50 protein-coding genes and 1 pseudogene (2 of these 51 only partly in view) are annotated in these 57,671 nt (G+C 59.7%); 19 read left to right on the forward strand and 32 right to left on the reverse strand.

The window, feature by feature from the left end; genetic code table 11:
- Together EX00_RS14840 and EX00_RS14850 are read left to right on the forward strand one after the other, a co-directional pair.
- Positions 1–890 carry the 3' portion of a DMT family transporter gene (locus EX00_RS14840; protein ID WP_047459085.1) on the forward strand. 55 nt of this gene lie to the left of the window's left edge, so only the last 890 of its 945 coding nucleotides appear in the window; the start codon falls outside the window, past its left edge; the stop codon is at positions 888–890.
- Between the two features lie 885 nt (positions 891–1,775).
- On the forward strand, positions 1,776–2,738 hold the full coding sequence (locus EX00_RS14850) for a dihydrodipicolinate synthase family protein (protein WP_047459091.1): 963 nt from the start codon (positions 1,776–1,778) through the stop codon (positions 2,736–2,738).
- A 310-nt stretch (positions 2,739–3,048) separates the two neighbouring features.
- On the opposite strand, the gene EX00_RS14855 is transcribed toward EX00_RS14850, so the two are convergent.
- Complete coding sequence (locus EX00_RS14855) at positions 3,049–3,693, reverse strand: TetR/AcrR family transcriptional regulator (protein WP_047459092.1); 645 nt, start codon at positions 3,691–3,693, stop codon at positions 3,049–3,051.
- Between the two features lie 113 nt (positions 3,694–3,806).
- Here EX00_RS14855 and EX00_RS14860 point away from each other — a divergent pair, with 113 nt between their 5' ends.
- Both EX00_RS14860 and EX00_RS14865 read left to right on the forward strand, forming a co-directional pair.
- Positions 3,807–4,343, forward strand: coding sequence for a hypothetical protein (locus tag EX00_RS14860; protein ID WP_155294071.1), 537 nt, complete (start codon positions 3,807–3,809; stop codon positions 4,341–4,343).
- Between the two features lie 95 nt (positions 4,344–4,438).
- Positions 4,439–5,458 (forward strand): LacI family DNA-binding transcriptional regulator, encoded by a 1,020-nt coding sequence (locus tag EX00_RS14865; RefSeq protein WP_047459096.1) that lies wholly within the window; start codon positions 4,439–4,441, stop codon positions 5,456–5,458.
- Positions 5,459–5,488: 30 nt separating this feature from the next.
- Here the strand turns inward: EX00_RS14865 and EX00_RS14870 are convergent, their stop codons facing one another.
- From EX00_RS14870 to EX00_RS14895, 6 genes are all read right to left on the reverse strand, one after another.
- A complete protein-coding gene (locus tag EX00_RS14870; RefSeq protein ID WP_047459097.1) occupies positions 5,489–6,499 on the reverse strand; it encodes a zinc-dependent alcohol dehydrogenase family protein in 1,011 nt (336 codons plus the stop codon).
- A 40-nt stretch (positions 6,500–6,539) separates the two neighbouring features.
- On the reverse strand, positions 6,540–7,328 hold the full coding sequence (locus tag EX00_RS14875; protein WP_047459099.1) for an L-iditol 2-dehydrogenase: 789 nt from the start codon (positions 7,326–7,328) through the stop codon (positions 6,540–6,542).
- A 134-nt stretch (positions 7,329–7,462) separates the two neighbouring features.
- Positions 7,463–8,521 (reverse strand): carbohydrate kinase family protein, encoded by a 1,059-nt coding sequence (locus EX00_RS14880; protein ID WP_047459101.1) that lies wholly within the window; start codon positions 8,519–8,521, stop codon positions 7,463–7,465.
- Positions 8,521–9,192, reverse strand: a complete 672-nt coding sequence (locus EX00_RS14885; RefSeq protein ID WP_047459103.1) for a D-lyxose/D-mannose family sugar isomerase — start codon at positions 9,190–9,192, stop codon at positions 8,521–8,523. The genes EX00_RS14880 and EX00_RS14885 overlap by 1 nt, the downstream gene beginning before the upstream one ends.
- Positions 9,189–10,346 carry a Gfo/Idh/MocA family protein gene (locus tag EX00_RS14890; protein WP_047459106.1) on the reverse strand — a complete coding sequence of 386 codons (1,158 nt, stop codon included), beginning with the start codon at positions 10,344–10,346 and terminating at the stop codon, positions 9,189–9,191. The genes EX00_RS14885 and EX00_RS14890 overlap by 4 nt, the downstream gene beginning before the upstream one ends.
- A 23-nt stretch (positions 10,347–10,369) precedes the next feature.
- The gene (locus EX00_RS14895; protein WP_047459108.1) at positions 10,370–11,194 is read right to left on the reverse strand and encodes a class I fructose-bisphosphate aldolase; all 825 of its coding nucleotides are present in this window, start codon (positions 11,192–11,194) and stop codon (positions 10,370–10,372) included.
- A gap of 310 nt (positions 11,195–11,504) precedes the next feature.
- Here EX00_RS14895 and EX00_RS14900 point away from each other — a divergent pair, with 310 nt between their 5' ends.
- A complete protein-coding gene (locus EX00_RS14900; RefSeq protein ID WP_052210770.1) occupies positions 11,505–12,494 on the forward strand; it encodes an alpha/beta fold hydrolase in 990 nt (329 codons plus the stop codon).
- 128 nt (positions 12,495–12,622) lie between these two features.
- Here EX00_RS14900 and EX00_RS14905 read toward each other — a convergent pair whose 3' ends face one another.
- From EX00_RS14905 to dnaK, 10 genes are all read right to left on the reverse strand, one after another.
- Positions 12,623–13,429: a family 1 encapsulin nanocompartment shell protein gene (locus tag EX00_RS14905; RefSeq protein WP_047459111.1), complete on the reverse strand. Its 807-nt coding sequence runs from the start codon at positions 13,427–13,429 to the stop codon at positions 12,623–12,625.
- Positions 13,422–14,495 carry a Dyp-type peroxidase gene (locus EX00_RS14910; protein WP_047459114.1) on the reverse strand — a complete coding sequence of 358 codons (1,074 nt, stop codon included), beginning with the start codon at positions 14,493–14,495 and terminating at the stop codon, positions 13,422–13,424. The genes EX00_RS14905 and EX00_RS14910 overlap by 8 nt, the downstream gene beginning before the upstream one ends.
- Positions 14,496–14,640: 145 nt before the next feature.
- Entirely contained in the window at positions 14,641–14,835 is a 195-nt protein-coding gene (locus EX00_RS14915; RefSeq protein WP_047459116.1) for a hypothetical protein, read from the reverse strand.
- Between the two features lie 122 nt (positions 14,836–14,957).
- On the reverse strand, positions 14,958–15,212 hold the full coding sequence (locus tag EX00_RS14920) for a DUF2171 domain-containing protein (RefSeq protein ID WP_047459118.1): 255 nt from the start codon (positions 15,210–15,212) through the stop codon (positions 14,958–14,960).
- A 118-nt stretch (positions 15,213–15,330) separates the two neighbouring features.
- A complete protein-coding gene (gene clpB / locus EX00_RS14925; RefSeq protein WP_047459120.1) occupies positions 15,331–17,943 on the reverse strand; it encodes an ATP-dependent chaperone ClpB in 2,613 nt (870 codons plus the stop codon).
- A 171-nt stretch (positions 17,944–18,114) separates the two neighbouring features.
- A complete protein-coding gene (locus EX00_RS14930; protein WP_052210745.1) occupies positions 18,115–20,139 on the reverse strand; it encodes a sensor histidine kinase in 2,025 nt (674 codons plus the stop codon).
- The gene (locus tag EX00_RS14935) at positions 20,132–21,526 is read right to left on the reverse strand and encodes a sigma-54-dependent transcriptional regulator (RefSeq protein WP_047459126.1); all 1,395 of its coding nucleotides are present in this window, start codon (positions 21,524–21,526) and stop codon (positions 20,132–20,134) included. The genes EX00_RS14930 and EX00_RS14935 overlap by 8 nt, the downstream gene beginning before the upstream one ends.
- Positions 21,527–21,669: 143 nt before the next feature.
- Positions 21,670–21,948, reverse strand: coding sequence for a chaperone modulator CbpM (locus tag EX00_RS14940; RefSeq protein ID WP_047460349.1), 279 nt, complete (start codon positions 21,946–21,948; stop codon positions 21,670–21,672).
- Positions 21,948–22,853: a DnaJ C-terminal domain-containing protein gene (locus tag EX00_RS14945; protein WP_047459129.1), complete on the reverse strand. Its 906-nt coding sequence runs from the start codon at positions 22,851–22,853 to the stop codon at positions 21,948–21,950. Before EX00_RS14945 ends, EX00_RS14940 begins: the two co-directional genes overlap by 1 nt.
- Before the next feature lie 123 nt (positions 22,854–22,976).
- Positions 22,977–24,881, reverse strand: a complete 1,905-nt coding sequence (gene dnaK / locus EX00_RS14950; protein WP_047459132.1) for a molecular chaperone DnaK — start codon at positions 24,879–24,881, stop codon at positions 22,977–22,979.
- 747 nt (positions 24,882–25,628) lie between these two features.
- On the opposite strand from dnaK, the gene EX00_RS14960 reads away from it, so the two are divergent.
- Entirely contained in the window at positions 25,629–26,837 is a 1,209-nt protein-coding gene (locus EX00_RS14960) for a molybdopterin molybdotransferase MoeA (RefSeq protein ID WP_047459137.1), read from the forward strand.
- A gap of 50 nt (positions 26,838–26,887) precedes the next feature.
- Complete coding sequence (locus EX00_RS14965; RefSeq protein ID WP_047459140.1) at positions 26,888–27,457, forward strand: mechanosensitive ion channel family protein; 570 nt, start codon at positions 26,888–26,890, stop codon at positions 27,455–27,457.
- 45 nt (positions 27,458–27,502) lie between these two features.
- Here the strand turns inward: EX00_RS14965 and grpE are convergent, their stop codons facing one another.
- The 7 genes from grpE to EX00_RS14995 form a co-directional block, all read right to left on the reverse strand.
- Positions 27,503–28,168, reverse strand: a complete 666-nt coding sequence (gene grpE / locus EX00_RS14970) for a nucleotide exchange factor GrpE (RefSeq protein WP_080761249.1) — start codon at positions 28,166–28,168, stop codon at positions 27,503–27,505.
- A 58-nt stretch (positions 28,169–28,226) separates the two neighbouring features.
- The gene (locus EX00_RS14975) at positions 28,227–28,811 is read right to left on the reverse strand and encodes an HdeD family acid-resistance protein (protein ID WP_047459143.1); all 585 of its coding nucleotides are present in this window, start codon (positions 28,809–28,811) and stop codon (positions 28,227–28,229) included.
- A 326-nt stretch (positions 28,812–29,137) separates the two neighbouring features.
- On the reverse strand, positions 29,138–30,103 hold the full coding sequence (locus EX00_RS14980; RefSeq protein WP_047459145.1) for a cation diffusion facilitator family transporter: 966 nt from the start codon (positions 30,101–30,103) through the stop codon (positions 29,138–29,140).
- Positions 30,104–30,158: 55 nt separating this feature from the next.
- Positions 30,159–30,275: a DUF2474 family protein gene (locus tag EX00_RS31080; protein WP_080761250.1), complete on the reverse strand. Its 117-nt coding sequence runs from the start codon at positions 30,273–30,275 to the stop codon at positions 30,159–30,161.
- A complete protein-coding gene (gene cydB, locus EX00_RS14985; RefSeq protein ID WP_202903716.1) occupies positions 30,275–31,282 on the reverse strand; it encodes a cytochrome d ubiquinol oxidase subunit II in 1,008 nt (335 codons plus the stop codon). The genes EX00_RS31080 and cydB overlap by 1 nt, the downstream gene beginning before the upstream one ends.
- Before the next feature lies 1 nt (position 31,283).
- Positions 31,284–32,696: a cytochrome ubiquinol oxidase subunit I gene (locus EX00_RS14990; RefSeq protein ID WP_047460354.1), complete on the reverse strand. Its 1,413-nt coding sequence runs from the start codon at positions 32,694–32,696 to the stop codon at positions 31,284–31,286.
- Positions 32,697–32,789: 93 nt separating this feature from the next.
- A complete protein-coding gene (locus EX00_RS14995) occupies positions 32,790–35,057 on the reverse strand; it encodes an FdhF/YdeP family oxidoreductase (protein WP_047459148.1) in 2,268 nt (755 codons plus the stop codon).
- A gap of 364 nt (positions 35,058–35,421) precedes the next feature.
- On the opposite strand from EX00_RS14995, the gene EX00_RS15000 reads away from it, so the two are divergent.
- From EX00_RS15000 to EX00_RS15010, 3 genes and pseudogenes are all read left to right on the forward strand, one after another.
- Positions 35,422–36,318: a bestrophin family protein gene (locus tag EX00_RS15000; RefSeq protein ID WP_047459151.1), complete on the forward strand. Its 897-nt coding sequence runs from the start codon at positions 35,422–35,424 to the stop codon at positions 36,316–36,318.
- A 216-nt stretch (positions 36,319–36,534) separates the two neighbouring features.
- Positions 36,535–36,648, forward strand: a pseudogene (locus tag EX00_RS31995) (HAD family hydrolase); the annotation flags it as partial.
- A gap of 99 nt (positions 36,649–36,747) precedes the next feature.
- Complete coding sequence (locus EX00_RS15010; RefSeq protein ID WP_047459156.1) at positions 36,748–38,046, forward strand: DUF3422 domain-containing protein; 1,299 nt, start codon at positions 36,748–36,750, stop codon at positions 38,044–38,046.
- 206 nt (positions 38,047–38,252) lie between these two features.
- Here the strand turns inward: EX00_RS15010 and EX00_RS15015 are convergent, their stop codons facing one another.
- On the reverse strand, positions 38,253–39,167 hold the full coding sequence (locus EX00_RS15015; protein WP_047459159.1) for a LysR family transcriptional regulator: 915 nt from the start codon (positions 39,165–39,167) through the stop codon (positions 38,253–38,255).
- A gap of 123 nt (positions 39,168–39,290) precedes the next feature.
- On the opposite strand from EX00_RS15015, the gene EX00_RS15020 reads away from it, so the two are divergent.
- The 7 genes from EX00_RS15020 (at position 39,291) to EX00_RS15050 (ending at position 47,880) form a co-directional block, all read left to right on the forward strand.
- On the forward strand, positions 39,291–40,601 hold the full coding sequence (locus EX00_RS15020; protein WP_047459162.1) for an MFS transporter: 1,311 nt from the start codon (positions 39,291–39,293) through the stop codon (positions 40,599–40,601).
- Between the two features lie 24 nt (positions 40,602–40,625).
- Complete coding sequence (locus tag EX00_RS15025; RefSeq protein ID WP_047459164.1) at positions 40,626–41,699, forward strand: tartrate dehydrogenase; 1,074 nt, start codon at positions 40,626–40,628, stop codon at positions 41,697–41,699.
- A gap of 257 nt (positions 41,700–41,956) precedes the next feature.
- The gene (locus tag EX00_RS15030) at positions 41,957–42,943 is read left to right on the forward strand and encodes a BMP family protein (RefSeq protein ID WP_047459165.1); all 987 of its coding nucleotides are present in this window, start codon (positions 41,957–41,959) and stop codon (positions 42,941–42,943) included.
- A 12-nt stretch (positions 42,944–42,955) separates the two neighbouring features.
- On the forward strand, positions 42,956–44,380 hold the full coding sequence (locus tag EX00_RS15035) for an amidase (protein WP_047459168.1): 1,425 nt from the start codon (positions 42,956–42,958) through the stop codon (positions 44,378–44,380).
- Positions 44,377–45,903 carry an ABC transporter ATP-binding protein gene (locus tag EX00_RS15040; RefSeq protein WP_047459169.1) on the forward strand — a complete coding sequence of 509 codons (1,527 nt, stop codon included), beginning with the start codon at positions 44,377–44,379 and terminating at the stop codon, positions 45,901–45,903. Before EX00_RS15035 ends, EX00_RS15040 begins: the two co-directional genes overlap by 4 nt.
- The gene (locus EX00_RS15045; protein ID WP_047459170.1) at positions 45,893–46,942 is read left to right on the forward strand and encodes an ABC transporter permease; all 1,050 of its coding nucleotides are present in this window, start codon (positions 45,893–45,895) and stop codon (positions 46,940–46,942) included. The genes EX00_RS15040 and EX00_RS15045 overlap by 11 nt, the downstream gene beginning before the upstream one ends.
- Entirely contained in the window at positions 46,939–47,880 is a 942-nt protein-coding gene (locus EX00_RS15050) for an ABC transporter permease (RefSeq protein ID WP_047459171.1), read from the forward strand. Before EX00_RS15045 ends, EX00_RS15050 begins: the two co-directional genes overlap by 4 nt.
- Before the next feature lie 85 nt (positions 47,881–47,965).
- On the opposite strand, the gene EX00_RS15055 is transcribed toward EX00_RS15050, so the two are convergent.
- Positions 47,966–48,940: an AraC family transcriptional regulator gene (locus tag EX00_RS15055; RefSeq protein WP_047459172.1), complete on the reverse strand. Its 975-nt coding sequence runs from the start codon at positions 48,938–48,940 to the stop codon at positions 47,966–47,968.
- A gap of 124 nt (positions 48,941–49,064) precedes the next feature.
- Between EX00_RS15055 and EX00_RS15060 the strand changes: the two genes are divergently transcribed.
- On the forward strand, positions 49,065–49,958 hold the full coding sequence (locus EX00_RS15060) for an SDR family oxidoreductase (protein WP_047459173.1): 894 nt from the start codon (positions 49,065–49,067) through the stop codon (positions 49,956–49,958).
- 89 nt (positions 49,959–50,047) lie between these two features.
- Here EX00_RS15060 and EX00_RS15065 read toward each other — a convergent pair whose 3' ends face one another.
- The 6 genes from EX00_RS15065 to EX00_RS15090 all read right to left on the reverse strand — a co-directional run bounded on the left by EX00_RS15065 (position 50,048) and on the right by EX00_RS15090 (position 57,151).
- On the reverse strand, positions 50,048–50,977 hold the full coding sequence (locus tag EX00_RS15065) for a dihydrodipicolinate synthase family protein (protein WP_047459174.1): 930 nt from the start codon (positions 50,975–50,977) through the stop codon (positions 50,048–50,050).
- 190 nt (positions 50,978–51,167) lie between these two features.
- Positions 51,168–52,520, reverse strand: a complete 1,353-nt coding sequence (locus EX00_RS15070) for a sigma-54-dependent transcriptional regulator (RefSeq protein WP_047459176.1) — start codon at positions 52,518–52,520, stop codon at positions 51,168–51,170.
- The gene (locus tag EX00_RS15075; RefSeq protein ID WP_047459177.1) at positions 52,517–54,334 is read right to left on the reverse strand and encodes a sensor histidine kinase; all 1,818 of its coding nucleotides are present in this window, start codon (positions 54,332–54,334) and stop codon (positions 52,517–52,519) included. Before EX00_RS15075 ends, EX00_RS15070 begins: the two co-directional genes overlap by 4 nt.
- 103 nt (positions 54,335–54,437) lie before the next feature.
- Positions 54,438–55,277: an ABC transporter ATP-binding protein gene (locus tag EX00_RS15080; protein WP_047459179.1), complete on the reverse strand. Its 840-nt coding sequence runs from the start codon at positions 55,275–55,277 to the stop codon at positions 54,438–54,440.
- A 114-nt stretch (positions 55,278–55,391) separates the two neighbouring features.
- The gene (locus EX00_RS15085; RefSeq protein ID WP_047459181.1) at positions 55,392–56,198 is read right to left on the reverse strand and encodes an ABC transporter permease; all 807 of its coding nucleotides are present in this window, start codon (positions 56,196–56,198) and stop codon (positions 55,392–55,394) included.
- Positions 56,195–57,151 (reverse strand): ABC transporter substrate-binding protein, encoded by a 957-nt coding sequence (locus EX00_RS15090; protein WP_047459182.1) that lies wholly within the window; start codon positions 57,149–57,151, stop codon positions 56,195–56,197. Before EX00_RS15090 ends, EX00_RS15085 begins: the two co-directional genes overlap by 4 nt.
- A gap of 443 nt (positions 57,152–57,594) precedes the next feature.
- Here EX00_RS15090 and EX00_RS15095 point away from each other — a divergent pair, with 443 nt between their 5' ends.
- On the forward strand, positions 57,595–57,671 hold the 5' portion of the coding sequence (locus EX00_RS15095; protein WP_047459183.1) for an LLM class flavin-dependent oxidoreductase. It continues 1,024 nt past the right edge of the window; the window shows 77 of its 1,101 coding nt (coding positions 1–77); the start codon lies at positions 57,595–57,597; its stop codon lies off the right edge, out of view.

The following is a 57,671-nucleotide window of genomic DNA, read 5'->3' on the forward strand; positions in this document are numbered from 1 at the left end:
TGATGGCAGCCAGCATCAAGGGATTGAACGGAGCGATACCGACCGGCGAGGTCGTTTTCTTTCGATCGGTTGCAGCCCTTCTTCCTCTCGGCATTTGGCTCGGATTGCAGGGCAACCTCATCGAATTGACCGCAACGAAGCATTTCGGCGGCCATCTTATCCGCAGCCTCTCCGGCACCGGCGGGATGTTCTTCAACTACATGGCGCTCGCCTATCTCCCGCTTGCAGATGCAACGGCGCTGAGTTACGCGGCACCCCTGTTCACCGTTATTCTGGCGGCAGCGCTACTTGGAGAAGTCGTTCGCGCCTACCGATGGTCAGCGGTAGCCGTCGGCTTTAGCGGTGTTCTGGTCATGCTCTCCCCTCACCTCGGCTTTTGGGAGGCGAGCGAAGGCGTGGCCCGCTCCGTTGACATGGCTGCCGCCCTTGGCGCCGCCTTTGGCCTTGTGGCCGCGTTCTGCTCGGCACTGTCGTCGGTGCAGATCCGTCATCTGGCTCGCACAGAGAAGCCAGGCGCCATCGTTCTCTACTTCTCCTTGATGACGGCGGTCATCGGATTAGGAACAGCCGCTTTCGGATGGAAGATGCCGGACATGCTGCAGCTGTCGCTGCTCATAGCAGCCGGCCTGTCGGGCGGCATCGCGCAGATATTGATGACGCTCAGCCTAAGGCACGCTCAGGCATCGCTGTTGGCACCATTCGAATATACGACGATGGTATGGTCGGTGCTCATCGGCTATTTCCTGCTAGGGCAACTGCCTGTCGCAACAACGATTGTCGGGGCTATGGTCGTAGCCGCAGCCGGTATGTTCGCGGTCTGGCGGGAAAGACGCCTGGGCCGCAGCCTTCAATTGGCGCCCGTAGTGCTCGCCGAAGCGGAAACGCGATAGGATCTGGAGAGCAAGCGCAATGCTCCCGGTATGGATTCTCGCAAATGGCAAACTCTGCGACACTTGCTCGTTGCGCAGCAGAGCCTCCCGATTGCAAATCGGACAATCAGCATCCTATGATATCGATCTATGCCGTGAACAACGACAACGCTGTCATCATCGACGGACATGATGTCTCCCGGTGCAATAAGCTCTCCACCCACCACCACCGGATAGTTGATGGTGCCGAGCATATCCTTCGATGTTCATTTTGCTCTAAGCCGCGAGGCGGACGCCATCGAAATGATCACCGCTGATCATCCTCAGGTGAGCCACGGTGTCGATGGCCTGGAGACAGAGGGCATTCCCGTGCTCACGATGATATCGGACCTCATCGGGGCGGTTATGTGGGCAATGACTGCGTCAAGAAAGGCCGGACGGTCGCCTTCCACCTGAACCTCAACTCCATCGAGCAACTCGCCCTTGTCGACGTCCAGGACTTTGCCGCCGTGGAAAATATAGCTTTGTATGGGGTTCCCCGCTTGAATTCTTTGCATGTTACAAACGATCAAGTCTGTTTGTAAATAGCGGGAAAAAAATGCCCGCTGACGAGGCAAATGCTGCGCCCGCTCACGGATTGAGCAAATTTACCCTCCGCCCCGCCTCTCAGCCAAACACAAATCCCCATTGGTTTTCACGGAAATAAGGGACAGCACATGCCGAGCAGATCGTACAACAGGCGCGGAAACTGCTGATGCGAACGCACAGATTGGACATGAAGATATGCGCTCAGTTTTTTGTCGACAAATTGAATACAAGATAGTAATCCTTTGCTAAGACGTCAGCACGCCCCACTGTTTTGCGCGCGTAACGACCGCTTTTGTCCCGCTCAAAAAGGATCCCACAGTGAAAGCCAGCATTTTTTCCGGTGTCATTCCGGCCCTGATGACGCCTTGCAAGGAAGACCGCACCCCTGATTTCGACGCTCTCGTGCGCAAGGCCCAACACCTGATTGCCGCGGGCATGTCGGCCGTCGTCTACTGTGGCTCAATGGGAGACTGGCCACTCCTGACCGATGCCGAACGTATGGAGGGCGTAAGACGCCTCACCGAGGCAGGTATCCCTGTCATTGTCGGCACCGGCGCCGTCAATACCGCCTCCGCTGTCTCTTATGCCGTACATGCCCAGAAGGTCGGCGCGCAGGGTCTGATGGTGATCCCGCGCGTGCTGTCGCGCGGTTCGGTCATCGCTGCCCAGAAGGCGCATTTCAAGGCAATCCTGTCCGCGGCGCCCGATCTCCCGGCGGTCATCTATAACAGCCCCTATTATGGCTTTGCGACACGCGCCGACCTGTTCTTCGCGCTGCGCGCCGAACATGCCAACCTCGTTGGCTTCAAGGAATTTGGCGGCCCGGCCGACATGCGCTACGCTGCCGAGAATATCACCAGCCGCGATGATGACGTCACGCTGATGATCGGTGTGGATACGGCCGTCTTCCATGGTTTCGTAAACTGCGGCGCGACCGGCGCGATTACCGGCATCGGCAACGTGCTGCCGAAAGAGGTGATCCACTTGAGCAATCTCTCGCAGGCGGCAGCGTCAGGCGATGTCGACGCCCGCCAGCGCGCCCTAGAGCTCGAACAGGCCCTTTCCGTTCTGTCCTCCTTCGACGAAGGCCCCGATCTCGTCCTCTTCTTCAAGTATATGATGGTGCTGCAGGGCGACAAGGAATATACGTTGCACTTCAACGAAACCGACGTCCTTACGGAAAGCCAGCGCGGCTATGCCGAAGCTCAATTCAACCTTTTCAACGCCTGGTATGGCGAGTGGAGCAAGTTGCCGGGCGCCGTGCAGTCCTGCAAGGGCTGACTATAACGAGATCAGAAGGCCCTCCTGTTCGGAGGGCCTTTGTTCATGAGAAAGAGCCAATCTAATCCTTCAGGATCCTTCAGATCGCCGGTCATGATGCCTGCAGCTGGATCTCGGCTCGCTGTTCAACGGACGCGCAGAGGCCGCTACTTCCGTGGCGGGCCACTTGGCGATCATCCGTCAATTGCCGGATGGGTGCGAATGACCGAGATCCCTTCCCTCACGGTTTCGTGGTGAAGTGACCTGTTCGGTTCTACAACGCTGATATCCCTTGCGTGAATGAGCATCAGCGGGCAGCTCAGCCCCTTCGTCAACTATATGTCGCGACCAGCATGTCCTTCCACTTACCAAGAAGCTTCTTTTGAAGCTCCTTGGTAGAGTTCGAGCTGAAGCTATTATGAAGGGCAATACCGCGCAGAACGCATAGGCTGAGCTGAATGAACTCATCTGTCTCAGGCCTGTCCAGCGACACGCCAAGAAGTCTGGCGATCGCCGCATCTCGACTGGCCGCCCATCGTACCATGATCTCGCGAATGCTATTTCCCAATTCGTCGTCATTGCGTGATGCGAGCATTATTTCGAGCGATGCGATGTGGTTTCCGGCTTGAAACAGCCGATCCCATAGGAAGTCTGTAACCTCGTCCGGCGTCATCTTTCGTGCGTTCCGACCGATGAACACGAGCCAATCTTCCTCCCACGACGAGATAAGATAACGAAAAGCAGCGATAATCAGTGCGTTTTTGCTCGAAAACTGATGCGTTAAGGCTCCGCGGGATACATTCGCTCTCAACGCCACGTCCTGTGTCGAGAATCGACCATAACCGACGTCGTTCATCACATCGAGTGCCGCCTGGCAGAGCTTTTTGCGTGTTTCGTCGGATCGTTCGGCTTGGGTCCGCCTGCCTTTTTTACCCGCGCTACGTTTTTCCGATATCGATCCCGGTTGCGCTTCCATTCAAAATTTCACCAATTTCAGATCGGACCGCCAATCACTCAGCGAACTGCTGCTGTCAACCCAAATGCGACTGCAAGCGCTCCCCCGTTATCAGTGCCGAGTTAGAGCTTCTGTTGTCAGCGAACGTCAAGCGATTATTTCAAGAAAGGCTTTCACACGGGCAACTCAGACGAGGGCATCGTAATGTGTGGATGGCGCCCGCTTGGCAATGTGATTTTTGGAGGAAGCTTGCACGATCGCAATTTGATTTGAACGCGCTCGCCGTTAACCTCAATGGCATCTACGGCAAAGCCGTCCAGAACCAGATTTGCACCATGAAATCGGCGGCACATCTGCTGATCCTCGACTCAATCAGCAAGTACGTCTTCCAAAACAGCAGCAAATATAGATCAGAGCCTCCCTTTGAGCCATGTTCGAACCTTGCCCTGCCTGTTTTGAATGGGGCGCTTTGGAGGATCGACATGGTGTTATCAAGCGTGCGCAGACAAACGGCAGACCGGGGTGACCACATAGATCGTCAGAAGACTGGCAATCCCATGCACCGGGCGATCGGTACGCCAATGAGGACGCGGAGCGAAAACCCGAGAATGAAGCCGGCAATGGTCACAATGCTTGCCATCTCCACCAAGAATGTCACATTGCCGATATGACCGTGACTGGTACGAACCGGTCGTCGAAAAATGAAGGTGAATTCCCGCGGCGCACCTCATGACTGTTCAGCCACCAGACAAAGAAATGCGAGCAAGTGACGACCAACATCAGACATATCGCCAAACTTGCAGGAACCTCAGTCTCTTCGGTCTCGCGCGTGCTGAACAATAGCGGTTACACCTCGCCCGATCTGAGGGACAGGGTGGAAGCAGCCATTCGGACGCTGAAATACACGCCCAGCAAGGAAGCGCGTATGCTGCGCGGCGCGCAAAGCCGGATGATCGGGCTGATGCTGCCGTCGATTGATGTGCCTTTCTTCGGTATCCTGGCCCACGCCATCGAACAGGAATTGTTCCAGCGCGGCTATCAGACGCTGATCTGCAGCACGGCGGAAAACATGGATCACGAGGCGCGCTATATGTCCATGCTGCTCGCCCAACGCGTCGATGGCGTCATCGTCGCGAGCGCTTTCGGCAGGACCGAGCATTTCGAGGTCCTGCGAGACGCTCGCATTCCGATCATCGCCATCGACCGCGAGCTAAGCGGCATCGCCGACGAAGCCGTCATGGCCGATCATGAGGAAGGCGGCCGGCTGATGGCGCGCCATCTGATCGATCTCGGCCACCGGTCGATCGCCATCGTCGGCGCGCCCGCCCATAGCCAACCTGTCCAGCTTCGCCTCCGGGGCATTTCGGCGGAAATGGCGAAAAACGGGATCACGCCTGCCGCCGTGACCATGGCCGAGGAGCACAGCTTTGCCGCAACCTATCCATTGGCGCGAGATCTGCTGGCGACGCGACCGGAGATCACGGCGATCATCGGCACGAGTGATATCTCAGCGATCGCGGCAATCCATGCCGTCCTGGATCGCGGTTTTTCCGTTCCTGGCGATTATTCGGTGATCGGTTTCGATGACTTGCCGGAAGCTGCCTATGTCTTTCCCCGGCTAACAACGGTCGCGCAACCGATCCGCGATGTCGGGCAGCGGGCGGTACAACGGCTGGAGGCACTCATCGCGGAACAGCAGACCGAACATGAACCACGGCAGGCCACCGTCGTGAAAGTGCCGGTCACCCTGATCCAACGCGACTCCACCGGCCCCGTTCGCAGCTAAACCGGGCCGGGTCGATGGCGTGCCGAAAAGCTAAGGTCGCACGATGACCTTGATTTCGCCCGGTAACGGCGCGCTCCCCACCACGCCCGCGACCTCTTCGAGACCTATGGTCCTGGTCACCAGCAAGTCCAATTCCAACGCTCCGCTCGCGACCATGGCCGCGGCCCGCGAATGGGTGAACGGATTGAGATAGGCCGGCCTTATATCGATCTCGTTGACGAGCAGATCGAACGGCAGGACGGGTACCTCGACACCCGCCGGCGTCACCCCGAAAAGCACGAAGGTGCCGCCACGCCGCGCCATCCGCAGGCCGGTTTGCATGGTTTCGGGAACACCGGCGCATTCGATAACGACATCCGCGCCGCCGTGGGTGACATCTCGAACAGCGGCAACCGCGTCCGAGGCCGTCGGATCGAAGGCATGCGTCGCTCCGAGGTGCAGCGCGGTCTGGCGTCTCGTGAGCTGCCGCGTGAGCAAAATCACCTCGCTCGCCCCGGCCAATCGCGCCAATTGCACCATGAGCAGGCCGATCACGCCGCCCCCCAGGATTGCGACGCTGTCGCCCGGATGAATGCCGGCCTTGTCGATGGCGTGAAGGCAGCAGGCAAGCGGCTCGCAGAAAGCGCCATGCACGGGATTGAGATCGGCGGGCAGTGTGAATGCCTGTGCGCACGGCACCGCGACGTAGTCCGCAAACCCACCGTCTCGCGTCACGCCGATCGCAATCAAACCCTCGCACAGGTTCGGCCGCCCGCGCGTACAGGCATAACAGCGGCCGCAGGCAATATTAGGGTCGACGGTGACGAGCTCGCCACCGGCAAAGCCGGTGACGTCATCGCCCACGTCTTCCACGATACCGCAGAATTCATGGCCCAAGGTTACGGGGCGCGCCGTCGGATACTCGCCCTTGTACATGTGGCGATCGGAGCCGCAGATGCCGGCGGCGAGCACACGGACAAGCAATTCACCCGGCCGGGCAACCGGGTTTTCGACGTTGCGCATGGTCATGGACCCGATCGATTCCAAGCGGACAGCTTTCATTCTTTCTCCTCCTCACAGATGGACCTGCATTGCAGAACGATCAGCTCATGACGTTGCCGCCATCTACATTGTAGCACTGCGCTACGATGTATGCCGCATCGGGCCCGGCCAGGAAGGCAGCCATGGCAGCCTGTTCTTCGGCCGTGCCAAATCGACGAGCGGGAACGGCGGCAGCCACGCGGCGCTTCACATCGCCCGGCTGCAAACCTTCCCGACTTCCGAGTTTCGCATCGACGACGTCCCACATCGGCGTGTCGACGACGCCGGGAGCGATGGCGTTCACGTTGATCCCGTAGCGGATCAGCTCCAGAGCGCAGCTTTGCGTGATGCTGATGACAGCCGCTTTGGACGCGCAGTAAGCCACTGCCGGTCCCTCGCCGCGACGGCCCGCCTGAGACGAGAAGTTGATGATACGCCCGCCCTTACCGCGCTCCACCATATGTCGGGCGACCGCCTGCGTCATGAAAATCAGGCCCTCGACATTGACCTCGAAGACCCTGGCGGTGCGCTCGCGCGATATCTCCAGAATGGACTCGACCTCGTAAATGCCGGCTGCGTTGACCAGGATATCGATCTGGCCGACAGTATCTATCGAGAAGTCCACAGTGGCATCGATGCTGTCCTGGCTCGTCACGTCGAGCGGCACGCCCCAGGCATGGGGGCCGATCGCCTCCGCGACCCGTGCACATCGTTCACCATCCAGATCGGCCACGACAACCTTGGCACCTTCCGCGGCAAAGCGTTCGCAGACCGCTTTGCCAATGCCGCTCGCTCCCCCTGTGACCAATGCCACTTTGCCGGAGAGCCGATCCGTTTGTGCCTGTGTCATTGCGCTTCCTCCTTAACCGCATCGGTGCCGGTACAGATGGCAAGTGCGGCCGCTCTCATGCATAGCTTCATATCTGCTCCTCCCTTGAGTGGATCATGACTGGAACCGCCGTCTCCCAACGCGACCCAAACTGGTTAGCTGAACGCGGGGTTCATCTCCTTCGCATCCTCCAGAAGGACCGCCATGTCGGGGATGCCGTCGGTGGCCGTCGCGCCGGTCAGACAGCGAACCGCTGCGCCATGAGCGACGGCGCATATGCGCTCGACAGGCCAGTTCTCATGCAGGCCGTAGAGCACGGCGGCGCAAAAGGCGTCTCCAGCGCCAACCGTGCTGACGATATCGCCCGGATCGACGGACCGCGAACGTATGACGACGGGCAAAGCGCCGGGCGCAAACCAGAAGCAGATCTCCGGGGCATGGATGACCGCCCCTTTGGCGACGCCCACCGCAAGCAGGCGTTCGCCCGCTGTCAGAAGCTCCGCCTCAATCAGATCTCCCTTCGCGTCACGAATGGTAACGCCCGTCGCCCGGCCCGCTTCCATCTCGTTGATAACAAGGAAATCGCAGAAGGGCAGAGCGGCGCCAACCTTGGCCGCGAATTCAGGATCTTCGCTCGATACGAAATCGACACAGGTCGTCAGACCCGCGCCCTGTGCGGCCTCCAGCAGGCGCGACGCTCCCGATCGGCCATCCGCATCAAGCCGATCGAGACCGGGCAACAGCATCAGATAGCCGAGATAGAAGAGCCTGTAGCCGGCATTCGCAAAGGTGGCCGGGGAAACGAGTGCATCCGTAACCGCGTCGTTGGCGCCGCCATGATAGAAGAAGGTGCGGTTCTGACCCGGCACGTTCATGACATGCGTATGTGCCGTCGCGTGATCGGCAAGCACGGTCAACCCGTCGACATCGATACCAGCAGCGACCAGGCGCGACTTGACGATCTCCCCGTCAATATCCGCGCCGATGCATCCCGCTGCCGCCAGCTTTCCAGGAAAACCGAGCGAGGCCAGATCGGTGACGACATTGGCGGCCCCGCCGCCCACGCCCAGATCCTGATGCAGGATATGCGCGAGATTGCCCTGTTCGGGCCAATAGGACAGCGTATGAACGCGGTCGACGATGAAATTGCCCGCGCAAACGATGCCGCCCTGTTTCTGACTGTCGCGACCGTGAACCTCCTCCCCGGTCCGCATCAGCCGCCCGCCTCGTTCCAGAGCGGCCTGAGCGGCGGTTCGTCCTCCTCGATCGCGGCAAAACGCCCGATCGGCTCTAGAAAGAAGTTGTCGTTATTGTCGTCGTTGACCTGACTGACCTCGCCGACGAAAACGGGGCCGCCACCTTTCCTGCCGTAGAAGCGATGATAGAGTCCGGTCTGGATCGTCACGCTCTGACCGGGCGCGAGAACCAGCGGTTCCCATGCCGCAAGCTTGCGCGGCAATCCGTCGACGGGAACCGTGACATCGTCGTTCAGCACATTGCCGTCGGCGTCGGTCGCGGCAAATTCGATGACGAGATCGCCGCCGGCCCGGTTGATAATGTCTTCCATCTTCGCCGCATGACGATGCGTCGGCGTGACCTGGCCTTCCTCAACGAAGAGCAGCTTTTCGGCATAGGTGCGCTCGCCCTCAACGTCGACGATGCCATTGCGCAGGCAGAAGAGCACGAGGCCGCATTCGGCAAACCGGCCTGAGCCGAAATCGGTAACGTCCCAGCCGAGTTGATGAGCGCGCAGATAACTTGCCGCCTGCGGATTGGCGGTAAAATCCGCCGCCGTCCAATATCCCCAGTCCGGCAAGGACCAGTGCCAGCGTTCAAGGGTTTCGCTTGCCCGCCGAAGGGCCGCATTGATCTCGGAGCGCTTCATCGGACCACGGCTCCGTCATACTCAACCGGCACCACGATATCCTCACGCCCGGATTTGAGCGCCGCCGTCAGCACAGCATGATGCGCCTGTGCCTCGACCGGTGTCGCGCAGCCGAAACCATTTGCATTGCCTCCGGTCAGCTCATCGACGAAGGCCGCCCACATCTGCTGAATGGCATCGGCAAAGCCGAACTCGAAAATCTTACCGGTGATGGCCGGAAACAGCGAGCCATAGCCAAGATCCTCGGTGCTCCAGGCCTGCGTGCCGCCGGTATAGTCCATCCACTGCCATTGGCGCGGTGACTTGGTGCTGAAGAAGGCGCTCTTCTTCATACCGAGGATGCGAATGTACCAGGTGTTGGATTCCCCGGGCGCGATGCGCCAGGTTTTCAGCACCATCGGAAAATCCTGATCCGCCGTTCGTACCCGGCTGCTGATCGTGGCATTGTCCCAGGTGGTGCAGGGCAGCATGCCGCCCTTGCCGTCGGGACGTTCGGTGACCTTCTTGACCAATTGTGCATGCAGGGTGGTCGGGCGCCAGCCGAGACGCAGTGGCACATGCAGGACATGCATGCCGAGATCGCCCATGCAGCCATAGTCGCCGTTGATCTCAGCCATCCGCTTCCAGTTGATCGGCTTTTGCCGGTCGATATCCGAGGAGTGCAGGAAACCAGCCTCGACTTCGAGGATATCCCCCATCTCGCCGCTCTGCGCAAGCGCGATGACCTTCTGCGCGCCCGGGAAGAACGGCATTTCCGACGAGCAACGGACCAGAAGTTCCGGATGCTCGGCCAGAACCGCCATGATCTCGCCGTTCTGGGCCGCATCCATGCCGAAGGGCTTCTCGCCGAGCAGATGCTTTCCGGCCTTCAGGATGTCGATATAGAGCTGCTGATGCAGCACATGCGGCACGGCGCAATAGATCGCGTCGATCTCGGGATTGGCCAGAAGCTCCCTATAGTCGGCGGTGAACTGCCGAACACTCGGCACATGATCCCTGAACCAGTCGAGCAGCGTCGCATTGGTGTCGCAGACGGCGACGATCTCCGGCCGCGCCTTCACATCGGCCAGATGCAGCCAGCGCGCCGCGGCACTTGCAAATTCGCGCCCCATCAGGCCGCAACCGATAACACCGAAACGGAATATTTTCGTCATGACATGTCCTCCCCAAGCGCGCGTCAGGCGAGATGCAACGAGGCTTGCTCGACAGATGCATTTTCATGAACGATCGCCATTAAAGCCCGCGTCATACCGCCGGGATTACTATGCTGAATGACGTTGCGGCCGTAAACGATGCCGCGTGCGCCCTGCTCCATCAACTGCTTTGTGCGGCTCAGGATTTCCTGATCCGAAACACGGCCGCCGCCACGCACCAGGACGGGCAGACCCTGTGCGATCTCGATGACGCGGTGATACTCCTCGACATTGTCGCACGGGTCGGCCTTGATGATGTCGGCACCGAGTTCGGCTGCCTGACGCACGAGCGGCAGGATCTTGTCGATCGCGCCGTCGACCATGTAGGCGCCCTTGGAATTGTCCTGCATGACCAGCGGCTCGACCATCAGCGGCATGCCGTAGATCTCGCATTCACGCTTCAGGCTGTTCACGTTGCGCACGCAGGCGCGATAGACTTCGGGCTGGTCTGGCAACATCAGGAGATTGACGACGACGCAGGCAGCATCCAGTGCCACGCCCTGCTCCACCGCCCTGTCGATCATTTCGGAAAACAGCGCCGACGGCAGCGGATTGCCGTAGATGTTGGCGATGTCTGTACGCAGCACGAGCGCCGGGCGCTGCTTGCCCGGAATGGCCTGCAGAAGCGGCGCGGTACCGGGCGGAAGCTGGATGGCATCAGGTGCCGCATCCGCGATCACCTTGATGGCCGCTTTCATGTCCTCGATGCCAGACAGGAAAGTTCTCTCATTGAACATGCCATGATCGATGGCGACATCGAAGCAATTTCCGGACACGCCAAAAAGGCGGTTGAGCCGCGCGGATTTCATGAAGTTCCTCCCAATGTGGTAACGTTTCCACATCGACATTAAGGAACCGAAATGGCAAGTCAAGTCAAATGCGGTATCGTTTCCACATTCGCCCATTTCCATGTCTCGGCCTGTCGAGGTGGCCAGCCGCCGAGGCACGGACCACGCAGCAGATCAATTTCCAATCACGCTATTGTGGCGGGGTGGGCGCAGACAAGTCTCGCATTTTAGTGGTTCCTCGACATAGGGTTAAGGCGTCTTGCCCGTATCGGAGTGCCGCGACATCGAAACGTTCCCAAGAGAAAAGAACTTTCCCGCCTTCCGGTTTGTAATTCCGCTTTGCATTTCACTTGCCTGCGCCGGTGCGGCAAAAGCCGATGACGCGCCAACCTATGGGGCCGAACTGCAAGGCTTTAACTACGGCTACAAGGTGGAAACCTATAGCTTCACCTCACAGCGCCAGTCCCTCTCCATGCGATACATCGATATCCGGCCCGATCATGGGAATGGCCGGACGGTCGTCCTGCTGCACGGCAAGAATTTCTGCGCCGGCACCTGGGGAGCGACGATCGACGTTCTTGCCAAAGCGGGTTACCGGGTTGTCGCCCCGGACCAGATCGGCTTCTGCAAGTCGACCAAGCCGGAGCATTATCAATACAGCTTCCAACAGCTTGCTCGAAACACCCATGCGCTTTTGGAAAGCCTCGGCATCAGCCGCGCGACGATCCTCGGGCATTCGACCGGCGGCATGCTCGCCATCCGCTACGGCCTCATCTATCCGCAAGACACCGAGCAGCTGGTGCTGGTCGATCCGATCGGCCTGGAAGATTGGACGAAAAAGGGTGTGCCGCCGGTCGGCGTCGACGACTGGTATCAGCGCGAGCTGAAGACCTCGGCCGACAATATCCGCACCTACGAGCGAAATACCTATTATGCCGGTCAGTGGCGTCCGGAATACGAGACATGGGTGCAGATGCTGGCTGGCATGTATCGCGGACCCGATAAGGACATCGTCGCATGGAACTCGGCGCTGCTCTACGACATGATCCTGACCGAGCCCGTCGTCTACGAACTTGGCGATCTCTCCATGCCGACGTTGCTGATGATCGGCGACAAGGACACGACGGCCATCGGCAAGGATTTTGCGCCGGCGGACATCAGGCCACAGCTCGGCCGCTACCCCGAACTGGCCAAGACGACCATGAGAGCGCTGAAGCACGGAACGCTGGTTGAATTTCCGGACCTCGGCCACGCCCCGCAGATCCAGGATCCGGACGCGTTCCACGCCGCACTCCTAAAGGGTCTCGGTGCACTGAAATAGACATGTGCCGCCTTGAAAGGGTTAGAGCCGAAACCGGCAAGTTCAATTGAATTCGCCGGTCAATCGTTCTCCTGGTGCAATGGCTACAATGCCTGCATGCGTTACTCATCCGGTCTCAGCCATCGCGATCACTTTTCCGCGGGCACGAGCGCGACGGCCGCTTCCGATGTCAGCATCCGGAAGGTGAAGGTCTCCTGCAGATATAGTTCAACGACTGTGCTGGAGTGACTTAGGTAGCCGATGGAAATATCCTGGCCGATATCCAGCTCAAAATCACCGCCGCGGGTTGTGAGCACGAACCCTCCCTTAATGGCCGGCGCCCAGATGATCCCTCCGTCCACGACGCGCTCGATATGATGGAAGACCGGATAGCCGTCGTCGCTGCCGCCGCTGGCTGCGGTATATGCATCAGCGCCCAAAACAAGCGCGTAAGGGCCGTTGACACCAGCCAATCGCAATTGGCTTACCGCCTTGGCGACCGCATCCGGATACCCCTTCACATTGGAAGGCAGTGATAATACCGGATTACTGCTACCTTCGCGAATTCCCTGAATCCCCGCCGCGGCATATCCATCGAAGACGGAGCGATCTTCGGCAAAAGCGATCTTCCGCGCGGCGTCCTTGACGGGCGACCAGTCCGAATCTTCGGCGCCGCGTTCCACATCGTCGATCGCCTGGCGCGTCAGCTTGAACGGAACGCGCAGCTCGACGAGTGCCTTCACTTCGCGTTGCGCGGTCTGGACCCCATCGCCAGGTCCTGGAATAGGCTTGAGATGGCCGGTGCCGACCGCTGATAGTTCGATACCCTTTGGATCCTGCACGTCCACCACCCGACGCGCCGCCAGGTGACGCTTGAGCGTGCGAGACGCCTCCTCTTCGATTTGCGCCCACGCGCTGCCAGAGATGGGTGCCAGCTCTCGATAAAGATTATTCATGGCCTGCCTCATTTTTTAAAGAACCAATACCGAGCGAGCCGTCGCCTGGGGACGATCGCGACTGAACCTTATCCACCGCCTCTGGCTCTTTCGAGCTCGGGGCAATAACCGATGGCGACACATCACCTGCTACTACATCGTCCAGGAACGTCGCCGTGGGCACGAAGAAAAGCGTTCCGGTCACCGCGCGGCTGAAGTCGAGTAGCCGGTCGTAATTTCCCGGTGGCCGACCGATGAACATGTTCTCGAGCATCTGCTCTATCCTGCGTGGCGAGCGGGCATAGCCGATGAAATAGGTGCCAAACTCCCCCTTCCCGACCTCGCCGAACGGCATGTTGTCACGCACGATTTCCAGCTGCTCTCCGTCCTCGATGATGGTCGTCAAGGCGTTGTGTGCGTAGCTTGGCTTGGCGGCATCATCCAGTTCGATGTCGGAGAGTTTCATTCGGCCGATGATTTTTTCCTGCTCCGCGACGGGCACCTCGTTCCACCCTGTCAGGTTATGAAGATATTTCTGCACGATCACGTAGCTGCCACCGGCAAAGGTAACGTCCTCCTCGCCGATGATCGTGGCCTTGACCGCGTCCTGATCCACCGGGTTCTCGGTTCCATCGACGAAGCCGATCAGGTCGCGATCGTCGAAATAGTTGAAACCGTGCACCTCATCCATCACCGAGACTGCGCCGGCGAGCCGCGACATGATCTGTGTCGCCAGTTCAAAACAGAGATCCATACGGGTGGAACGGATGTGGAAGAGAATATCGCCTGATGTCGAGACGGCATGATGCCGGCCGCGAATCTCGCGGAACGGATGCAGGTCCTTTGGCCTTGGCACTCCGAAAAGCCGGTCCCATGCATCGGAGCCAAACCCCATGACGCAGGACAACCGGCTTTCGAGATCACGAAAACCAACCGCTCGCAGGAGTCCGGACAGATCGCCACACAAGGCGCGAACGGTCGCGTCATGCTGCAGGCCGGGATTGACGGTCACGACGAGAAATATGGCTGCGCGCGTCAGCTTTGCGACAACCGGTTGTGAAACGGCGGATGGGGAGCTTGCGTCCATGGTCAATCCGTTTGCTATCCTTGCTTTGAGCGCGGCCCGCTCGACGAACAAAAGCCGCCGGAAAGGTCGAGTTGAATCTTTTTCACTCGACGCACAATATATGTATCACACAGGCAATAGCGACAGCATCGACCATCATTATCGGTCAATCCATGTCGCGAAACGCATGCCCATCCGCTTCAACACCTTCCACGACGCTCGGAGGCAGCAGATCCTGTCCTGCTGTGCCATCGAAGACCCAGTCTTTCGGATCGGCGAAATCTGGGAGAGCCGCGCCTGTGCGCACATAGAGGCCCATGCCGGGCTTCTTGACGTTGATGTAGAGATCATATTCTGGCATCGCTGCACCCTTCCTGGGTTGGAGGCGAGGTTGACGTGGGAGACGCCCAGCCTCCCAATGACCAATGTGATTAAGGGACCAATGTGACTGAGGCAGCCTGACCGGCTGCCTCAAGGCATTCATCACAGATTGACGGGCCGTCCGGATTGTTCCTCTTCTAGGGTCACGGCAATGTCGGCATTCGCGGAGAGACGAACCTTGTCGCCTTCAACGCCTGCGACGAAGCCGAGTTCGATATAGTGATGATGCCCTTCATGGCGCCCGAAACTGTCGCTCTTCTTGAGTTTGATGCGATCGCCTTCCAGGCGATCCACCGTTCCGACGTGCACGCCATCAGCGCCTATGACTTCCATATTTTCCTTGATTTTGTCCGTCATTGCAGTTTTCTCCTTCGTTGAGCTGTTGCCTCGGTAAAACATTGCCAAATGACCGTATGGCGATGCGAGCGAGATTGTCCCCGACGCCATGAATGAAACGCATTGTCGAGGTGCCGGTTCAAACAAGGTCCATCTCGTCCTCTTCCACCATTGCCGGCTTCTTTCCATTGAATGTGAGACCTTCCTTGCCTGCGGAAAGCTTCACAGTCGAACCGTCGCGCACATCCCCCGCAAGAATCATTTCCGCCAGCGGATCCTGCACGTAGCGCTGGATCACGCGCTTCAGCGGACGGGCGCCATAGGCAGGATCCCACCCTTTGTCAGCGAGCCAGTTCCGCGCCTTCGCATCGAGCGTGAGCTCGATCTTGCGATCATCCAGGATCTTCAGCAACCGCGCGAACTGAATTTCGACGATCTGCCCCATTTCACTCTTCTGCAATCGGTGAAACAGGATGATCGCGTCGATGCGGTTGAGGAACTCTGGACGGAAGTGCGCGCGCACCATCGTCATGACCTCACCGCGCACCACGCTCGTCTTTTCGCCCTCCGGCTGGTTTACGAGATACTCCGCGCCGATGTTCGAGGTCATGATGATCAGCGTGTTGCGGAAATCGACCGTGCGACCTTGACCATCGGTCAGGCGGCCATCGTCGAGAACCTGGAGCAGGACGTTGAACACGTCCGGATGCGCCTTTTCGATCTCATCGAAGAGCACGACCTGATAGGGCCGCCGCCGCACGGCTTCCGTCAGCACGCCGCCTTCGTCATAGCCGACATATCCCGGGGGCGCGCCAATCAGCCGCGCGACGGAATGTTTTTCCATGAACTCCGACATGTCGATGCGCACCATCGCCGTTTCATCATCGAACATGAACTCTGCCAATGCCTTTGCAAGCTCTGTCTTACCGACACCGGTCGGGCCCAGGAACATGAACGAGCCGATCGGACGGCTAGGATCCTGCAAGCCGGCACGCGCGCGCCGGACGGCGGTCGACACCGCGCGCACGGCCTGCGCCTGGCCGACGACGCGCTTGCCAAGCATCTCCTCCATATGGAGAAGCTTATCCTTCTCGCCCTCGAGCATCCTGTCGACCGGCACGCCTGTCCAGCGCGACACCACCTGCGCGATATTGTCGGCGGTCACCGTTTCGGTGATAGAGGAATTCTCGCTGGCTTCGACGGTGGCAAGCTTCTTCTCAAGTTCCGGGATCGTACTATAGGCGAGTTCGCCAGCCCGCTGATATTCGCCGGTGCGCTGGGCATTGGCGAGTTCGGTGCGAAACTGTTCCAGCTCGCTCCTCATCTTCTGGGCATCGGAAAGCTTGCCCTTCTCCGACTGCCATTTCGAGGTCAGGTCAGCCGACGCCTTTTCCAGCCTGGTCAACTCCTCGCCCAGTGTCTTCAACCGGCTCTTGGAACCGGCATCCGCCTCCTTCTTGAGTGCCTCTTGCTCGATCTTGCGCCGAATGATCTCACGGTCGAGAGAGTCCAGTTCCTCCGGCTTTGAATCGACCTGCATCTTCAACCGGGCCGCGGCCTCGTCCATCAGGTCGATGGCCTTGTCCGGCAGGAAGCGGTCCGTGATGTAGCGGTTCGACAGCGTCGCGGCCGCCACCAGGGCGGAATCCGCGATCCGGACCCCGTGATGGAGTTCGTATTTCTCCTTCAGCCCGCGCAGGATCGAGATCGTATCCTCGACCGTCGGCTCGGGCACGAACACCGGCTGGAAGCGCCGCGCAAGAGCCGGGTCCTTCTCGACATGCTTGCGGTATTCGTCAAGCGTGGTGGCGCCGACGCAATGCAGCTCGCCGCGTGCCAAGGCCGGCTTCAGCAAATTGGACGCATCCATCGCGCCGTCGGTTTTGCCGGCACCGATCAGCGTGTGCATCTCATCGATGAACAGGATAATTCCCCCCGCGGCGGAAGTAACTTCCTGCAACACGGCCTTTAGCCGCTCTTCGAATTCTCCGCGATATTTCGCACCGGCGATGAGCGAGCCGAGGTCGAGAGCGAGCAGCTTCTTGTCCTTCAGGCTCTCCGGTACATCGCCGTTGACGATCCGCAATGCCAGCCCCTCGACGATGGCCGTCTTGCCGACGCCCGGCTCGCCGATCAGCACGGGATTGTTCTTGGTTCGCCGTGAAAGAACCTGGATCGTGCGGCGGATTTCCTCATCCCGTCCGATGACGGGATCGAGCTTGCCGTCCCGCGCGGCCTGCGTCAGATCGCGGGCATATTTCTTTAGCGCGTCATAGGCATTCTCGGCTGACGCGCTGTCGGCGGTGCGGCCCTTGCGCAAGGCGTTGATGGCGGTATTGAGCTGTTGCGGATCAACACCTCCCTGCGCGAGAAGTTTTCCAGCTTCGCCGTGCTTGTCGGCGGCGAGTGCCTGCAGCAGCCGTTCCACCGTCACGAAGCTGTCGCCTGCCTTCTCCGCTGCCTGCTCCGCCGCGGTAAAGAGGCGCGCGGTCTCGGGCGCAAGGTAGACTTGTCCGGCTCCGGCACCCGTCACCTTGGGCAACTTTGCCAAAGCGTCTTCGGTCGCGCTGAGGATCGCGCGCGAATTGCCACCCGCGCGGTCGATCAGGCCGCCGGCAAGGCCCTCACTGTCGTCGAGCAGGACTTTCAGAATATGGAGAGGCGTAAATTGCTGGTTTCCTTCCCGCGTTGCAAGCGACTGCGCCGACTGGATGAAGCCTCTCGCACGATCTGTATATTTTTCAGCATTCATTGAGCCACCTCCCCGGACGCATACCAGCGCTGCTGTTTCAGGGATTCTTTGAGCAACGGGCGTGCCAGTTCGAGCGTGCAATGAAATCAAAAGGATATGGCCAAGCGGCGATCCGATGCGGACAATATGTCGGGACGAGACAAGACAAAATGTCCGTGAGAGGTCAGGGCGTCAGTGTGCTTCCGGCAGCCAGACTGTGAACGTCGTGCCTTTGCCGGGTTCGCTCCCGACCGAGATCCTGCCGCCCTGTCGCGCCATCAGCATCTGACTGACTGAGAGGCCAAGCCCCGTGCCTTCCCGGGTTTTGGTGGTAAAAAACGGATCGAAGATTTTCTGCATCACGTCTGGCGCTATCCCCATGCCCGTATCCTCGACCTGGATGGCGACCCCCGCATGCCCGTCCATGTCGGAGTCGATTGTACGCAAGGTCAGCCGCCCACCATTCGGCATAGCGTGAATGGCGTTGACGATCAGATTGACCAGAACCTGCTGCAACTCCGTTCGGTTCATCATGATCGGCCGCAAGGCGCGATCCTCCCTTTCAAGCGTGATCGTCGTCTTCTTGAGCAGATGCTGGACGAGCGGCAATGTGTCGGAGACGATACCGGCGGCGACATATTGGTCGGAATAACCGGAATACTCCTGTGGTTTCGCGAACTGGAGAAGCTTGGTCACAATCTCCGAGATACGATGCATCTGCTGATCGATAAGGCGAAACTCCGTACTTGCATTGTCGGCATCGGATCCCATCAACTCGCGGATCACTTCGAGATTGCCTTGCATGACCGCAATCGGATTGTTGATCTCATGAGCGACCCCCGCCGTTATCTCGCCGATCACCGCCAGCTTCTCGGACATGACGAGTTGCTTCGTCGTCGTCTCCAATTGCCGGGTTGCATCGTGCAGTTCAAGCGCCCGCTGCTCGACCCGCTGATTGAGATCTTCGTTCAATTGACGCAGCTCGGCGTCGCGCTGTTGGGTGAGATCGAGCAGATGGTCGAGATGAAGTGCCACCTGGCCGATCTCGTCCCTGTTTTCGACAGGACCGGTTCGCGCGGAGAGATCACCGCCTTCCACGCGCGCGATGGTGCCGGTCATGCGCTCGAGAGGCTTGAAGATACTCCGCGCCCATATCAGGAACAAGGGAACGGTTGCGGCGACAGCGATCAGGAATGCGGCTACGATGGTCAGCAATGTCTCGTATTTTGCCTGGGTAATCGGCTTTTGGAGAAACCCCGCATAGAGCATGCCGACCCGGCGGTTGTAACTGTCGAGGATCGGCTCATAGGCTGAGATGTACCAGTCATTGACGACGAAGGCGCTATCGAGCCACGTTCGCCCCTGGTCGAGCACGGCGTTGCGAACCTCAGCGGAGACACGCGTACCGATAGCCCGACGGTCCTCGAACAAATGCACATTGGTGCTGATGCGAACGTCATCGAGGAACAGGGTGACCGTCCCATGGCTGCCTTCGGGCAGACCCGAGCCATGATAGATGAGGTCGTTGATCGTATCGACGAAGGCGAGGTTTTGGTTGAGCAGGACACCGCCGACCAGGGCCGCACGCCGGCCGTCGGGTAGTATCAGGGCGATCGCCGACTGGAGAACCAGACCGCGTGTTTCCTCGGTCAGTTTGGTGGCGGCACTCCCAACGGTCGGAACGATATCAATGCGTGCCCGTTGCGCGAGCTCCGGCGATATCGCAGCAAGCTCGGCTCGCTCGAAGACATCGATGCTCGTCTTTGAACGGCCTTCAAGGGCCGAGCCGATGGCTGGCCAGTTCCAGCGGATGGGCGGGGAACTCATCGGGTAGCCGCTGACGATGATATGTCCGTCATCGCCGACAACATAGAGGAAATCGAACCTGCGTCCCAATGCGGTCCCCTTGAGAAAGGCCGCAAAGTTGCCGTTTGAGCCATTGCCTTCTTGAAGCAGCGCCTGAAACCGGGCTGATTCACTTACGGAAAAAAGTTGGCCCTCCGTATTTTCAAGGATCCGAGCCAGAAACTGATGGGCGATCGTCAGATCGTCATTGACCTTGGAGACGGTCATGGCATCGAACCGGCTATTCCAGCGGTAGATGCTGATGCCAAGCAGAAGTGGCAGGATGACGAGCATCGGGACAAGCGCGATCGCCAGCAGGCGGTGACGCACGGATCTTTTCCCGATCATCATGCCGGGCACGCGTTTAAACATGCCAACTTACGCATTTGCGGTCGACCGTCTTGCGCGAGATACCCAGCCGGCGGGCCGCTTCTTCGCGGTCGCCACCGACCTCGCGCAGGACGGACAGAATGTGCCGCCGCTCGATCTCCGCGAGGCTCTGCCCCCCACTATCGCCATCGTCGCCATCGGCGATCCTTTCGATGTCTTCCGGAAAGCCGCCAAGGATCACCGTTCGCTCGATCAGGTTCCGCAATTCCCGGATATTCCCCGGCCAATCATACCGCGCGAGTGACGCGCGAACCCTGTCATCGATCGCGATCGGAGGCATGCCAAGCTGCTGGGCAAATTCACGCATGAAAAGCGTTGCGAGCTCCACCACGTCGTCGCCTCGATCCTTCAGGGGCGGCAGATGAATCTGCATCACATTGATGCGAAAATAAAGATCAGCGCGGAAGGCGCCGGCCTCGACACGCTTTGGAAGATCGGCGTTGGTGGCAAAGACAAAACGCGCGTCAAACGGAACTTCGCGCTCCGAGCCGACCGGCCGCACGCGGCGATCCTCCAGCACACGGAGCAGCTTCGTCTGCAGCACATAGGGGAGTTCACCGATTTCATCGAGAAACACGGTGCCACCATGCGCATGCATGAACAGCCCTTCGCGGGCTCTCCCCGCACCCGTGAAAGCCCCCTTCAAATGACCGAACAATTCACTTTCGATCATATCCGCGGGAATGGCGCCGCAATTGATCGGCACGAAAAGCTTGTCGGACCGGTTGGAAAGAGAATGAAGCGAACGGGCAGCGACCTCCTTTCCCGTTCCGGACTTGCCGGTCAGGAGGACGGAGGTCGGCAAGGGCGCAACGCGTGCGATGGTCTCGCGGACATGCTGGATCGCCCTGGATTCGCCAAGCAGCTTGTTGCGCAGAAAGATCTGATGCGATGGCGATTTCAGCTCCTGGCGCAGGACTTCATTCTCGCGCTGCAACCGCATCCGGTCGAGACAGCGCGCCACGGCATTCAGCAATTGGTTCGAGCGGAACGGCTTTAGAATAAAATCGACGACACCGGCGCGCAGGGCTCCAATCGCGGTATCCAGATCAGCATATGCAGTCATGAGAATAACATCGGCGAAAAAGCCGATCATCCGTTGCTCGGCAAGCCAATCAAGGCCATTTTGACCCGGCATGATGTTATCGAGAATGACGACGTCGAAATTCTGCTCGTCGAGTTTGCGCGACGCCTCTTTCGTGTCTGCCGCTACTTCAATCAGCTTGCAGCGTGGTAGGAGGATCTTGACCAGGAAATTGCGTATGCCTGGCTCGTCGTCAACGATCAGGATCGATGCCTGGGCCAGCCACGGCCCAAACTCCGGGTCTGTGACAGGCCCGGCAGTATCATTGGTTCGATCCTGTGACATTCAAGTTCCCTCCGACGTCAGCCAACTGACGGGTTAGCATGACGATTTGCGCAACGGTAGATTACATCGGTGTCGCAACTTCCGCCGGGCGACAAACGGGCCGGGAAAATTGCAAGTTTACCGCCAACCAGCCGAGGGCATCGCTAAACCGAACGTTCCTGCATATCCTGGCGCAACTGCGCGAGCGCCCGGCGCATTCCATGAAGCTGATCCATCAGATGCAGGATGACGTCGATGCCTTCGTCGTTCGCTCCGAGATCCTCCTTCAGCTCCCGGATGAACCGGGCGCGCGCGATATCGATGTCGGAGAATCCGATCCCACCGGTCACCTGCTTCTTCGGGATGAGCCAGCGCTGCTCGAGCCAGAATTCCAGCGTCTGAACCTGAAGGCCCGAAGAGGTCAGAAATTCCTGCTTGTTCATCATGATGTCCTATCTTCACGCGGATTGAAATCTTTCCCGGCGCTCCAGTTCGACACGAACGCCTCGAGTTCGGGATCCGGGGATTTCGGCAGAACCACTTTCAACCTGACAAACTGATCGCCCTGACCGCCGCCGCGATGAGGCGCGCCCTTGCCTTTCAGGCGCAAGGTCGTGCCTGTGTTCGATCCCTTTGGCACCGCCATGGTGACATCTCCGGTCGGGGTGGAAACACGGATACGCCCGCCGAGAACCGCTTCGGACAACGAAATCGGCAACTCCAGGGCGATATCGTCACCCTCGCGGGTGAAGCGCCGATCGGGCAAGACCTCAACCTCGATCAGGGCGTCCCCGGAAGGCCCCTTGCCGGCACCAGGCGCACCCTTGCCCTTGAGGCGAAGGACCTGTCCATCCACCAAACCGGGCGGTATCTTCACGTCGAGCGTGCCGCCGTCCGGTAATGTCAGGCGCTTGTTGGCGCCCACGATCGATTCCACGAAATCGATCGGCAGGCGAAAGTGCATGTCCTGCCCGCGCCGGTTTGCACGTCCTCTTTGGCCGCGCCTTAGAAGCTCGGCAAAGGCATCGTCGGCATCCATGAAGTCAGCAAAGCCGGCAGTATCCGCATAAGGATGTCCCTGATCCGACCCGGCAAAATCCCGATAATATTGATGCTGCTGCCGCTCCGCGCCCGAGGCGTCGATCTCGCCACTGTCGAAACGTTTCCGCTTCTCGACGTCGCTCAGCAAGTCATAGGCTCCCGCGACCTCCTTGAATTTTTCCTCAGCTGTTTTGTCGCCGGGATTGAGATCCGGATGCAGTTTCTTCGCAAGCTTGCGGTATGCGCTTTGCATCTCGGCCGCAGACGCCGTCGGGGCAACACCGAGAACCTCGTAGGGATTTTTCACAACTTACTCCGGAAGAATCTTATTGATCGCGAAACATGCACACCGGTCGAACAGGGGGCGGCCGGAAGTATTTCCCCGGCCACCGCACTCAGTTGAGCAACCACCCGTCAAGCGGGGGTCCAGCTACGGCGAGGTCTTCTTGTCATCGTCGTCCACCTCGGTGAATTCGGCATCGACGACATCGTCATTGGCGGCCTGAGCTGCGCCCGCATCTGACGGGCTCTGCGCCCCTGCTTGGGCAGCCTCCGCCAGTTTCATCGCTTGCTGTTGCAAAGCGCTCGCCTTGGTGCTGATCGCGGATGCGTCGTCGCCTTTTATCGCTTCGCGCAGATCCGCCATGGCATTCTCGATCGCGCGGCGATCCGCCTCCGACAGATTTCCACCATGTTCCGCCACGCCCTTCTCGGTCGCATGCAGCAGTGCTTCTGCGGAATTTTTTGCCTCCACGGCCTCCTTGCGCTTCTTGTCTTCGACGGCATGCGCTTCCGCGTCCTTGACCATTCTTTCGATGTCGGCCTCCGACAGGCCGCCCGAGGCTTGGATCTGGATGCGTTGCTCCTTGCCCGTGCCCTTGTCCTTTGCCGAGACGTTGACGATGCCATTGGCATCGATGTCGAAGGTCACGTCGATTTGCGGCATGCCGCGCGGTGCCGGCGGAATGCCCATCAGGTCGAACTGCCCGAGCATTTTATTGTCGGCGGCCATTTCACGCTCGCCCTGAAAAACGCGGATCGTGACGGCGTTCTGGTTATCCTCGGCGGTCGAGAATACCTGGCTCTTTTTGGCCGGCACGGTGGTATTGCGCTCAATGAGACGCGTGAAAACGCCGCCCAATGTTTCAAGGCCGAGCGACAATGGGGTTACGTCGAGAAGCAGAACATCCTTGACGTCACCTTGCAGCACGCCGGCCTGGATTGCCGCGCCGACCGCAACCACCTCGTCCGGGTTGACACCCTTATGCGGCTCCTTGCCGAAGATCTTCTGCACGATCTCCTGAATTTTCGGCATTCTGGTCATGCCGCCGACCAGCACCACCTCGCTGATCTCGTTTGCCGTAAGCCCCGCATCCTTGAGCGCGCTGAGACAGGGTTCGATGGTCCTCTGGACGAGATCTTCAACCAACGACTCGAACTTCGCCCGCGTAATCTTGACCTGAAGATGCTTCGGTCCGGTAGCGTCCGCCGTAATGAAAGGCAGATTGACTTCGGTCTGCGTGGATGTGGAAAGCTCAATTTTCGCCTTCTCCGCCGCTTCTTTCAAACGCTGCAGAGCAAGCTTGTCCTTTCTCAGATCTATCCCTTGCTCGCGCTGGAATTCATCCGCCAAATAGTTGACGAGGCGCATGTCGAAATCTTCACCGCCCAGGAAGGTATCGCCGTTCGTCGCCTTCACCTCGAAGACGCCGTCGCCAATATCGAGAATGGAAACGTCGAAGGTGCCGCCACCGAGATCGTAAACCGCGATCTTGGCCTGCTTCTTCTTTTCGAGCCCGTAGGCAAGGGCGGCCGCCGTCGGCTCGTTGATGATGCGCAGGACTTCCAGACCGGCAATCTTGCCGGCGTCCTTCGTTGCCTGACGCTGCGCGTCGTTGAAATAGGCCGGCACGGTAATGACCGCCTGGCTCACCTTTTCGCCAAGATTGGCTTCCGCCGTTTCCTTCATCTTCTGCAGGATGAAGGCCGATATTTGCGACGGCGAGTAGGTTTTGCCCTCGGCCTCGACCCAGGCATCGCCGTTCCCGGCCTTGACGATTTTATAGGGAACCAGTCCCTTGTCCTTCTCAACGGTCGGATCGTCGTAGCGGCGGCCGATCAAACGCTTCACGGCAAAGATCGTATTGGTGGGATTGGTCACCGCCTGCCGTCGGGCCGGCTGCCCAACCAGGCGCTCACCGTCGCTTGTAAACGCAACAATCGAAGGCGTCGTACGCGCGCCTTCGGAGTTCTCGATAATGCGCGTATTCTTACCTTCCATAACGGCTACGCAAGAATTGGTCGTTCCCAAATCGATTCCGATGACTTTGGCCACCACATTTCTCCTCTTTAGATTTTAGATTTAGATTTATGGTCCTATTCCATATCTGTTTGGTTCTTTGACGCGGTAAGAGCCCGAGTTCTAAGATCTACGAAGGGCGCGTCTGCCTCCTGCCGCATCTTCGCTGGCTTCCCCCCTTGTGTTCTCCTTGGGTTCTTCGCTGCGTCGAAACTGGCCCACCCCTGGGGAGATATCCCTGAAAACAAATCGATCACGACAAGGTTCCCTCGCCTCAGGTTCTGCAATCGAACCATTTTGTCTTGTCCGGCGCATTCGCGTGCTATGATGTTTCCCCCTGCACTAACAGCGCTTCGATATTCCCCACCCATGAAAGGCAGCAACAGGCGTGCCAGTTTGCGAGGAAAGTAATTTCAATGGGTTAGGGCGGGCAGTCAGGCAAGAAGGGACAAGATGTCCTTGCGGGTCCAGACAAATTGTCCGTGCCGAATTGGGGAGTGCAAAGAGGTACCGTCTATTGGCAAGGGCACTTTCGTTGTCAGACGGGACAGAATATCGGTCGCTCTTTCACCAGGCTGCGGACAGTTTCTCCCGACATTTGGACAAAATGTCTGAAAACGAAGAAAAATCTTATCCTAAGCCATTGATATTGCGTATGTAACGAAATGGCACGCTTGTTGCTGCCAAAATCCTGGCAACCATACGAAGCAGCAGGATGTTGGATCAGATGTCAAAATCGAATTTTAGCGAGACGACGCTCGCCACAGTACGGGAACGCCAGTAGTGGGAGTACCGTGCGCCGCCCCAGATACGCTCGATGAGGCACATGCCATCTTGCGCTCGCAAGCAGAACCGCTGACATCGGAGGAAACCCCGATCAGGGATGCCGGCTTTCGGGTGCTGGCCGAAGCGATGAGAGCACGCGTCGATTCTCCGCGCGAGGATGTTGCTGCGATGGACGGCTTCGCCGTAGAGGACCGTGCGGTACAGGCGAGCAGGCGAGATTTCAGCCTCGTTGGCGCAAGTTATCCCGGCGATGCGGCACCTCATGCGCTTGCGCCGGAGACGACGGTGCGGATCATGACCGGCGCGCCCATGCCTCGATCCAAGGATCGCGTCATCCCCTTCGAACTGACCGGTGAACGGGATGGAATTATCCGGATCGTCGGCGCCGTGCCCACAGCACTCCATGTGCGGCTGAAGGGATCCGGCTTCCATGCAGGGCAAGTTCTTCTTGATCCCGGCGCGCTGCTTGATCCCCCAAGACTACTGGTCGCCGCCGCCTCCGACCAGCCGACCATACATGTCTACAAGCGGCCAAGACTGCGCATCATCACCAGCGGTGACGAGCTTGCCCGAGCGGGAGCGGCGGCTTCAACCGATAGACGCATACCCGACAGTCTGACATTGCCACTTCAGCTGCTGGCAAAACAATGGGGCGCGGACCCGGTTGGGGCGGTACTCGTGCCGGACGACGTCGAGGCCATCCGCACGGCTGTCGCTTTGGCGTGCCTTGACACCGACGTCCTTGTCATGGCCGGCGGCGCGTCCCATGGCGACCGGGATCTGGCCCGGCCCGCTCTGAAGATGCACGGTCTTGAATTGAAGTTCGCCGGAGTAGCAATGAAGCCGGGGAAACCAGTCTGGTATGGCCGGCTCTACGGAAAACATGTGCTTGGACTGCCGGGCAATCCATCTGCGGCGATGACCGTTGCCCGGCTGTTCCTCGCGCCATTGCTTTGCGCCCTCTCGGGTCGGGGATTCGACGCCGCGCTTGACTGGCGGGAGTTGCCGCTGGCCGCGCCGGCGGCGGCCGTGGATGCCCGGGAAATGTTCCTCTATGCGCGCCGCAACGGCAATTACGTCGATATTATTCCACGGCAATCGGCGTCCGCCCAACTTCCCCTGGCGAGTGCCGATATGCTGGTCAGACGGCCGGCTGGCGGCCCTGCCCTTCCTGCCAACTTCCTGGTTCCAGTTCTGGACTTCTAGTAGAATTTCAGGATGGTGGTGGCCCGGCAACTGCTTTGAAGAATCAATCGATGCTCAGATTTATCGACCCGAACCAACTGATGGGCGCCATGCTACTCGCGGGGCTGTTTTTCCTTGCCGGGATATGCCTGTCCTGGTTGGTTCGGCAATTGAGAATCGAGGTACTCCGGCATGACAGATCCGAGCGTATCGACCAGATCACCATCTCCTTCCTCAGCCACCTCTCTGTCCTGATAATCTGGGTTTTATTGATAACATTCTACGCACACCTGGTTCCGGCACTGAACCGATTGGGCACCGCGCTGCTTGCCGGCGTCAGCCTGATGTCGGTTATCCTGGGACTGGCGGCACAGACGACGCTCGGCAATCTGGTGTCTGGAATAAGCCTTGTTCTCTACAAGCCGTTCCGACAGGGCGATCGCCTTCAGATCCAGGCGCCGACTGGACTTGAGGTGGGAGAGGTTGAGAACATCTCATTGGGCTATACGGTTCTGAAAACCGACGATCAGCGCCACATCGTCATCGCAAACAGCACAATGGCCCAGCAGACGATGATCAAGCTATCGCCGGTGGCTCCAGGAGATACGTCGTCGCCGGCGGCCGATAGCCAGCAGACTTGAGGCGATATCGACCGGCGTTCGATGATGCAGCCTATTTCAAGGGGCTCAACCCTCCGGCTCGCCTTCCCTCCTTGGAGTGGGCTTGCTCTGGACGCCGCCGCGGGCAATGCCGACCTTGGCCGAACGCAGTGGGCGCGAGCCTATGGCATATCCGGGCTCTACGACCTGGGTGACGGTGCCGTTCGGCACGGAGGGATCAGGCAGCTCGAACAGTGCTTCGTGGAAATTGGGATCGAAACGCTCTCCCATGGGGTTGAGCTTCTTGACGCCATGCTTCTCCAAAGAGCGCTGCATTTCCTTTTCCGTCAGTTCGACGCCTTGAATCAGCGTCTTGAACGCCCCCTCATCCTTAAGGGCCTCGGCAGGGATGCTGGCGATGGCCCGTTCCATATTGTCGGCCACGCGCAGCATGTCGCCGGCAAATTTCGCGACAGCATATTGCCGCGTATCGTTCACATCGCGATCGGCGCGGCGGCGCACATTCTCGACCTCCGCCAAGGCTCGAAGCAGGCGATCCTTCAATTCGGCATTCTCAGCCTCAAGCTTGGCGAACGCCTCCGCGTGACCGTCGTTTGTCGCGGCATGGCCGGTGTTGGTTCCGCCAGATGGATCACGCGTGGTTTCATGTGCCGTCTTTGCAGCCTGCTCTGCGGTCGCAGCCGACTTGGCTGCCTGATGATTTCCATCTTCCGGTTTGGTCTTTCCAGTCATTTCATCTCTCCCACGGATTGGGTCGCTCCTCGATATCGCTTATCCGCCCGGCGACCATTCACGTTGAGACGGTCTCCTCGTGTGCCGTTCTCAGACGCAGACCGAATGCAATGAACGCGCAGCCCTGGAACATCAGATCGACGGACAGAACCAGTCCCAGCAGCCACAGACTGTTAACTGGCCAGCCAAGCAGGAACGTCAATCCCGCGATTGTCGTCACCACGCCGGACGCAACGATCCAGCCCCAGCCGGATTCAGAGCTTGTCCGGAAACCGAGACATATGCGCGAAACGCCTGCCGCCACGGCAAGGACCACCAGCAATAGCGTGAAAATGAACGACGCCAGAAGTGGATTCATAAGAGTGGTAGCGCCAGCGGCGGCATAGAGAACACCGCTGAGAAGCCACAAAATGAAGCCGCCCCAAGTCTTGACCCGAAAAGACTGGATGATCTGCAAAACGCCAGCCATGACCATCAGGGCGCCGACATAATAGACCGTCGCGAGCGTCGCCAGGAGCAAATTGCCGACCGCAATCACCCCCGCGCCAATGAAGACAACCCCGAGGGCAACGAACCACCCCCATTTTGCACGCGCTTCGGCGAATACTTCTGAGGGAGCGGAAGTTCGATTGATAGTCGTCATGGAACCTTCCTTTGATTACTGAAGTGCTTTCCGGCGCTCCGCACGGGATGACTATGGGGCTTCCCGTCTCTTCGCGCTTCGTAGCCACCGCTGCCCTATTCGCGCAGCCGTTCACGGTGCAACGGACGTGCCAATGTATAAATTCAAGCTATATCAATAGCTTGCCGGTACGCCTCTTTGCTGAATGTAGACATTCTGTCCGATCGGAAACGGACAGAATGTCGATGGCGGCTACACCAAACAACCGAACGGACGCGAAGTTGCGCTGCATCGTCATGAAGACAGCTTCACGCCACCGGCACATAGCCCCGTGCTCAAAATTGCGATCAGGTATTCGGAAACAAGTCGGCGCCGAACCGCTTTTTCCTCGCGCTTTCGAATTGTCCCAGGGTTTGGGGCTTCACAAAGAGCGCGATAACATCGGGATGGGTCGTTTGGACACGCTTTTCGATCGCCGCCACGCAGGCCTCGATCTGCCCGGTGTCGAGCATGTTGTCGAATTCTATGCTGAGGGCCACCACCGCCTGATCGGGCGCAAGCTGAGCGGTAAGGGCACTGTTGGCGTGGATAACACCCGGCTGTTCCTGGGCGATCCGGCAGATTGCATCAACGAGTGCCGGCGATGCGCGCTCGCCAATCAGCAGGCTCTTGCTTTCAATTGCCAGGAGAAGTGCCGTGACTGCAAGGACAAGCCCGATCAGGATGGACGCAATGCCATCGAAGACCGGCATCTCGAACACGTCGGCGGCCGCTATCCCGACCGCGGCAATCGTAATCCCCATGAGGGCCGCGCTATCCTCGAACAGCACCATGAATGCGGGTGGATCCTTGCTACGCCGGAACGCCGTCCAGAAACCGAGCTTTCCCCTGACCCTCGCGAAATTACGCCATGCGACAATCCAGGACGTGCTTTCGAACATGAAGGAAAGGCCCAGCACGACATAGCTCACCATGACATGCTCGACAGCACTGGGCGCAATGACGTGGAGACAGCCTTGATACAAGGATACGCCAGCACCAAGCCCGAACAGCAGAAGGGCGACAATGAAGCTCCAGAAATAGAGTTCCCGGCCAAACCCCAACGGATGAATGATGTCAGGTCGCCGGGCAGCCCGGCGATAGCCATAAAGAAGCAATCCTTCATTGCCGGAATCAACAATCGAATGCACCGCTTCACTGAACATGGCAGCGCTGCCCGTGATGATGGCTGCGGCGAGCTTAGTCACTGCGACGGCGATGTTACCGGCCAAAGCGGCATAAACGACAAGCCGTGCGGATGACGGTGGATGCAAATTCGGGTCCGATATCAGCGCGAACCTCCCTTACATTGACCCAGACCGAATAGCCTTAACCGAGCAAACATAACCGGATCACACCGGCAACCAGTCCGAGCGCCGCAACGCTCGCCACCCAGATGGCCACCATCCACGCAAGTCGCTTCCAAAGAGGGGAGACCGGGCTCATCAGTGATAGCCGTGGACGCCCGCCTTGCCACGGAACACCCAATAGGCCCAGCCGGTGTAGACGAGGATCACGGGAATGATGACAAGTGCGCCGAAAAGCATGAAGACTTGGCTCTCGCGCGGCGCTGCAGCATCCCAGATCGTTACCGCGCGAGGCACGATATAGGGATAGATGCTGACCCCCAGACCGATGAATCCCAGCAAAAACAGCGCAAGCGCCATGAGGAACGGCGCACGTTCGAATTCGCGCCGCAAGCTCCAGAAAAACGTCGCGGAGCAGATGAGCACCAACAATGGCACCTGGGCCGTCAGCAACACGTCGGGCATCGCGAACCAACGCCGCCAGTAATCATAGGCCAGGAACGGCGTCGCCACGCTCACCGCCGCAAGGGCAATAAGCGTTGCCAATCCGACCCAGAAGGCTACCCGACGCGCATGATGCTGGCTCGTCCCTTCCGTTTTCCAGATGAGCCAGGTCGCGCCCAGCAAGGCATAACCGATGACCACGGCGATGCCCGTCAATAGGCTGAATGGGCTTAGCCAGTCGAGCCAGCCGCCGGCATAAGCATCGTTCTCGACATGGATGCCCTGTAGGATCGCGCCAAGCGTGATCCCTTGCGCGAATGCGGCAACAAACGAGCCGACGGAAAAGGCCACATCCCAGAACGGACGATGACGCGGATCGCGCCAGCGAAACTCGAAGGCGACACCGCGAAAGACCAGGCCGAGCAGCATGGCGATCATCAGCGGATAGGTCGCCGGAAGAATGATCGCATAGGCGAGCGGAAAAGCCGCGAACAGCCCACCTCCCCCCATGACCAGCCAGGTTTCGTTGCCGTCCCATACCGGCGCGATCGAGTTCATCGCCTGATCGCGCTCGTCGCCGACCTCAAACGTTGGGAACAGGATGCCGATGCCAAGGTCGAAACCGTCCATCACGACATAAGCCATCACCGCAAAGCCGATGACTGCCGCCCAGACGATGGTAAGATCAATGCTGGCCATCATGTTATTCCTTTCCCGGCAAAGGCGCTATGAAGCCTGGCGCCGGCGTGATGCCCGCCGCGCGCTGCGGCATGTTCGGCGGCTCCGTCTCTCCGCGTTCGGGCGGTTTGGACATCAGGCGCAGCAGATAATAAGTGCCGGCGCCAAAGGCGCTGAAATAGACCACGACGAAGGCGAGAAGCGATATGGCAACGGCGGGTGCAGCGAGCGGCGAATGCGATTCCGCGGTTCGCAGCAGGCCATAGACCGTGAAAGGTTGACGCCCCACCTCGGTCGTCACCCAGCCGGCAATCACCGCGACAAAGCCCGCCGGCCCCATGACAACACAAGCACGGTGTAGCCACGGCCAGTCGTAAAGCCTCCTGCGGACGCGAGCCAGAAGGCTCCAGAGACCGATCCCAAGCATGGCAAATCCGAGGGCGACCATGATCCGGAACGACCAGAATATGATATGCGCCGGCGGCCATTGATCGCGCGGAAAGTCTTTCAGGCCCGGTAGTGCCGCGTAAGGATCATGCTTGAGGATCAGGGAGCCGATATGAGGAATGGAAACTTCGTACCGGACGCGGGCCTCGTCGTTGCTCGGGAGCCCGAACAGAATGAGCGGCGCGCCGTTCGGGCTCGGTTCATAGTCGCCCTCCATGGCCAGCACCTTGGCCGGCTGGTGTTCCAGCGTGTTGAGGCCATGCGCATCGCCGGCAAGGATCTGGATCGGCGCAACGATGGCGGCCATCCACATTGCCATTGAAAACATCTTGCGAGCACCGGGATTGGCGCGATCCTTTAGAAGATGCCAGGCACCGACACCACCAACCACGAAAGCGGTGGTGAGATAGGCGGCGATGACCGTATGAACGAGACGGAAGGGAAAGCTGGCGGTGAAGATGATCGGCAGCCATGATCCCGCCGGCACGAACTGCCCCTTCGCGTTGATTGCAAAGCCCGCCGGCGTCTGCATCCAGCTATTGACCGCAATGATCCATGTCGCCGAGATGAGCGTGCCGAGCGCCACCATGCATGTCGCGAAGAAATGCAGTCTCTTGCCGACCTTGCTCATGCCGAACAGCATCACGCCGAGAAAGCCGGCTTCCAGGAAGAACGCGGTCAGCACTTCATAGGCCATGAGCGGACCGACGATCGGGCCTGCCTTGGTCGAGAAGACGGACCAATTGGTGCCGAACTGGTAGGACATGACCACGCCTGAAACGACGCCCATGCCGAATACAACGGCAAAGATCTTCAACCAGTAACGAAAGAGATTGGCGTAAACACCCTGCCCCGTCTTCAACCATAGACCCTCGAGCACCATCAGATAGCTCGCAAGCCCGATCGAAAATGCCGGGAAAATAAAGTGGAAGGAGACAGTGAACGCGAATTGCGCACGCGCCAAAATCACCGGATCTAGCTGCTCAAGCAACGTCTCTTCCTCCCCCATGGAAAATCTAGAATACACTCCTCGACAAGACAATGTCATCGAGGATCATGCGGCTGATCGACAGTTCAGGTCTGCTCAGGCTGCGACGACACGCACTGGTATTGATTTGGCGGCAGGTGTACCGCTGATCTTGTCATAATATTCCAGAGGCAGGAGCGGATTGAGCTCGGGGTAGTAACCCGCAATGGCGCCGCGCGGCATCGGATAATCCAGGACCGTCAAGCCGTCCACGCGACGCTGCACGCCATCGTCGCTGATCGTTTCAAGGGCGATGCGGGAACCCTCTTCCAACCCTCTGTCAGCACGATCCTCTGCATTCATGAAGAGAACCATGCGGTCGTTGTAAACACCGCGATACCGGTCATTATAGCTGTAGATGGTCGTATTGAACTGATCGTGCGAGCGGACAGTGGCCAATCGTAGCATCCACGGGTCGGAGATCGGAACATTGACCTCGAGACCGGGCAGAAGCAGAAAATTCGCCTTGCCATTCGGCGTCGGCCAAACGAGGCGGCGCGGCGGCACGTCGAGATGAAACCCCTTCGGATTTTTGATCTTTTCCGAAAAGTCGCTGTAGATCTCCGGATAGACCGCAGCGATCTTGTCGCGAATGAGATTGTAATCGTGGATATAGCTTTCCCACGGAACCTTGCTGTCCGGCAAAGTCGCAAGCGCCATGCGACAGACGATTTCCACCTCCGGAAGAGCGTGCGGGCTTGCCGGCGTCAAAACGCCGCGAGATGCCGTGACGTTGGACATAGAATCTTCAATTGTCACGAACTGCTCGCCAGCCGACGTCTGTATCTGTTCGGAACGGGAAACGACCGGTAGGATGAGCGCGTCTCGCCCATGAACGAGATGCCCCCTGTTCAGCTTCGTTGCGATCCCAACCGTCAGAGATAGCTTACGCATCGCGGCATAGGATCGATCCGTGTCCGGGATCGCCCGAACGAAATTTCCGCCCATTCCGATAAAGACCTTGGCGGTGCCGTTTTCCATCGCTTCCACGGACTCGATCGTATGATGTCCGTGCTCGCGCGGCGGTTCGAAGCCGAAGACATCACGGACGCGATCGAGATATTCCTGCGTTGGCTTTTCATCGATCCCGACCGTGCGATCGCCCTGAACGTTCGAATGGCCGCGAATGGGGGAAATGCCGGCGCCGGGCTTTCCGAAATTGCCGCGCAAGAGAAGCAGGTTCGCCACCTGCTGCAGGAGCCGCGACCCCTGCTGGTGCTGGGTAAGACCCATTCCATAACAGATCATCGTCGCACGCGAGCGGATGTAGATCTCGGCGCAACGGCGAATCTGGGCTTCTTCCAGCCCGGAGATTCTAACGATCTCCGACCACTCCTGAGCCATGACGTCGTCGCGGATCGCGTCCAGCCCGACGGTATGTTTTTCGATGAAATCGGTGTCGATGATCTTTTCGCCTTGAGCTTCGCGCTCAAACATCACCTTCATCATCCCCTTGAACAAGGCGAGATCACCACCGATGCGGATGTGAACGAATTCGCTTGCGATCGGCGTTGATCCGAAGGTTGCCATCTGCACGACATCCTGCGGCTCGGTGAAACGGATGAGCGCGCGTTCCGGCATGGGATTGACGGCCACGATCGGAACACCGCGTTTGCGCGCTTCGACCAGATTGGTCATCATGCGGGGCGAATTCGTGCCCGTGTTCTGTCCGATGACGAAGATGGCTTCGGCATGCTCGAAATCTTCGAGAATAACCGTCCCCTTACCAACACCGATTGCGGGCGGCAGGCCACGGCTGGTCGGCTCGTGGCACATGTTGGAACAGTCCGGAAAATTGTTGGTGCCGAACTCGCGAATGAATATCGCATAGAGGAATGCCGCCTCATTCGGTGTGCGGCCCGAGGTGTAAAATTCCGCTTGATGGGGGCTTTCGAGCGCCCGCAGATGATCACCGATCATCGCAAACGCCGTATCCCAGTCGCATGGCACGTACCGATCGGACGCCGCATCGTAACGCATCGGCTCGGTCAGACGACCCTGCATCTCAAGCCAATAGTCCGACTGCTCCATGAGCTCGGTTACCGTATGCTTTGCAAAGAACTCGCGGGTAACCCTGAACTTCGTCGCCTCGTGCGCGAGAGCCTTTGCGCCATTCTCGCAGAACTCGAGCGTCTTCTTGCAATCGGCGTCGGGAAAGGCGCAGCTCGGACACTTGAAACCGCCCGGCTGGTTCATGGCGAGCAGGGCGCGCGATCCCTTGGTGATAACGCTCTGCTCAAGCAACACTTTCGCAGTCGCGGCCGCAGCGCCCCATCCACCCGCGGGATGGTGATACGTTTTGTATTGAGGCTTGTTGTCGGCCATGTCTTCAGCACCCCCACGGAAATGATCGTAGGCACATTAGAACACGTTATCCCATTGAAATCTATAGACAAATTGTCCTGTCGTTTTGGACAAAATGTCCAGAAGGGCGACGAGACCAAACGCTAAGCCATTGACTTTCCTTCACGCATGAATGTGGCACGAATTATGAATGCAGCAAAGCCTGCTGGAAGCGACACATGAGCCAAACGTGGAACCGGTTGCCCACGATCGCACTTGCAACGATGTGGCCAAAGCGGCCTGCGATCGCGCAAGTGATCATTGGCTGATGACCTCGGCTGGCGAGGTTCTTCCAGGCGCGCGACGCTGACGCATAGGAAATGCTTGCGGCACTACGGATATCAAAATGATTTTACGCTCGAAACCCAGTTTCAAGGACATAATATTTGCAGTCAACGGCTCGATACTGCCGCGGATCGCTCCTCATCTCATTGGGATTTCACTCGTCAGCGTGGTGGCGATCTTCGCGGCGCAGGAGCATCCGGGCATCTTCGCGCGGATCAGCGCCATTCCCTTCACATTGATCGGCATCGCGCTCTCAGTCTTCATGAGCTTTCGCAACAACGCCTGCTACGCTCGCTGGTGGGAAGGGCGGAAGCTCTGGGGGGAGTTGATCATCGCCTGTCGGTCGTTCGCACGCCAGACCTCTGCTTTGGAGGAGCGCGACCGGAACTTCCTCCTTCACGGTCTGTGCGGCTTCTCTGCCGGGCTGGCGGCGCGTTTGCGGGGCCAGGATGAGCGGGCTGCGATCAAGCAGTGGTTCGATGCGAGCCACAGTCCAAACAATCCGAACCCGACAAACGCGGTGCTCGATCAAATCGGGAAACATTGCCTGACGCTCATGCGCGGGCACCAGATCGGAGCAATTCACTATTCGGTCCTGGAAGGACAAATCACCGTGCTCTCCAATGTGCAGGGCGGATGCGAGCGCATAGCGCTTACGCCCGTGCCATTCGCCTATTCCTTGCTTCTCCACCGCACCGCGCTTGTTTTTTGTTTGACACTACCGTTCGCGCTGGCCGGTTCCCTGGACTGGTGGACACTTCTGCCCGTTCTTCTCGTCGCCTACACCTTCTTCGGGCTCGATGCACTGGGCCATCAGCTCGAGGATCCGTTTGGCGTGGAACCGAATGCCCTGCCGTTGGATGCGATGCAACGAACCGTCGAGCGTGAACTGCTTTCGCTGCTCGGATATCAAGAGCTTCCTGATCCGATCAAGCCGCATAGGAATGTGCTGAGATAACCGATGCACATCCGGTCCATAGCGATGATATTGGCAAGACGAGAAAGACCGGATCGCGCATGCAACTTGACCAGAATGCCGTGGCTCATTCCGGAAAACATTGCCTAATGCCTGTGGCCCGCCATGTTCCTCTTATATAAAGTTCCTTTTATACAAAACATGCAAAACAGCACCGGTCCCGACTAGTCTCAAACCTCGAAAAGGAAGGGTGAATATATGCGCATCGAACACGCGTTCCTCTTTGACCTGGACACGACACGGGTGGATAGCATCTGCCAACACGGTCTTGCACGGAAAGAAGCTCTGGACGCACGGGGCATCGAGCTCTCCAACGGCCGGGAAGACCCAGGGGATGCGGGCGCTACCAGAGTTTACGAAGACCCTGCTGACTTCAAGTATCACACCGATGACGTCAGAGGTCGCAGATAGATGGCGAAAGAGCAAAAGGTCGCGAGCAAGAAGCAATCCCCCGCCTCCTTGTCGTTCCCGCCGGCGGAAAATCGCGCCCAGGCGCTCGGTGAAATACATGCCCGCCCTTTCGTTGCGGTAACATGTCCGCGTGTGATCCTCCAGCTGGCATTCCTGATGGAGACCGGCCAGACCAGTCATCAGGAGACCATTGAGGACATGGCCCGCTCTCAGGGTGTATCCGTGCCGGATCGAACGTCAAGGCACTGCACCGTGCAATGGGGTCAAGGGACCTTGCGCTGGGAACGCCACACTGAATTTTCGACATGGTTTTGGGACGGGCCCGCAATGGCGGATCCCTGGACGGTGATTGCGCTGCACCCCTTCGGCGGCAGCTTCCGCGCTCCCGGAAGCTTCATTTCCGGTATCCGGCTGGAAATATGGCCAGAGGGTGCGCAGGCGGAAGCAGCGCTCACCTCATTCGACAGTGCCAGCCTCTGTCGCAGCCGGATTCGCGATGGATTGGCGGAAGTCGCCACCGACTTTCGCCAGGACGGCGATGGGCTCACCCGCATGCTGCTCATAGATCGGGGCCTAACCGATCTCGGTCGCGGCGCAACGGTCCAGTGTCTTCTTGACATCGAGACCTACCGCACCCTGGCAATGCTGGCATTGCCGCTTGCGCAATCTTTGTCGCCCGAAATACGCGCGATCGAAGAAGCTCTCGGGGCCGTTACCCAACGAATGAAGGGCCAGGTATGGGAGAACGCGGATGAGATGCTCGCCGAAATCACCCGTCTCGCATCCGAACTGCAGGCCAATGCCGCTCAATCGCTCTATCGTTTCGGCGCGAGCACGGCATATGATTCCATCGTGAGCGAACGGATCGCCACTTTGGGGGAGGAACCGATTACCGGCGAGACCCTGGGCTCCTTCCTGGAGCGTCGGCTCGCGCCGGCGATGCGGACGTGCAAATCTGTCGAGGAACGCCAGGAAAGCTTGTCGATCAAGCTTTCTAGGACCACGGAGCTCTTAAGGACCTGGGTGGATGTCGGACTTGCGCGGCAGAACATGGCATTGCTCACATCGATGGATCGAAGAGTGAAACTTCAGCTCCGGCTGCAACAAACAGTCGAAAGTCTCTCGGTGGCTGCCATCTCCTATTACATCGTTGGGCTCGTCAACTACGCTGCAAAAGGATTAGGCCACGACATCGTGGAACCGATGCTTTCGATCGGGTTGGGCATCTCCGTGCCGATCATCGTCGTCAGCGTCTGGTTTTTCGTGCGCAGCGTAAGGCGCCGTCATCTGGATTCCTGAGATCCAACAGCTCATATCGGGTCCTGCGTCCACTGCATCCGCCTGAGCTTGCGGTATGCGTACTGTACCCCTCAAATTTCTTGAGTATTATTATCATGTTTTTACTACCCCATGTCGAGCTGGCTTGCAATGTCTTCAATCGGGGAAGAGAACAGGATTGAACGCGGTTGAGCGTTGTGAAGGGCACAAGACGGTGCATGCGCTCATCAGGCGTTTTCCGAATAGACCGCCAGATGCTTCATGAGAATACCGACCAGGCTATCGCGCAGGGGATCGCGCACCCCCTTCAACCAGGCCGCATAGAGGGGAAGCTGCCCCGTCGTCCGTTCCCGACCGGGGCGAAGCGGGATGTAACGCACACCGGAGACCGCAAGCCGCGATGTCCATTGGGGGACGATCGCCAGGCCGATCTCGGCGGCCACCAGATTGACGATCGTCTGCTTCTCGTCGGCCATCTGCGCGATCCTGACCGTCAATCCAGCCTCGGTGAAGAGCTTGATCGTCATGTCATGGCTATGCGGCCTCGAGCGGCGATCAGGAACGATCAGCGGTTCATCCTCCAGTTCCTCGACAGCAATGCTCATGCGATCGGCAAGCCGATGACGGTCGGAGATCGCGACAACGGCCGTTTCGTTGAAAAGTCGAAGCAGCTTTATCTTCCGGTCCACGATTTCGGGAGGCCTGATGAATACGAGATCGAGCCGGCCCGATATCAGTTTCGGAAGCAGGCGAACGGTCTTTTCCTCCGAAATCTGCACGGAGATTTCGGGGTGTTCCAGCTTCAGATCATGAAGGAGCTGCGGGATGAGCCCGGCCGCCGCGCTGTCGATCGCGCCGATCCTGATCCCCGTGCGCGGAAGATGCCGGCGATGACGGAAACGCTCGGTCATCGCATCGACCAGTGCAAGAACTTGCTTCGCCTCCTTCAAAAGTTCCGTTCCGTCTGGCGTGAGCATGACGTTGCGGGTCGTCCGCTCCATGAGGCGCGTGCCGAGAAAATCCTCCAGCAGTCGGATCTGTCGCCCGAGCGAGGCCGGCAGGATGCCCAGCATGCGCGCTGCCCGACCGAAATGCAGTTCCTGCGCCACCGCCACGAAACAACGTAACTGCTGCAATTCCAATGATATGCCCTCTTATTATATCGATAATTTATATAATTTCTGTTTCATTGTCCACAAGCAGCTTCTCCAACATCCTTGGATGACGGCGCAGGAGGTGCGCCAACGTCATCATTCTGGGAGGAAATGGCCGTGGCCGATGAGCTGGAGACGCGCGTTCTGCGCAAGATAACAATTCGCATCGTTCCCTTCATCATGCTGCTCTATCTCATCGCGTTCCTCGACCGCGTGAACATCGGCTTTGCGGCGCTGGAGATGAACAAGGATCTCGGCTTCTCGTCGACCGTCTTCGGCTTCGGCGCCGGCATCTTTTTTCTCGGCTATTTCCTGTTCGAAGTGCCCTCCAATCTCATTCTCAACAAGGTCGGCGCCCGTATCTGGATCGCCCGGGTGATGATCACCTGGGGCATCGTTTCGGGCCTTATGGCCTTCGTCCAGGGGGCAACCAGCTTCTATGTCCTGCGTTTCCTGCTCGGCGTTGCCGAAGCCGGTTTCTTTCCCGGCATCATCCTCTATCTGAGCTTCTGGTTCCCGGTCCGCCGCCGCGCCGCCGTCACGGCGCTGTTCATGGCCGCGGCGCCGCTTTCGACGGTGCTGGGCTCACCGATCTCCGGCGCGCTGATGCAGATGCACGGATTGATGGGTCTGGCCGGCTGGCAGTGGATGTTCCTGATAGAGGCGGCTCCGGCCCTCATCTTCGGTGTCGTCGTGCTGTTCTACCTGACCGACCGCCCAGCCAAGGCAAAATGGCTGTCCGACGAAGAGCGCAACTGGCTGGTGAAGACAATGGAAAACGAGCAAAAGGCCAGGGGCGTCAAGGCAAGCCATAGCATTTGGGCAGGTCTCGTCGACATCCGCGTTCTTGCGCTTGCATTGGTCTATTTCGGCACGTCGGCGGGTCTCTATACGCTCGGCATCTGGGCGCCGCAGATCATCAAGGAATTCGGTCTTTCCTCGCTCGAGGTCGGCTTCCTGAACGCCATTCCCGCGACCTTTGCGGTCGTCGCCATGGTCCTCTGGGCACGTCATTCCGACAGGACCGGCGAGCGCACATGGCATGTGGTGCTCGCCTGCCTGCTGGCGGCAGCGGGACTTGCCTTTGCCGCCGGGGCAACCGGCGTGCTTGCGGTCCTCGTAGCACTCACCCTGGTCAACATCGGCATCAGCTGCTCGAAGCCGCCGCTGTGGAGCATGCCGACGCTGTTCCTGTCCGGGCCGGCGGCGGCAGCGGGCATCGCCGCCATCAACTCCATCGGCAATCTTGGCGGCTTCGTCGGCCCCTCGATGATCGGCTGGATCAAGGATCTGACGGGTGGTTTTGCCGGCGGGCTCTGCTTCGTCGCGGGTCTCCTGGTTCTGTCGGCGGCACTGACGCTCATCCTGTCCCGCGCCGCTGCCAAGGCATCGGCAATCGAGGCAGCGGGCCAGCGGTCCTAACCCTTACATTTTACGGAGAGAAAAATGCGTGAATATTCCATTGCCACCATTCCTGCCGATGGCATCGGCCCCGAAGTCATCGCCGCCGGCACCACCGTTCTTGCCGCGCTCGAAAAGCGTGACGGTGGCATCAGGTTCAACGTCGAGAATTTCGATTGGGGATCGGACTACTACAAGAGGCATGGCGTGATGATGCCCGCAGACGGCCTTTCCCAGCTGAAAAAGTTCGACGCCATCTACTTCGGTGCGGTCGGGGCGCCTGATGTCCCCGATCACATTACGCTCTGGGGCCTGCGCCTGCCGATCTGCCAGGGTTTCGATCAGTATGCCAATGTCCGTCCGACAAAGATCCTGCCCGGCATCACGCCGCCGCTGCGCAATTGCGGCCCCGGCGACCTCGATTGGGTCATCGTGCGGGAGAATTCGGAAGGCGAATATTCCGGTCATGGCGGTCGCGCCCACAGGGGCCTGCCCGAAGAGGTCGGCACCGAGGTCGCCATCTTCACCCGCGTCGGCGTCACGCGCATCATGCGCTACGCTTTCAAGCTCGCCCAATCACGCCCGCGCAAGTTCCTGACCGTCGTCACCAAGTCGAACGCACAGCGGCATGGCATGGTCATGTGGGACGAGATCGCCGCCGAAGTGGCAGAGGAATTCCCCGACGTCACCTGGGACAAGATGCTGGTCGACGCCATGACCGTTCGCATGACGCTGAAGCCGCAGAGCCTCGACACCATCGTCGCCACCAACCTGCATGCCGACATTCTCTCGGATCTCGCCGGCGCGCTGGCCGGATCGCTCGGCGTCGCGCCGACGGCCAATATCGATCCGGAGCGCCGTTTCCCCTCCATGTTCGAACCGATCCACGGCTCCGCCTTCGACATCACCGGCAAGGGCATCGCCAATCCGGTCGCGACCTTCTGGACCGCCGCACAGATGCTCGATCATCTCGGCGAGCAGGATGCGTCCGCTCGCTTGATGCGCGCCGTCGAGCGCGTCACGGGCGCGGGCATCCTCACCCCGGATGTCGGCGGAACCGCGTCCACCAAGGACGTCACCGACGCCGTGGTGGACGCAATCCACTCCTCCAACATCTAGCAGGCGGAAACATGCGCTGGACAGATGCAGAGAGCCGCGCGGTCCTGCGCCGCCTCTTCGATGCCGCCGTGGCAAGTGCCGCGCGGATTCCCAACGTGGAGCCGGGGATGGAAACGCTGAAGGTTTGAGTCACGCGTATCACGCAGAGAAGGCGCGCAGCGCCAAAATGCACATTCTTTAAGCCATTCGATTGCTTGACACTTTTTTGGCCGACCCATAGACTTTTGACCAAACGATCAAAAACGTGGGAACAAATAATGACACATGACATCACCCTATCGCGCCGTGCGGTAATCGCATCGGGCATCGCTCTTGGCGTCAGCGCGCTTGCGCCTGCCGCGCGCGCCGCCGCACCGCTGAAAGTCGCCGGCATTCATGCCTCGCCGGTGGAGAATGCGTGGAACTCCTGTCTGCACAAGGCGCTTCAGGATGCGGCCAAGGAAGGTGTGATCGAGTATGTGTTCTCCGAGGGTGTGTCGGGCACCGACTATCCCCGCGCCATGCGCGAATATGCCGAACAGGGCAACAAACTGATCATCGGCGAAGCCTATGCGGTGGAAAAGGAAGCGCGACAGGTCGCCGCCGACTATCCGGACACCGCCTTCGTGCTCGGCTCCAGCGGCGAGGCCGTCAGCGGCAATTTCGGCGTGTTCGGCACCTGGAACCATGACGGCGCCTATCTCGCCGGCATGCTCGCCGGCAAGATGACCAAATCGAACGTTGTCGGCTCGGTCGGCGCGATCCCGATCCCGGAAGTCAACATGCTGATCAATGCGTTTGCGGCCGGCGTCAAGGCGGTCAATCCCGACTGCAAGCACCTCGTCTCCTTTATCGGCACCTTCTTCGACCCGCCGAAGGCGCGCGAGGCGGGCCTGGCACAGATCGATGCCGGCGCCGACATCCTGTTCGGCGAACGCATCGGCACCGCGGATGCCGCCAAGGAGCGCAAAATCAAGTCGGTCGGCTCGCTGATCGACTATACGCCGCGCTACCCGGACACGGTGTTTGCCAATGCCATGTGGTATTTTCGTCCCATCCTCAATGCGGCGATCGCCGACGTTGCCGCCGGCAAACCGGTCGGGCGCAATTACACCGCCTATGGCCTGATGAAGGATGGCGGCAGCGACATCGTTTATGTGAAGGGCGTGGCACCGGCGGATGCCGAGGCGGCTATGGAAAAGGTCCGCGCTGACATCAAGGCCGGCACCTTCGAGGTTCCCAAGGTGATGGAACAGCCGAAGTAACGCGGTCCGACCATGCCCAGCCATCTATCCGCCGATGCCACCGACCTGGCCGGCGCCATCAAAGCCGGAAAGCTCACCTGCATGGACGCCATGCAGGCCGCACTTTCCGCTAGCGAGCAGCAGGCTTCTCTTGGCACTATCGCCCATCTCGACGCCGGGATGGGCCTTGCCTCCGCCAAGGCCTTGGATCTGGAACGATCGCAGCATCCGGACCGTTTTGCCGTCCGGCCTTTCGCCGGCATACCGACGCTTGCCAAGGATCTCGGCGGTCCCTTTGCGGGACTGCCGGTGACGGCGGGTTCGCGTCTTTTCAAACGCGAGGGCGGCGAGGCCGATAGCGATCTTGCAAAACGGTTCCGCGAGGCAGGCTTCTGCCTGTTCGGACTGACCACCAGCCCGGAATTCGGCTTCTCTCTGGCATCCGAGCCCGCGATCGGCCCGATCTGCCGCAATCCGCTGGACCCTGCCCGCACCGCTGGCGGTTCATCGGGCGGTGCGGCGGCGGCCGTGGCGGCGGGTATCGTATCGATCGCGCACGCCACGGATGCCGGCGGCTCGATCCGTGTGCCGGCCGCGTGCTGCGGCCTTGTCGGCCTGAAGCCGACACGGGGTGCGATACCGGCCGGCCCCTCCTTCGGCAACCATCTCGGTGGCATAGCCAGCGAGCTTGCCGTGACGCGCTCGGTGCGCGACGCCAGCCGGCTCCTTGAGGCCCTTCGCGGCGAAACCAGGGGGCCCTTTGCGGATATCGAGCGGATCGCTGCTCAACCGGGATCGCTGCGGATCGGCCTGCTTGTGGACACAGGCGTGCAACATCCGACCACACCAGAACGACTGGAGGCCGTCGAAGCCGCAGCGCGCCTTCTTGAAACACAGGGGCACCACATCGTCCAACTCGCCTGGGACGATGTCGAACAGCCGGTCTTGGCCAGCGGACGCGCCTTTGGCGATATCATCTCCGTCAATATCGCGACCTTGGTGGATAGCCTCGGCCTCGACATGCAAGCTGCCGAAACGCTGACACAGGCTTTCATCCTGCGCGGACGCGCCATGCCGGCAACGGCACTCTGGGATGCGCTCAATGGCGCGGTGCAGGCGAGCCGCAGCCTGTGGACCCTCTTCGACAAGGTCGATATCCTGCTGATGCCGATGCTTGCCTCGCAGCCGCCGTTGATTGGATCCTTTCCCACCGACCATTCCAATACCGACCTGCATCTCGACCGCATGACGGCTTTCGCACCGCTTGCCTCGCTTGCCAATATCTCCGGCTTTCCGGCCCTGACGCTGCCCTTTGGCGCCGATACCGACGGCCTGCCCTTGCCCGTCCAGATCGTGGCGCCGATGGGCAAAGATGCTCTTTTGCTGTCTCTCGCCGCCCGGCTCGAAGCCGACGGACGCTGGCAGCATCGCTACCCGATCGCGGGGCTCGCGGCATGACCGGACCTGTCCTTGAGATAGACGGCGTCAGCAAGCGGTTCGGCGACATCGTCGCCAATGACGGTATCTCGCTCACGCTAGCCAAGGGTGAGATCGTGGCGCTGCTCGGAGAGAACGGCGCCGGCAAGACGACGCTGATGAGCATCCTCTTCGGCCATTACGTGCCGGATGCCGGGCGCATCCTGATCGATGGCGTCGAACTGCCACATGGCAAGCCGCGCGCGGCGATTGGCGCCGGCGTCGGCATGGTGCATCAGCATTTCTCGCTCGCGCCCAATCTGACCGTGCTCGAAAACGTCATGACCGGCACCGAAAAGCTCTGGTCATGGAAGTCACGCACCGGAGCCGCGCGCAAGAAGCTGCTGGCACTCTCCAAGCGTTTCGGCCTGAAGGTCGATCCGGATGCTCGGCTTGGAGACCTTTCCGTCGGCGAACAGCAGCGCGTGGAAATCCTCAAGGCGCTTTATAATGACGCCCGTATCCTGATCCTCGACGAACCGACCGCCGTGCTCACCAATATCGAGGCGGAGCGCCTGTTTGCGACACTCAAGGAAATGGCCCGCCAGGGCCTGTCGCTGATCTTCATTTCCCACAAGCTCGACGAGGTGATGGCCGCTGCCGACCGCATCGTCGTGCTGCGCGGCGGCAGGATGGTGGCCGAGCGCGAAGCGTCGCGGACGGATAAGGCGGAACTTGCCGAGCTGATGGTCGGCCATCGGGTAACGCGCCCGATCCGCGAGCCGGGCACGCCCGGCGAGATCGCGCTTGAAGCACGCGGCATGACGGTGAGCATTGGCGGCGTCGAGCGACTGAAGAAGGTCAGCTTCAACCTGCGCGCCGGCGAGGTTCTTGGCATCATCGGCGTCTCGGGCAACGGCCAGGCAGCACTCGCGCAGGTACTCTCCGGCACGCTTGCCCGCACATCGGGCGAGCTTTTCTTCTTTGGCAAGCCATTGGGCAATCCTGACGTCGCCGAAATTGTGAGGGCAGGCATTGGCCGCATCCCCGAAGACCGCAACAAGGAAGGTGCGATCGGCGAAATGGCGATTTGGGAAAACGCCGTGCTGGAACGCCTTTCCTCCTTCTCGAAAAACGGCCTGGTCGACCGGAAGGCCGGCATCGCTTTCGCGCAGGAGATCATCATCGAATTCGACGTACGGGGCGGCACTCCGGCAAGCCGCACCCGGCTACTGTCGGGCGGCAACATGCAGAAGCTCATTCTCGGTCGTAACCTCCATCAGCGCCCGAAAATCCTCATCGCCGCGCAGCCGGCGCGCGGGCTGGACGAAGGCGCGGTGGCCGCGGTTCACGCCCGCATTCTGGAAGCACGGCGAAAGGGGACGGCCGTGCTATTGATTTCGGAGGATCTCGATGAGGTCATTGCCCTTGCGGACCGCATCCAGGCGATCGTCGGCGGCAAACTGTCGACGCCGGTCGACGCCGAGGAGGCTGATGCCCGCATGCTGGGCCTGATGATGGCCGGAGAATGGTCGAAAGCACCGGAGGCCGGCCATGCGATTTGAACGTCGCGAACATCGCCCGCTCTACCTGATGATCCTGACACCGCTGATCGCCGTCGCGGCGGCACTGGCATTGACCGGCATATTGATCGCCATCGCCGGCGCCCCCGTTCTCGAGGCCTACCGACGCATCCTGATCGGCGCCTTCGGCTCGCGGCTTTCGGCAACCGAGACGCTGACGCGCGCCACGCCGCTGATGCTGACGGGGCTTGCGGCTGCCGTCGCCTTCCGCGCCCGGCTCTGGAACATCGGCGCCGAGGGGCAGTTCTATCTCGGCGCGATTGCCGTCGCCGCCTTCGGCTCGAACATGCTCGCCGGATTGCCGGCGCCGATCCTGATCCCACTGCTGCTCGTCATCGGCGCCATCGCCGGGATGGTGCTGATCCTGATCCCGCTCTGGCTGAGATTACGTTTCTCCGTCGACGAGGTAGTGACCAGCCTGATCCTGAATTTCATTGCCGTACTCTTCGTCTCCATGCTGATCGACGGCGTGCTCAAGGATCCCACGGCCTTCGGCTGGCCGCAGTCCCAGGCGGTCGTCGATCACGCCATGCTGCCGAAGCTGATCGCCCGCTCGCGGCTGCATATCGGCTTTGTGATCGCCATTGCCCTGGCTGTCGTCGTCTATTTCGTCCAGTCGCGCACCGTCTTCGGCATGCGGTCGCGCGCCGCCGGCCTCAACCCTTCCGGCGCGGCCTTTGCCGGCGTCCGGCTCGGCAGCACCCTCGTCAAGGTCGCCTGCCTGTCAGGCGGGCTTGCCGGGCTCGCCGGCGCAGTCGAGGTGATGGGCGTCAAGGGCTATGTGACCACCGACCTGTCGCCCGGCTTCGGCTATGCCGGCATCGTTGTCGCCATGCTCGCCAATCTCAATCCGCTCGGCGTGGTGCTGGCCGCCATCTTCACGGCCACCATGTTCGTCGGCGCCGACGGCATGAGCCGCAGCCTCGGCATCCCGACCTATATCGCCGATGTCACCGTGGCCCTATCACTGCTCACCATGCTGATCGCAGTATTCTTCACGCAATACAGGATCCGCCGATGAGCGCGCTGTTCGATATCATCGCCTCCGCCGGGCTCTGGGCCGCCGTGCTGCGGATTGCGACACCGCTGATCTTCGGCACGCTGGGAGCCCTGCTTTGCGAGCGCGCGGGCGTACTCAACCTCGGCATCGAGGGCATCATGACCTTCGGCGCGATGATCGGCTGGCTGTCGGTCTATCATGGCGCCGATCTGTGGACCGGCCTTCTGGTCGCGGCAATCGCCGGCGGCATCTTCGGCCTGCTGCACTCAGCGCTGACGGTGACGCTCGGCCTGTCACAGCATGTCTCCGGTCTTGGCGTGACGCTGTTCGCCTCAAGCTTTAGCTATTACGTCTTTCGGCTGGTCGTGCCGGTGGCTGGAACGCCGCCGACCATCGTGGCGTTCCAGCCGGTCAGCATTCCCGGCCTGTCGACCCTGCCCTTTGTCGGCCCCGCCTTCTTCACGCAAACCGCGCCGACCTATCTCGCGATCCTGGTTGCGCTCGCCATGGCCTATATCGTCTTTCGCACGCCGGTTGGGCTGGCGATCCGGATGACCGGCGAGAACCCGCATGCGGCCGAGGCGCAGGGCGTCAACCCGATGAAGGTGCGCTACGGCGCCGTGATTGCCGGCAGCGCGCTGATGGGCATGGGCGGCGCCTTCCTGACGCTTGCCGCCTTCAACAGCTTCTTCCCGACCATGGTGCAGGGCCGCGGCTGGATCTGCATCGCGCTCGTCGTCTTTTCCTCCTGGCGACCGGGGCGGGCGCTGTTCGGCGCCCTGCTCTTCGCCTTCTTCGACGCTTTCCAGCTCCGCCTACAAACGGCAGTACAGGGTGTGCCCTACCAGATCTTCCTGATGACACCTTACATTCTGTCCATCGTGGCACTGGCCATCATGAGCCGCCGCGCCCGGGTGCCGCAGGCCCTGATGCAGCCCTACCGGCGCGGCGAGAGATAAACGAAGGCTCGTGTCAGCCTGATCGTCCGCCATGCCGATTCCTCCAATGACGGAACCGCTATCGTGTCCCCATATGGATCAGCCATCAACCCGCCATGGATTCGAGACGATCGGCACTGGTGGTCTCTCCTTCATAGCGCGAGGAAGATGCAGGATGCACGCCGCGGCCATATTGGCGCGGCGAACAGCCCATCATCCGCTTGAAGGCGGTACTGAAGGCACTCTCGGATTCATAGCCGAGCGAGAGCGCGATGATGGAAATGGAATCGCTGGAATGCGTCAGCCTTTCGCCAGCCAGCATCATGCGCCAGCGCGTCAGATAGTCCATCGGCGACGTCCCGACCGTTTCCTTGAATTTCAGGGTGAAGGTCGTTCGCGACATGCCCGCGCGCTCCGCAAGCGACGCCAATGTCCAGCGATGCGCCGGATCCTCGTGCATCGCGGTGATCGCCGCCGCCATCTGCCGATCCGCCAGGGCGAAGAGCCAGCCGACGCCACCCGTCACTCCTTCCGCCAGATGCAGCCGCAGTGCCTGCACCAGCATCGTATAGGCAAGCTGTTGCGCAATCAGGAAGCCACCGGGCTTCGGTTCGCGCAATTCCAACCGCATACGTTCCATGCACCAGCGCAACGACTCCCTATCCGTCTCCCTTCGAATATGGACGATTGGCGGCAGCATCGCCAGGAGCACACCGGCATGTCCGCCGGTCAGCGTAAAGTGCCCGCCAACGATCGAGAAATCGCCACCGTTGTTGAGAACGCGCATGCTGCCATTCGGTCGCGTCGGAAAGAGTTGGCGATAGTCGATAGGCGACAAGGACGGATTGCTTGCCAGAACAAAGGGCCGTCCGCGCGGCAGAACGAAACAATCTCCCGTCTTCAGGCGCACAGCGTCTGGAACGCCTTCGACCGAAAGCCAGCTTTGACCGGATACCACGGCATAGCATTTGATGCCCTCATGCTGGCCGAACCGGATCGACCAGTCGCCACCCGCCTCGAAGCCACCGAACATATAGCTGCGTGGCTTCAGGAGTGACAGAACGTCTGAGAGCGGGTCCATGCGTTTTCCGAACGATCGCGAAGGTAATACGAACTTTATAGCATAGATCGTTCCTCTTCAATCTCCTAGCGTGGCTCGTATTGGCTGTGAACGCAGTCATCGACCGTAATCAGGAGAAATCATCATGCGTGTCTTTGTCACCGGCGCCACCGGATGGGTCGGCTTTGCTGTCGTCAAGGAACTAGTTGCCGCCGGGCATGAGGTGCTCGGTCTTACCCGCTCGGACGCCGGAGCTGCGGCCCTCGCCGCTGCGGGCGCCAAGGTCCATCATGGTTCGCTCGAGGATCTGGAGAGCCTTCGCAGTGGTGCAGCCGCTGCCGATAGCGTCATTCATACCGCCTTCAACCATGACTTTTCAAAATTCGCGGCGAATTGCGAGCTGGACCGCCGCGCCATCGAAGCGCTTGGCGCTGCGCTGGAGGGAACAGACCTTCCGTTGATTGTTACGTCGGGAATGGCATTGTTGGCTAAGGGCCGCACCGCGGTCGAAAGCGATCCAGCTGTTGAGCCATCCGACACCTATCCCCGCGCCTCGGAAGCGACTGCCGCCACCCTGGCGTTGCGCGGACTTCGCACCGCGGTCGTGCGCCTTCCGCCATCGGTTCACGGTCACGGCGATCATGGCTTTGTGCCGATCCTGATCCGCGCGGCCAGGGAGAAAGGCGTCTCGGCCTATATTGGCGAAGGGCTCAACCGTTGGCCGGGCGTGCACCGGCTCGATGCCGCCCGTGTCTATCGGCTTGCGCTTGAACGCGGCGCCACGGACGGCCCCTATCACGCAGTCGCGGAAGAAGGCGTGCCGGTCAAGGACATCGCCGGCGTGATCGGCCGCCGCCTGAACGTACCCGTCGTCAGCAAGACCGCGGAGGAAGCGCGAGACCATTTCGGCTGGATCGGGCATTTCATTGGGATGGACGTCCCGGCGTCGAGCGCGAGAACACGCCGGCTGCTGGGCTGGGAGCCGACGCAGCCGGGGCTTATTGCTGATATCGATCACCCGGCCTATTTCGAAGCCTGAACGGCGAAGCGCGGCAACGAAAGGCACAATGGCTCCTGTCAGGTCATAGCCCGCCAGGAGCCTCTTCAGTCCGCTGATCACTCAGGTCTTTAGCCGGCTGCAATCCGACGACGGAAATGGTCTGTGCCCTCGACGATCTTGTCCATGAGTGCGTCGAGCGCCCAGAACCGCTCCTGGATATCGAAATTGATCACGCGGCTGTCGGTGCAGGCGAATGTGCCGAGGCGCTGGTGATAGAGCTTTGCGAGCTTCGGATATCCCATCGGCTCGGCCATGGCGGAGAGAGCGAGATAGACGGAGAGCTCATCCGCCAGCGCCGGATTGGAGGCGCTTTTCGTCAACATCCACTTGTAGAGATCCGGGTGGAAATTGGTGAATACGCCGGTAAAGCCGCGCGATCCCGCCTTCATGGCATCATAGGCGATCGCCGCATTGGCGTTGACGATAGCAAGCGGCGTATCCTTCGTCAGTGCGACGCGACGCTTGACCGTTTCGAGATCACAGGACACGTCCTTCAGGATGGCGAAGCGGCCGCTGCGGGCGCAGAACAACAGCTCATCGTCGCTCAACAGGCGACGATAGGGTGCCGGGCATTCGTAGAGACCGAGCGTCAGATCCTTCGGCAGGCGCTCGAGGAGCCAGTTGAGATCATCGAGGAATTTCGTGCCACCCTCCTTCTTGGCGTCGAGGCGATTGGTGACGAGCACCATCCCGTCAACGCCGGTGGCGGCGATCGCGCTCAGTTCGGCAAGCTGGTCTTCCAGGCTCTCGCTGACATGGCCGGAGGCGATGACCGGCACGCGGCCGGCCGCCGCCATCTTGACGAAGGCCGCAAGCTCGACGCGCTCTTCGAGGCTGAGAAACTGCATCTCGCTGGACTGGCAGACGGCAAACAGGGCATCGGAACCATTGGCGATGTACCATTCCACCAGCCTTGCAACGCCGGGGTAGTCGATCATGCCACTCTCGGTGAACGGCGTGATCATGACGGGAATGATACCTTCGATCTTCTTGAGCATTATGTCAGCCTGCCAGTACTTGGGGATTAACGACATAGGGGACGATCGCCTGCGGGCGACCGCCGAGATATTCGAGGATATTGCTGACGCAGCGCTCCGTGACAAGACGTTCCGTCATGCGATCCATGCCGGAAACAGGCGGAAAGCAGGTCAGACCCGCCTAAATGCACGGCGCCGAGCATTGTTGTCATCACGCGCGGTCGTCTCTTTTCTTCATGCTCAGCCGTTTCAACTTCTCATTCAACGTTCTGTGGGGAAGCTGCAGCCGTTCCGCCGCGAGGCTGGCCTTGCCACCAGCACCATTCAAAGCCTGTTCGATGACCTTGAGCTCGAATTGATCGACAAGATCGGCCAGAGAGGAATTCTCAACCGTCAGATCGTCCTGCTGATCCGTGTCGGGGCGCCAATCCAGCCCCAACGTCCGGCGCTCTGCCAGATGCTTGAGCTCCCGGACATTGCCGGGCCATGCATAGGCAAGAAGAAAGCGTGTTTCCTCATCCGTCAAAGGCAACGCCTTCCGCTCAAGGCGTTCCGCCATCGACATCATAAAGTGTTCAAACAGCAGCAGCGCATCGTGACCGCGATCCCGCAAGGGAGGAATCGCGATATCCGCCGCCGCCAGCCGATAATAGAGATCCTCACGAAAAAGCCCGCGCGTGGCGAGATCGCGAAGATCCTCCTTGGTCGCGGACAGGACGCGTATGTTGATCGGTATTTCGCGGTTCGAGCCCAAGCGGGTGACCGTGCGTTCCTGCAGAACGCGCAGGAGCTTCGCCTGTATGGAAAGCGGCATGCTTTCGATCTCATCCAGGAAGATCGTGCCGCCATTCGCGAATTCGAACTTGCCGACGCGCGTGCCCGAAGCGCCGGTAAATGCCCCCGTCTCGTGACCGAAGAGCTCGCTCTCGACGATGTCGAGCGGCAAGGCGGCGCAATTGATCGCCACATAGGAGCTGGCCTGGCGCGGGCTGCATTCATGCAGCAGCCGGGCCACAACCTCCTTGCCCGAGCCGGTCTCGCCCTTGATCAGCACGTCGACGTGGTAGGGGGCAAGCTGCTCGATAGTGGACTTCAAGCGGGTCGTCGCCTGATCCGTACCCAGCAATTGCCGATCAAGCCTGGCCTGGGTTGCATTGCTTTGTTCCAGGGAGACGACCCGCCGGCGCAGCCGGGCCTGTTCGAGCGCGTTCTGAAGCGTACCGATCAACTGTTCCGGCACATAGGGCTTCGTCAGAAAATTGAACGCCCCGGCCTGAATGGCGGCAACCGCCATGGGAACGTCACCATGACCGCTCAGGATGATCACCGGCAGCTCCGGCCAGGTTTTTCTGATGATGGCAAGCAACTCCAGACCGGACATGCCCGGCATGCGCACGTCCGAAATAACGACATCGACTTTTTCCGAGCGAAGGACCTTGAGCGCATCATTGGCGTCCGGGGCCTGGATCACCGCCAGCTCGTTGAGCGATAGCCATTGCGCGAGCGAACGCCGAAGCGCGGCATCATCCTCGATCAACAATATGACAGGCAATGCCTCTATCATGCGACCTCCCCTTCCCGGCGCGCTGCGCTCTTGCCGTTCCGTCTAAGGCGCAAAATGAATCTGGCCCCACCAAGCGGCGACTGATCGAAAGCCAGCGTACCGCCATGGTCGTTTGCGATGCGGTGCGCCGTTGCCAGACCGAGACCGAGGCCCTCGCCGGGCAATTTGGTCGTATAGAACGGCTCGAACAATTGCGTGCCGGTATCGGCCGCAATCCCCGGACCATTGTCGTCGACGGCAATCACACAGCATGTCCCTTCCGTAACCGCGCTCACACGAATGCAAGGCTCTTTCCGGTTCCTGACAGCATCGATCGCATTGCTGAGAAGATTGAGGATGACCTGCTCGAGCTGCGCCGCACTCCCCTGGACATTGAGGCCGGGGCCGATCTCTCGCGCAACGTCGATGCCGAGGTCGGAAAAACGAAACTTCAGCAGTTTCAGGGTGCGCTTTATGATCGCTCCGAGGTCGACATCGACGAAATCGTCGTCGCTTCGGCGCGCCAGACGCTTCAATTGACCGGTAAGATCGGAAATGCGGCCGACGACCTCGTTCATTGTGTCGATATTTTCCCCGATAGGATCATATTGCCGGCGTTGAAGCAGCAGTCGGGTCGATGCGATGTAGGTCGATAGCGCCGCCAGCGGCTGATTGATTTCATGCGCAAGTCCGGCAAAGGCCTGGCCGATCAGTGCAAGCTTTTCCGCCTGCGAAAGATTGCTGCGTGTCACGCTCAGTTGCCGCTCGGCCTCTTTCCGCTCGGCAATCTCTAGCTCCAGCCGGTCATGGCTCTGCTTCAATTGCTGGGTGCGCTCGGCAACACGGTGTTCAAGTTGTTCGTAGGCGCGCCTTGCCGCCTGCCGGCCGCGCCGCCTTTGCACGGCGATGGTGATGCCGGCCAGAACCAGCAGGCCTGCAAGTGCCGTGGCAATAGCGACGATATCATCCTGACGTCTGATGTCGGTGAGATCGGCAAAGTAGATCAGCGTCCAGCCCTTTTCACCGAATGGTGCGGCAACCTGCAAACGCTGTTCCGATGTGTCGTCGTTTTCAACCGTCGCCAGATCGAAACCCGATGATTGCTGAACCCTGATTTTTGGTGTCAGCGCCGCATCGCCATAGCGACGTTCCTGCTTCAGTTGCGCAAGGGCCGTGTGCGAAATCGGTGATGTGGCCGTGTATCGCCAATCCGGCTGCGACGACAGGAAGATGATGCCTTCACTATCCGCCATGGCAACCTGCTCGGATGCGTCGCGCCACTGTTTCTCGACCGGCAGGAGATCGATCTTGACGATGGAGACGCCGACAACCTTGTCATCGACCTTGATGGGAACGGAAAGAAAATAACCCGGTTGGCCGGTGGTGGTGCCGACGGCGTAATAGCTGCCATTGCCATTGGCCATCGCGTCACGAAAATATGGCCGATAGCTATAGTCATGGCCGACGAAACTGTCAGGCGTGTCATAGTTGCTGGCGGCGATCGTCAATCCCTTGGTATCGGTGACGTAGAGCGCCACGGCACCGGATGCGTTCGAAAGGCGAGCCAGGAAGCGATTGATGTCCGGCCGCTTGTCCTCAGCCATGCCGGAGCGGAACAAGTCCTCGATCTCGCTGGAGCGGGCCACGACATCCGGCAGGTAGCGGAAGCGCTCGATGCGAGCCGACAAGGTGGCCGAGATGAGCCTGAGCCGCTCATGCGACTGAGCAGCCGTTTCCCGCAGCCCATATTTCCGCGTCGCATCCTGAACAAGTCCCGGTATGCCCACACCGAGTGCCATGAACACAAGAGCGAGTATCAGGTATTTCCATCGCAAAGGTGCTCCCCCAAGCTGTACCCCAATCTCGTGATCATAGCAGGATAGGCCGCGCGGCAAAGCAGCATCCGGAAACGCCTCAACCGCGCAGCCCGACGTTCCGTCAGTCCAGGGTAAGACCCTGCCGCTCGTCCGATGCGAAACGGTCCTGCTCAGCGTGAACGATCTGCGCCAGTTCCCGCTTGATCTCGTTGAATTCGACGGAATTGGTGTCTCTCGGATAAGGCAGTTCGATACGGATATCCCTTTTGATCGTGCCCGGCCGGTAGGTGAGAATAACGACGCGCGAGCCGAGATAGATGGCTTCCTCGATGGAGTGGGTGACAAAAACGATGGTCTTGCCGACCGCCTGCCAGATGCGCAGAAGCTCATCCTGCAGCGAACGCCGCGTCAAGGCATCCAGCGCTCCGAACGGCTCATCCATCAGCATGATCGGTGGATCGAGCGCCAAGACGCGGGCGATCGCCACACGTTGGCGCATGCCACCCGACAGATCCTTGGGGAAACGCTGACGGAATTCCTTCAGCCCCAACAGATCCAGAAGCTGCGTGACGGTCTCGGCAATCTGTTGCTTCGCCAGCCCACGTATTTCCAGTCCGAAGGCGATATTGCGCTCGACCGTCATCCACGGAAACAAGGCATATTCCTGAAACACCATGCCACGATCCGGACCAGGGGCCGTAACGGCCTTGCCGGAGACTTCCAGCGTCCCGGCGGTCGGCAGGGAGAAACCTGCGATGGCGTTGAGCAAGGTGGACTTGCCGCAGCCGGAGGGGCCAAGGAGGCAGACGAATTCGCCGGCATTGATTTCAAGATCAATGTCCTTCAGCGCCGTGACGGCGGTCGGCTCCTTGCCGAAGACCTTGTTCACACCGCGCGCAAAAATCTGCGGCGCTGAGGCAGTATCTGCCAGCGGGGCAAGGTTTGCAGAGGTGATTGACATATAGTTCCTCCCTATCGCGAGCATTGACGGATCAATGCCATCGCGCCGGTCCGTGCCCCATCCATTGGGCAGGCGGACCGGCAGATTGAAGACTGTCGGCTAGAATGGCGTCCGCTACGACTCGATGCCGCGATGCCAGCGCAACAAGTGGCTGTTCAGCCGGTTGACGCCGATATCGATGGCAAGGCCGAGCAGCCCGATCGCAATCATCCCGGCGATCACCTTATCCGACCACATATATTCGCGGGCCTCGAGAATCCGGTATCCAAGGCCGCTGTTGACCGCGATCATTTCAGCGACGATGACGACGATGAAGGCCGTTCCGATACCGATCCGCATGCCCGTGAGGATATAGGGCGTGGCGGCCGGCAGGATAACGCGCCGGAACAAAGTGAGCCTGTTCGCGCCAAGATTGGTGGCGGCGCGGACATAGATGCTGTCGACATTGCGCACGCCGCTGATCGTGTTGATCAACACCGGGAAGAAGGCCCCGATGGCGATCAGGAAGATGGCGGGCGGATTGCCGAGACCGAACCAGAGGATCGCCAGCGGAATATAGGCGATCGGCGGGATCGGCCGCAGGAACTGAATGACCGGATTGAACAATTGCTCGATCGTCTTATCCGTGCCCATCAGCAACCCGAGCGGAAGTGCAAGCCCCGCCCCGACAACAAAGCCCAGAACGACGCGCTGAAGGCTCGCCAGCAGGTCGCCCAGAAGCTCGCTCGACATGATCCATGCGCCAAGGCTACCGGCCTCCTGGAAGCTTTCCTCCGGAATGAGGTAAAGCCACAGGCGCTCGATGATCGCCACCGGAGACGGCAGGATCTCCGGTCTGACAAGACCGAAGACCGACATCAGTTGCCATATGGTCAAGAGGACGACCGGAACGGCAAGATTTTGCAACAGCCGCTTGATCATTTCAGGGCGCTTTCCAGCAGATCCGTCTTCACCCAGTCGGTCGCCTTCGGCGGATTGACGAGCTTACCGACGCCATACTTCACCATCAGGTCGGTGGTGATCTGGACGTGTTCAGGCGTGATTTCGTAGCTGTAGGGCGAGTTCCCAATGGCATCCTTGAAGTCCTGTGGGGTGATCTGCCCCTTGAACATGTCATTGATGACGAACTTCTCCGCCAGGTCCGGCTTGTCGATGAAGGTCTTCGTCGCCTCGACAAAGAGCTTCATGGTGCGCTCGGCAACGTCACCCTTCTTGTAGAATTCCTCGGAGAAAACCAGCGAACGGACGGGCATTCCGATCGGCGTGTCGTAGGGCTTGAGGATCTCCACGCCGAAGGCCTTGTTGATCGCCTGGCTTGCCTGCGGCTCCGACTGGCTCATGGCATCGATATCGCCGGCCATCAGCGCCTGGTTGAGATCGGCATAGGCCATATAGAGGATCTGGACATCCTTGCCGGGTTTTTCCGACCATGTCAGGCCGGCCTTGTCGAGTTCGGCAAGCAGCACCAGTTCCTGGGCGCCGCCACGGGCAACGCCGACCTTCTTGCCCTTGAACTCGGCAATCGAGGTGATCCCCGATTTGGTTCCCGCCACGATGCGGGCGCCACCCTTGGCGAAACCGGCGACGGCATAAATCGGCACGCCCTTGGCACGACCGGCGATCGCCGCATCGACGGCGCTTGCAGCGACATCCACCTCACCGGCCACGATGGCGGGCAGGATGTCGATGCCCTTGGCGAAGAACCGCTCCTCGATTTCCAGATCGTATTTCGGAGCCAGTTCCTTCATGTAGGAGATCGCGCCGTAATGGGCGAATTTAAGATTGCCGAGCCGGACCTTGTCGGCGGCGTTCGCGGATACCGCAGCCATAAGGGCAACCGCGGCCAGCAGCAGCCGGCGCTTCAAATGTCTCATGTTTTCCTCCCAAAAACAGTGACCCAACGGTTGGGTCGAGAAATTGGGAGCAAGAGGTATGCCAGTTGCCGCAGCGATGGTCGCACAGCGTTAAAAGACAGGGCCTCACGCCTCGCGCAATATTCAATATCTTGAAATCATGACAATTTTCGCTTTCGCCAGAAAGATGGCGTCAGATCGACACGGCGTTGCCACTTATCCTGGTCAACGGCGCTTCTGGCAAAAATCTGCCAGCTTCGATCTATATCGAGCAAGATATCGCTCGATCAAAACACGCACTCCCTCCTGACATTCCGTAGGCAATGAGCTCATTTTCAGGCGCCGCATTTAGAAAATAATTTCTATAAAATTAATAGACAACAGAAAGACTGGTCTTTCTTGTCGACGCCACCGTCAACTAAGCTTCGTGCATGGTCGATTGATTAGATAGGCGAGGAAGAAGTATGTCTGCGGAATTCATAAGCGTTACGTTCACCAACCCCTCCACCGAAATAAATCCGCTGCCGCATCCGGCAATAGA

Origin of the sequence: Martinezella rhizogenes, from assembly GCF_000799715.1 — a bacterium.
Taxonomy (GTDB): Bacteria; Pseudomonadota; Alphaproteobacteria; order Rhizobiales; family Rhizobiaceae; genus Rhizobium; species Rhizobium rhizogenes_C.

Excerpts from the sequence above, each read along its gene's own strand:
- EX00_RS14880 (WP_047459101.1), bottom strand. The coding sequence starts at position 8,521 with ATGCGGACCGGGGAGGAGGTTCACGGTCGCGACAGTCAGAAACAGGGC.
- EX00_RS15070 (WP_047459176.1), bottom strand. The coding sequence starts at position 52,520 with ATGATAGAGGCATTGCCTGTCATATTGTTGATCGAGGATGATGCCGCG.
- EX00_RS14885 (WP_047459103.1), bottom strand. The coding sequence starts at position 9,192 with ATGAAGCGCTCCGAGATCAATGCGGCCCTTCGGCGGGCAAGCGAAACC.
- cydB (WP_202903716.1), bottom strand. The coding sequence starts at position 31,282 with ATGATGGCCAGCATTGATCTTACCATCGTCTGGGCGGCAGTCATCGGC.
- EX00_RS14855 (WP_047459092.1), bottom strand. The coding sequence starts at position 3,693 with ATGGAAGCGCAACCGGGATCGATATCGGAAAAACGTAGCGCGGGTAAA.
- EX00_RS14870 (WP_047459097.1), bottom strand. The coding sequence starts at position 6,499 with ATGAAAGCTGTCCGCTTGGAATCGATCGGGTCCATGACCATGCGCAAC.
- EX00_RS15035 (WP_047459168.1), top strand. The coding sequence starts at position 42,956 with ATGCCCAGCCATCTATCCGCCGATGCCACCGACCTGGCCGGCGCCATC.
- EX00_RS15000 (WP_047459151.1), top strand. The coding sequence starts at position 35,422 with ATGATTTTACGCTCGAAACCCAGTTTCAAGGACATAATATTTGCAGTC.
- EX00_RS15085 (WP_047459181.1), bottom strand. The coding sequence starts at position 56,198 with ATGATCAAGCGGCTGTTGCAAAATCTTGCCGTTCCGGTCGTCCTCTTG.
- EX00_RS14940 (WP_047460349.1), bottom strand. The coding sequence starts at position 21,948 with ATGAACAAGCAGGAATTTCTGACCTCTTCGGGCCTTCAGGTTCAGACG.
- EX00_RS15050 (WP_047459171.1), top strand. The coding sequence starts at position 46,939 with ATGAGCGCGCTGTTCGATATCATCGCCTCCGCCGGGCTCTGGGCCGCC.
- EX00_RS31080 (WP_080761250.1), bottom strand. The coding sequence starts at position 30,275 with ATGAGCCCGGTCTCCCCTCTTTGGAAGCGACTTGCGTGGATGGTGGCC.
- EX00_RS15060 (WP_047459173.1), top strand. The coding sequence starts at position 49,065 with ATGCGTGTCTTTGTCACCGGCGCCACCGGATGGGTCGGCTTTGCTGTC.
- EX00_RS14975 (WP_047459143.1), bottom strand. The coding sequence starts at position 28,811 with ATGACGACTATCAATCGAACTTCCGCTCCCTCAGAAGTATTCGCCGAA.
- EX00_RS15055 (WP_047459172.1), bottom strand. The coding sequence starts at position 48,940 with ATGGACCCGCTCTCAGACGTTCTGTCACTCCTGAAGCCACGCAGCTAT.
- EX00_RS14965 (WP_047459140.1), top strand. The coding sequence starts at position 26,888 with ATGCTCAGATTTATCGACCCGAACCAACTGATGGGCGCCATGCTACTC.
- EX00_RS14910 (WP_047459114.1), bottom strand. The coding sequence starts at position 14,495 with ATGGACGCAAGCTCCCCATCCGCCGTTTCACAACCGGTTGTCGCAAAG.
- EX00_RS14915 (WP_047459116.1), bottom strand. The coding sequence starts at position 14,835 with ATGCCAGAATATGATCTCTACATCAACGTCAAGAAGCCCGGCATGGGC.
- EX00_RS15030 (WP_047459165.1), top strand. The coding sequence starts at position 41,957 with ATGACACATGACATCACCCTATCGCGCCGTGCGGTAATCGCATCGGGC.
- EX00_RS14930 (WP_052210745.1), bottom strand. The coding sequence starts at position 20,139 with ATGTTTAAACGCGTGCCCGGCATGATGATCGGGAAAAGATCCGTGCGT.
- EX00_RS15045 (WP_047459170.1), top strand. The coding sequence starts at position 45,893 with ATGCGATTTGAACGTCGCGAACATCGCCCGCTCTACCTGATGATCCTG.
- EX00_RS14905 (WP_047459111.1), bottom strand. The coding sequence starts at position 13,429 with ATGAATAATCTTTATCGAGAGCTGGCACCCATCTCTGGCAGCGCGTGG.
- EX00_RS15090 (WP_047459182.1), bottom strand. The coding sequence starts at position 57,151 with ATGAGACATTTGAAGCGCCGGCTGCTGCTGGCCGCGGTTGCCCTTATG.
- EX00_RS14920 (WP_047459118.1), bottom strand. The coding sequence starts at position 15,212 with ATGACGGACAAAATCAAGGAAAATATGGAAGTCATAGGCGCTGATGGC.
- EX00_RS15010 (WP_047459156.1), top strand. The coding sequence starts at position 36,748 with ATGGCGAAAGAGCAAAAGGTCGCGAGCAAGAAGCAATCCCCCGCCTCC.
- EX00_RS14895 (WP_047459108.1), bottom strand. The coding sequence starts at position 11,194 with ATGAAATCCGCGCGGCTCAACCGCCTTTTTGGCGTGTCCGGAAATTGC.
- grpE (WP_080761249.1), bottom strand. The coding sequence starts at position 28,168 with ATGACTGGAAAGACCAAACCGGAAGATGGAAATCATCAGGCAGCCAAG.
- EX00_RS15020 (WP_047459162.1), top strand. The coding sequence starts at position 39,291 with ATGGCCGTGGCCGATGAGCTGGAGACGCGCGTTCTGCGCAAGATAACA.
- EX00_RS15080 (WP_047459179.1), bottom strand. The coding sequence starts at position 55,277 with ATGTCAATCACCTCTGCAAACCTTGCCCCGCTGGCAGATACTGCCTCA.
- EX00_RS15065 (WP_047459174.1), bottom strand. The coding sequence starts at position 50,977 with ATGCTCAAGAAGATCGAAGGTATCATTCCCGTCATGATCACGCCGTTC.
- EX00_RS15025 (WP_047459164.1), top strand. The coding sequence starts at position 40,626 with ATGCGTGAATATTCCATTGCCACCATTCCTGCCGATGGCATCGGCCCC.
- EX00_RS14935 (WP_047459126.1), bottom strand. The coding sequence starts at position 21,526 with ATGTCACAGGATCGAACCAATGATACTGCCGGGCCTGTCACAGACCCG.
- EX00_RS15040 (WP_047459169.1), top strand. The coding sequence starts at position 44,377 with ATGACCGGACCTGTCCTTGAGATAGACGGCGTCAGCAAGCGGTTCGGC.
- EX00_RS14875 (WP_047459099.1), bottom strand. The coding sequence starts at position 7,328 with ATGACACAGGCACAAACGGATCGGCTCTCCGGCAAAGTGGCATTGGTC.
- EX00_RS14995 (WP_047459148.1), bottom strand. The coding sequence starts at position 35,057 with ATGGCCGACAACAAGCCTCAATACAAAACGTATCACCATCCCGCGGGT.
- EX00_RS14890 (WP_047459106.1), bottom strand. The coding sequence starts at position 10,346 with ATGACGAAAATATTCCGTTTCGGTGTTATCGGTTGCGGCCTGATGGGG.
- clpB (WP_047459120.1), bottom strand. The coding sequence starts at position 17,943 with ATGAATGCTGAAAAATATACAGATCGTGCGAGAGGCTTCATCCAGTCG.